This is a genomic window from Methylobacterium organophilum, from assembly GCF_022179465.1.
GTDB lineage: Bacteria > Pseudomonadota > Alphaproteobacteria > Rhizobiales > Beijerinckiaceae > Methylobacterium > Methylobacterium organophilum.
In genome coordinates this window covers 222,067-275,188 of record NZ_BPQV01000007.1, presented here as the reverse complement: position 1 = coordinate 275,188, position 53,122 = coordinate 222,067, and the positions used below count along the sequence as shown (strand labels likewise).

Below are 53,122 nucleotides of genomic sequence, written 5' to 3'. Positions count from 1 at the left end.
TCGAATACCTGTTCACCTGGAACGGGGCCGAGACGCACGTCCTCCAGCAAGGCGCACACACCGCCATCATCGTCTGACCATGCCTCCGCGCATCGCTTTTCGCTCCGGCCTCACTGGCTGGGCGATCGAACTCGCCTCCTCATCCTGTGAAGCGCCGCTCTTCCTCGCCGCCGAGGGCACCCGCATCCGCTGGGTGCCCGCCCGCGACGAGGCCGAGCTCTTCGCCACTGCGGCGAAGGCTTGGGACCACGTCTTTACCGAACAACTGCCTGTCGCTGTCCGGGTGAGCGCTTGATCAGCCCTGCCGATCGCCTCGCCGACACCTCTCCCGAGCCCGATCCGGTGCTCTCCGGCGAGGAGGCCGAAGCGCTCGCTGAGACTGCGCCGACCGAGGAGGCGCTCGCCGCGATCGCCGCGGCCGAGGCGCGCGAGGCGCGCTGGATCCCGGCGCGGAAATTTCGCCCATGACGATGACCGACGCGCAGTTCGAGCGGCTGCCCGAGCTCCTGCAGGCCATCGTGGTCGCCGATCGCGGCATGCCGGCGATCCGCAGGATGATCTCTGCCCGCGTGCCGGCGATCGTCCAGCTTCGCATTGCGCGGGAGCACCTCCGACGTCGGCGAGAGCTGACCGCTGCGGCGGCTCAGGTCTGGGGCCACCGTCTTTCTGGTGAGGGTCCCGCGCGATGCTGAGCCTCGCCGAACATCGCGTGGCTGACGCCCGCACCGCTTCTCGGAGCATCCCTTGACCTGCTCGACGTCGTTCGCTCTCGGCCGCTGGCGCGGCGCGATGGGAAAGCCGCTGGCCGTACCGCTCGCCGATTCCGTGTGCCGTTCGTCCTACGAGGATGGTCACGAGCGCGGTCGACAGGAGCGTGCCGCCCACGCAGCCGCTTGCCGGACCAAGGGCTGGCGCCGATGAGCCAGCAGCTGCCGCGACCGACGCATCAGATCATGGGCTGATGTTGCGCGGTTGGCTTTGGCGCCTCGTGCGCGCGCTCGAGCTTGGAAGTTTCTGACCATGCTGCGTCCCGTCTTCGCTGCCATGCTCGGCTCGGCCTTCGGCGCGATGAACGTCGCCGCGGTGCGCGAGCGGCTTGCTGACCAGCTCGTCCAGCCCGTCGAGGCTTGGAGCGTGCTCGCCGTGGCGCTGCTCGCCGGCGCCATCGCCGTGATCATCTTGCCGCTGCGCGAGCCGCGGCGCTGCGGGCATCAGCCGTCCTGCTGCGGTGCTCGCCGGCCGGCCCCGCCGACAGGCGGTTCCGGCGTCACGCCCCCGCGGGACGCCGCCGGCCGCTTCACGGCGCGCTGATGCCCCAGACTGTCCGCGTGCTCGACCCGGTGTCGGGCCAATACGTCACCATCACCGTAGGTCGCTGACATGGGCTGCCGTTGCTCGGAACGCCGCACCGCCATCGTCCAGGCGACGAAGGCCATCGCGCGCGGTGACGCCCGCGCCGCCGCAGCGCAGGCCGGCTTCGTCGGGCGCACGGCCGCGGAGGACGCGCGCGCCGCCCTCGCCACCCGCATCGCGACGGCGAGGTCCAGGCTCGGCCGATGAGCGGCGGCCTGTTCGTCAGCCTCGACGCCTCGGCGATCCAGCGGCTCGGCAACCAGATCGGTGCGGCCGGGAAGAAGGCGCCTCTGGCGCTGGCCCGGGCCATCAACCACACGGGCGCCAAGGCCAGGACGCGGATGATCCGCGCACTGGTCCCGCAGACGGGCCTGAAGCGCAAGGTCATCGTGAAGGCGCTCCGGGAGAGCAAGGCCTCGGAAGGGGCGCTCACCTACGCCATTCGCTCGCACGGCGGCGATATCCGCCTGAAGCACTTCGGAGCCCGCGAGACCGCGAAGGGCGTGAGCGCCGCGCCCTGGTCCAAGCGTGAGGTCTACGCGGGCACCTTCATGAAGGCCGGCTGGTGGCCGCATCGAGTCGTGAAGCCGAACTGGAACGGCCAGGTCTTCGAACGCCTGAACAGCAAGACCTCGACCGGCATGGACCGCTTCCACGTGGTCCGCTCGGGCCTGTTCATCCCGGAGGAGATGGTGAAGGGCGCCAGCGCCGAGGCCTTCTACTCGATGGCCGCCAGCGATCTGCCCGCCCGCCTCGAGCACGAGCTCGGGAGGGTGATCGGAGGGTCGTGAAGGGCTGGCATCTGGCATGCCAGTGGGCAGAACCCTCCCCAAATGTTGCATAAATGCAACGAATGGAACCCGGCGGGTCCTTCCCCGGGGGGCCTCGGTGCGGGCGGGAGACCCCGGGTTTCGAGCATTTTTCGGTTTTCGATTTTCGCGTTTCGCTTTCGCTTTGAGGGGCGGCGATGGAGGTCTCGACGGAGGACCTCGCCGAGATCCTCGGCGTCTCGGCGCGGCGCATCCAACAGCTTGCCAGCGCTGGGGTTTTGCGGCGTCTCACACACGGTGAGTGGCTGCTGCCGGAGTGCGTTCAGGCCTTCATCGAGCACAAGGTCAAAAGCGAAACGGCCCGCGCCGGGAAGGCGGCGGCGAACGGCGGGGATCGCCTGAAAGAGATCAAGGCGCGCCGGGAAGAGCTGAAGCTCGCCCGGGAGGAGCGGGAGCTCGTCCCGCTCGCCGACGCGCTGTTCGCCATGGACCAGGTCGCCGGCACCCTGGCCCTCGAGGTGAACAACATTCCGGCCCGACACACCCGCGATCTCGACGAGCGCGAACGCCTGCAGGTCGAAATCGATGCCGTCCTCTCCACCGTGGCCGACCGCATCGCGGAACGCGGCGCGGCTCTACGAGCGGACCGCGACCTTGGTCCGCCCGAAGACGAGGACGACGCCTGACGAATGGGGCGCGGAGAACCGGACCTATCCGGCGAGCTCCGGCTATCCGGGCAAGCGCAACCCGCGCCTGACGCCCTACGGCATCCCGTTCGGGCGGGCCGTCGCCTCGAGGCGGTACAAGCGCTGCGTCTTCGTGATCTCGGCCCAGTCGGGCAAGTCGGAGACGCTTCTCGACATCATCGGCCAGCGCCTGGATGAGCGGCCGGCGCCGATCCTCTACATCGGCCCGAACAAGCAGTTCATCCAGGAGCAGTGGGAGCCGCGCGTCATGGCGCTGCTCGACGAGGCTCCGACGCTCGCCAGCAAGGTCGCCCGCGGCAAGCGGATGACCAAGACCCGCAAGGTGATCGCGGGCGTGCCCCTCCGGCTCGCGCATGCCGGGTCCTCGACCGCGCTGAAGTCCGATCCGGCCTCGCTCGCCCTCACCGACGAGGCGGACGAGCTGATGGCGAACGTGAAGGGCCAGGGCGACCCGATCGGCCTGATCGATGCCCGCGGCGACACCTACGCCGATTTCGTGCACGCGATGGTCTCGACCACCTCGCACGGCGCGAAGGAGACGGAGCTCGATCCGGTCTCGGGCCTGTGGTTCTGGAAGGTCCAGCCGGCCGAGAGCATCGGCTCGACGGTCTGGAAGTTCTGGCAGTCGGGGACACGGTACCACTGGACCTGGAAGTGCCCGCATTGCGGCGAGCGCTTCGTGCCTCGGTTCGATTGCCTCGCCTTCGACGGCAAGGGCGACGAGCTCAACACGACCCAGGCCGCCGCGCGCGCCTCGGCGCACCTGGTCTGCCCGCGCAACGGCTGCATCATCACGAACGACGCCAAGGCGGAGATGAACGCCACCGGCGTCGAGGTGGCGCCCGGGCAGGGGCTCGACGAGGACGGGAACCCCTACGGCGATCCGCCGGTCTCGGACACCTGGTCGCTCTGGACCTCGGGGCTGTGCTCGCCCTTCCAGAGCTTCGGCGATCGCGCCGCGAAGTATGTCGAGGCTGTCCAGACGGGCGACCCGGCCAAGATCCAGACCGTCATCAACGCCGCGTTCGGAGAGCTGTGGACCGCCTCAGGAGGCGATGCTCCCGATGCCGAGGAGATCGCCGGCCGGAAGCTCCCCTATCGCCGCGGCGAGATCCCCGCTGGCGTCCTGTTCCTGACGGCCGGCGTCGACGTCCAGAAGGACCGGCTGATCTTCGTCATCCGCGGCTGGGGGGCACGCCAGGAAAGCTGGCTCATCCAGTACGGCGAGATCTTCGGGGACACCCGGCTCGACGACACCTGGCTCGATCTCGCTGAGCTCATCGAAAACGGACACGCTGGTCTGCCGATCCGGCGTGTCTTCATCGACTCCGGTTTCCGCCCGGGCAAGCGCAACGCCGGCGACGAGAACAAGGTCTACGAGTTCTGCCGGCGGCACGCCCGGCACGTCTTCCCGACGAAGGGGTACGAGACCCGTTCGGTACCGATCTCGGTCAACCGCATCGATGTCACGCCCGTCGGAGGGAAGCCGGCCTACGGCCTCGACCTTGTGCGCCTCGACTCGGACGTTCTGAAATCCTGGATCCATGCCCGCGTTCGCTGGCCGGTGGATCAGCCCGGCGGCTGGCACATCCCGGAGGACGCCGAGGAAGCCTACTGCCGGCAGATCGTCTCCGAGGCTCGAATGACGAAGCCCGGCGGTGGTTTCACCTGGGTTCGCCTGCACCCCGACAACCACTTCCTCGATTGCGAGGCACTCGCCTACGGCGCGGCGAAGATGATCGGCCTCGAGCGGGTGCGGGTCGAACCGGCACCTGCGGCTGCCGAGCGGGCAGCTGAGGCCGAAGCTCCGGCGTTCCCGGCGCCAGCTCCTACTCCGCGGCCGGCTGCTGCGCCGGCGTCTGCTTCGGTCCGGTCCAAGGCCCCGCCGGGTTTCATGCGTCGCCCGACCGGTGGCTGGCTCTCACGAGGATGAACGATGCCCTGGAGCCAGTCCGACATCGAAACCCTGAAGATGGCCATCGCTACCGGGACCAGCCGGGTACGCTTCGCCGACGGTCGCGAGGTCTTCTACCGGAGTCTCGCGGACATGCGCTCGACGCTCGAACAGATCACCCGGGAAGTGCTCGGGCCGTCGGCCAGCCGCCCGCTTCGCATCGTCGCCGGCTATCGCTCGAACCTGTCGTCCTGATCGCCGTGGCCAAGCCGAACCTCCTCGATCGCGCGATCGGCGCCGTGGCGCCCGCGCGTATGGCGGCGCGCCTTGCCGCGCGCAGCCGGGCGGAAGGGATCTCCCGAGCGACGGCGCTCTATGACGGCGCAGCCCGTACCCATCGCACCGCCGGCAAGCATATTTCCACCTCGGATGCGAACGCCGAGATCCTGTATGCGGCCGGGCGCCTGCGCGACGTCTCGCGGGATTTCGGGCGGAACAACCCGTATGCGAGCAAGGCGGTCAGCGGCATCGCCTCGAACGTTGTCGGCACCGGCATCATTCCCTCGGTCTCGGGCCTGAAACCGCGCGGCACCAAGGCCCTGCAGGCGCTCATCCGTGAGCATCTCGACACCACGGACATCGATCTCGATGGCCGTAACACCCTCTACGGCCTGCAGGCGCTGATCATGCGCACGGTCGTAGAGAGCGGAGAGGCCCTGATCGTCCGATACCAGCCGGAGGCCTCTCTCCGGCTCGCGGTTCCGCTGCAGGTCCGCGTGCTCGAGCCGGACTTCCTGGACCTCAATAAGACCGGTCCCCTGGGCGACGGGAACGTCGCCTTCCAAGGCATCGAGTTCGACCGGCACGGCCGGCGCGTCGCCTACTGGCTCTACCCGGAGCATCCCTACGGGGTCGGGTATCGTCGCTACGGCACCTCGAAGCGGGTGCCGGCGGAGGATGTGATCCACGTCTATCGGGTCGACCGTCCGGGCCAGGCCCGGGGCATTCCATGGGCGGCGCCGGCGATCATGACCTTGTGGGATCTCGGCGACTACGAGGATGCCGAGCTCCTCCGCCAGAAGATCGCGGCCTGCTTCGCTGTCTTTTGGATCGACAGGGACACCGGCGAGCCGACCTTCGGGCCCAATGGAGAAGTCCGGTCTGAACAGGGCTCGCCCGTCGACATGCTCGAGCCGGGCATGATCACGCGGCTGACTGGCGGCTCCGACGTCAAGGTCGCGACCCCGCCGGTGACCAGCGCCTATCCGGATGTGCAGCGCGCCAGCGTGCGCAAGATCGCCGTCGGATACGGCGTCCCATACGACCTCATCTCGGGCGATCTCAGCCAGGAGAACTTCTCGGGCGGCCGCCGCGGCTGGCTCGAATTCCAGCGCTCGATCGACACATGGCGCAGCCACATGCTGATCCCGCACGCCTGTGTCGGGATCGGGCGCTGGTTTCTGGACGCCTGCGCGGTCCCCCTGAACGGGCCGACAGCGGGCCGGCTCGACTGGACCCCACCGAGACGGGAGATGATCAAGCCCTCGGAGGAGATCCTCGCCGCGCGCGACGCGATCCGCGCCGGCCTGTCCTCGCGCTCGGAAGAGCAGCGCAAGCTCGGGTTCGATCCGGAAATCCTTGATGCGGAGATCGCCGAGGACAACCGTCGTGCCGACGCCGAGCACCTGAAGTTCGACAGCGACGGTCGCTTTCCGATGAACGCGCCGCGCCCGATCCCCGTCGAAGGCGACCAGAATGCCCCCGTCCAGCCTCCTCGTTAACGGCGAGATCCTGCTCTACGGCGATGTCGGCGACCCCTGGTGCTGGGGCGACGGCTTCACCGTGGCCGATGTCGCCGGCGCCCTGGCCGAGCACGGTAGCGGCGACGTGACCGTGCGCATCAACTCCGGCGGCGGCGTCGCCTTCGACGGCGTGGCGATCTACTCGCTGCTGCTTGCCCACCCCGGCAAGGTGACCTGCATCGTCGACGGCATCGCGGCCTCGGCTGCCTCGCTGATCCTGATGGCCGGCGAGGTGCGCCAGATCCGCGACGGCGCGATGGTGATGATCCACGACGCCTCGGGCGTCACCTTCGGCACCGCCGCCGACCATCTCCGCAACGCCACCGTCCTCGACAAGCTGTCCGACCAGTATGCGGGCATCTACGCCGCCCGCAGCGGGATGGAGCGGGACGCTGCCCGGGAGATGATGAAGACCGAGACTTGGCTCGACGCCGACGAGGCCGTCGCCAAGGGGCTCGCGACCGGCAAGATCGAGGATCTCGCCGAGACCACCGCCAGCTTCGACTACCGGATCTACGCGCACGCCCCGCAGGGCCTGCCGACCCGATCCCGCCCGAAGGCCGCGCCTGCGGCATCAACCGCCACGGCCAAACAGGAGAAGACCGTGCCCGCCGAGAACACCACCGAGACCACCGTCGTCGCCAAGGCCTGGGCGCAGGCGTTCTATGCCGCCGCCAGCGAGGCGGATCTGCCGCTGAAGACCCTGATCGGCATCGTCGCGAAGGCCGACACGGCCGAGGCCGCCGAGACCGCTCTCGCGGCGGCGATCGAGGCCGCCAAGGCCAAGCCCGAGCCGCAGCCCGAGCCGGCGCCGACCGCTCCGGTGGCACAGGCCGGCAAGACCTGGACCCAGCAGTTCTACGCCGCCGCCGAGAATTCCGGCCTCCGCCTCAAGACCCTGAATGAGATCGTGGCCAAGTCCGCCTCGATCGACGTCGCCAAGGACGCGCTCATCGACGCGATGTCCGCGGCCCAGAGCGGCAACAAGCCGCCCCCCGCCGCCGGCCATCTCAGTTCCGAGAGCGGCAAGGACGACAAGGCTGCGAGCATCCTCGCTTCCTTCCGCAAGGCCGGCGGCCGCACCCGCGAGACGGTAGCCCGCTGATCCACCCGAACTGACCTGTGACCAGGCGCCCGGTGGCGCCGGACCAAAGGGACTGAGCCGCCATGGCCCTGAACGAGACCAACACCTACCTCCCCGAGAACGCGATCCTCGGCACCATGCCGGTCTACTCCGAGCCGGAAATCCTCGCATCGGGGGCCCTCTATCCGGCGCTCACCGTCGTCGGCCGGGTCACCGCCAGCAAGAAGCTGGTGAAGGCCGTGAAAACCGCCAATGACGGTTCGCAGAAGCCCGTCGGCATCGTCGTGAGGGACATCGACGCATCGGCCGGCGACGCCGTCGGCCCGGTCTACAAGGCCGGCGAGTTCGATCCCACCAAGCTCTTGATCGATGGGAGCTTTTCGACGGAAGACGTGCGCCTGGCCTTCGAGGGTACCCCCCTCTACCTGCGCACGCCGCTCCCCCTGACCACCTTCTGATCCCGTCACGGAGCGGCACTCACCGCCTCCGCCGCCCTGCGCCCGCCTGACGGGCGACCTGAACCTCCCCCGACATCGATATCCCGGAGCCGGTCATGACCCTGGTCTATGACACGCACACGCTCGCCCGCGTCATGGACGAGCGTGTCGACACCCCCTCGACCTTCCTGCTCGACCTGTTCTTCCCCGAGACCCAGAACTTCGACACCGAGAGCATCGACTTCGACCTGATAAAGACCGGCCGGAAGCTCGCGCCGTTCGTGCATCCCGACGCCTCGGCCAAGCCGACGACCTCGGGCGGCTACATCACGAAATCCTTCCGCCCCGCCAACGTGAAGATGCTGGAGGTGATCAAGCCCAACCGCGCGATGAAGCGTCGGGCAGGCGAGCGCTACGCAGGAGAGATGAGTCCGTCCGAGCGCATGGACGCGATCATGGTGGACGTGCTCCACGCTCAAGATCGCGCTCGCCTCTTCCGTCTCGAGTGGATGGCCGCGCAGGCCCTGCGCTTCGGCAAGGTCACGGTCGAGGGCGAGGACTATCCGACCCAGGTGGTGGATTACGAGCGCGATCCGTCCCTGACCGTCACCCTCACCGGCAACAACCGCTGGGGCCAGGCCGGCGTGAAGACCATGGACTCGATCGAGGCCTGGGCCACCGCGGTCCAGGACAAGTGCGGCATCGCTCCGACCACCGTCGTGCTCGGTGGCGGCGCCTGGAAGCTCGCCCGGGCCGATGACGAATTCCGCAAGGTTCTCGACATTCGCCGCCAGGCGACCGGCAACGTCGAACTGGGACCGATCAAGCCCGACGACGTGTCGCGCGCGCGCTACCTCGGCGGCGTCGGCGACTTCGAGTTCTGGACCTACCAGCAGAGCTACGAGAACCCCGACGGCACCTCGGCCCGGTTCCTCGACGACCTGAACGTCATCATGGGATCGCCCGCGATCGAGGGCGTGCGCGCCTTCGGCGCCATCATGGACGTGACTTCCCTCGTGGCCCAGGAAGTCTTCCGCAAGGTCTACGACACCGAGAACCCCAGCCGGCGCCACGCATACTCGGAGTCCGCACCGCTGGTCGTGCCCTCGCGCGTCAACGCAAGCTTCTGCGCCAAGGTCAACTGACCCTGATGGGCTCGCCGTTCGATGCCGCGATGAGGGCGGCCGACCGCACCATCGACGGCGTCTTCGGAGAGCTCTTCCACGTCGACCCGATCGCGGATGCCTCCCAGTCCGACCTGGACGTGAACGGGCCGCGCCGGGCCGATTCCACGCGGAACCCGCTGCCGGTCACCATGACCTTCCAGGAGGTGGGCGACGACTATTTGCCCACCGCCCGGCGGGTTGCCGGCAACGCCGCGCAGCGGCTCGTCGGCGCCAAGATCCTGCTCTCGGTGATCGATCGGAATCTGCCCTGGCAGCCACGTGAGGGCGATGGGTTCCGCCGGGACAAGACTGGCGTCATCTATCGCGCCACGAAGGTCGAGCCCGATGATGCCGGCCGCATCTGGATCTCGGTGATCGTGGAGCGGGCCCGATGACGCTCGCACGGGCCGCGCTGCGCCTGGCGACGGTCGGCGCGCTCGCCGGCGTCAAAGGCGCCCGACCGACGCTTGCCGAGAACCGGGTCTTCGACAGCCGCATCGGCGCGATCGATCCGAAGAGCCTGTCCGACGCCAAGCCGATCCTCATCGTCCAGACGGATGGCGACGAAGGCACCCCCACCGACATGAAGGACGGGGTCTCGCCCGCCGGCGGCCCGCCCTTCTGGCGCAACGTCGACCTGGTCATCGAGCTCTCGATGGTCGCCCAGGCCGACGAGGGCCAGGGATTCGCGATCGGCTATCCGGTCACCGACGCGGCTCTCGAGGCACAGCTCGACTTCCTCGAAGGCCAGATCTGGCTCACGCTGGCCTACGGCGCGACGGCGATCGCCGCCGCCTTCCGGAAGATCGCGAAGATCCACGGCTACGAGAGCCACCGGGCGGCTTCGGACGAGCACGGTGACCGGGTCGCCGCGCGCATCCTCACCCTCAAGTGCCGGGTGCACGACGGCTGCCCCATGCCGCCTCGGGGTGCCACCGGCCTCGACGCCCTTCCCGCACCGCTCTCGACGGTCGCGAAGGCGGTCGCCCCGGGCTCCTATGCCGCGGAAGCCTGCGCGAAATTCGCCGAGGCCCTGGTCGCCGTCGACCGCGCCAAGCCGCCCCTGCCGGCTTTGCGAAGCCTCGGCATGGGCTTCGACTTCGCCCTCTCCGGTGAGGGCGACGGGACGCCCGACGTCTCCGCCGAGCTCGTCCTCAACCCCGGGTAAGCCCTTCCATGCACACCGTCTTCGTGACGCCGCGTCTTCTCGACGACGGCGAGGCCGCCCTCGTGCGCATGCCCGAGCGCGGCTACGCGCCCCTGCCGATCGAGGGCCGCGACGTGCCCCTCGACGAGTACTGGTCCCGCCGCCTGCGCGACGGCGACGTCATCGAGGGCGGCCCGCCCGCCGATGCCCCCGAAGCCCCGGCCCCCAAGGCCGCTCCCTCCGTGTCCCAGGAGCCGTAAGCCATGGCCGCCGGCGTCGCCTTCAACACCATCCCGGGCAATCTGCTCGTCCCCTTCACCTATTTCGAGGTGAATTCCGGTGGCTCGCCCTATCAGGGCCAGTCGCGTCTCCTGCTCATCGGCCAGAAGCTGGCCGGCGGCGCCGCGCCCGCTGGCGTGCCCTACGGCCCGGTCCAGTCCGAGCGCGAGCTGACCGCGCTGGGGGGCGTCGGCTCGATGCTGGTCGGCATGTTCCGCGCCGCGCGCAAGGTCGCCCCCTACCAGCCGATCTGGATCCTGCCGCTCGCCGAGCCGGCCGGCTCGGCCGCCGCGGGCTCGCTGACCGTGAACACGGCGCCGGGGATCACCACCGTCGGCGTCCTGCGCGTCTGCGGCGTCCGCCTGACCATCCAGGTCCTGGCGAGCGACACCGCGGCCACCATCGCGGCCAGCATCGCCTCGGCGGTCAACGCCGCGCTCGTGCCGGTCACGGCCGCCGTCGACGGGACCAATCCGGCCAAGGTGAATCTGACCGCACGCCATGTCGGCACGCTGTCGAACGGCCTCGACGTCTTCCTGCCCGCCAAGGAGGTGAACGGCCTGGTCGGCAGGACGACCATCGTGGCGCTGTCCGGCGGAACCGGCGTGCCCTCGCTGACCACGCCGCTCGCCAACCTCGGTGACGACGAGTTCGACTGGATCGCGCTGCCCTACGCCGACGCCACCTCGCTCGATTCGATGCGCGCCTTCCTGTCGGACGTCTCCGGCCGCTGGTCGCCCTCGAAGCTGCTGTTCGGCCATGCGCTCACGGCCGCCTACGGGAGCCTCTCGACGCTGGTCACGCTCGGTAACAGCCGCAACGACCGCCACGTCTCGATCCTCGGCTCCCAGGCCGCCCCGCCCCCGATCTGGGAGCGCACTGCGCGCCTCGCCGCCCTGGCCGCCGCGCACCTGTCGGATGCACCGGAGCTGTCCCGGCCGCTGCAGACCCTGGAGCTCGTCGGCGACCTGCCGCCCGACGATCGCTCCCTCTGGTGGTCCTCCGCCGATCGCCAGGCGCTCTACGTCGACGGCATCTCGGCCACCCGCGTCACCCCGGACGGCGTCGTCCTCGCGGACCGCATCCTCACCACCGAGCAGGTCAACGCCAACGGCGTGCCCGATGCCACTTTCCGGGACATCGAGACCCTGGCGCAGATGATGTTCGCGGTGCGCTTCTTCCGCGCCGCCGTCTCGGCCAACCACGCCCGCCAGGCCCTCGTCGACGACAACCCGGCCGGCCTGCCGGAGCTCACCACGGAGAACGCGGTGAAGATGACCCTCATCCACGCCTACCAGGCGCTGGTGAACCTCGGCGTCCTCGAGAAGGCCGACCTCTTCGCCCAGTTCGTGGTGGTCCGGCGCGACCCGAACGATGCGAGCCGGCTGAACGCCTACCTGCCGGTGGACGTGGTCAACCAGCTGCGCGTCTTCGCCGGCAACGTGACCACCTACCTCCAGTACCAGGCCGCCTGAGGCCTCTCCGTCCCTTCCCTTCACGACACCCCGCCCGGTCCTGAGAGGGCCGGCGGAGGCGGAGGCCTGCCATGAGCTCCGATTGCTGCGATTCCTTCGGCGGTCGCATCACCATCACCGCCGGGAGCGAGAAGCTCGTCGCCCGCGGCGAGATCACGCTCGACATCTCCGACCGGGAGGTCTCGGCGGAATCGAACCAGGACGGTTCGACCTACTACACCACGAAGATGATGCCGGTCGGGGGCGACTGCTCGTTCACCGAGACGTGCTCCGGCTCCTGGCCCGACCGGATGAAGAACTGCAAGGTCAACATCACGATCGTCGAGGAGGATCACGGCCGCCAGCACCTGTTCACGGGCACGCGTCTGATCGGCCGGCCGAAATACAACACCTCCACCGGCGAGATCTCCAACGTCACCTGGGCCGGCGGCACCTACAAGCGCATCATCTCCTGACCCGCGCTCAAGCCTGCGAAATTTTCGCGGGCCTCGTCGGCGCGCCGGATTCCCCGGTGCAGCCGTGAGAGCATCCGGACTGCCCATCCCCGCGCGCCGCCCAGCCCGTCCTCCAGCCTGAAGCAGGATCCATGGCCAAGACCGTCACCGTCGACCTGGAACGCCCGATCGAGGGCCACGAGGGCGCGATCCACAAGGTTGTCCTGCGCGAGCCGAAATGGCGGGACATCATGCCGATCGGCCAGCCCTTCACCATGCACTTCCCGAAGGGGGCCTCGCCGGTTCTGGTGGAGGATCACGAAGCTCTGGCGCGCTACGCAGAGCTCCTGGTGGTCGAGCCCAAGGAAAGCTCCCTCCTCGACCAGCTCGGTGTTGCGGACACCTTCAAGATCCGGAACCAGATCATCGGTTTTTTCCTCGAACCCGCCGCGGCGAGCGGGGCCTCGAAGACGTCGCAGCAGACTTCGTCTTCGAGCTCGGATGGTCCCCCCTCGACGTCCAGGGCCTGACCATCAACGAGATGCTCTGGTGGTACCGCCAGACCATCAAGCGATCCAAGAAACCGCGACGATGAGAGGCTGAGCCGTGGCCGGACGCATCATCGAAGCGAAGGCCGTCATCAGCGGCGAGGACCGCCTCTCCAAGGTCATCGAGGGGATCGACAAGCGGCTGAAAAGCCTGGGAAAGGGCGTCAAGGTCTCGGCGGACGTCGAGCGCCTGAACCAGTCCCTGGCCAACACCCGGCGGCAGCTCGAGGCGATCGACCGCATCAACGCCGCCCAGTCGAAGCTCTCCTCGGCGCGTCTCGGCCTCAACGGTGCCCAGCAGCGCGCCGATCGGCTCGCGCTCGAACTGGCGGCCGCCCGGAAAGTCCAGGACGCCAAGGCGGTCACGGAGCTGACGGCCCAGAGCAAGGTCGCGCAGCGCGCTGTGAATGCGGCCACGGCAGCGGTCGAACGCCAGGCGGCTGAACTCGGGAAGGCCCGGCGCGCCTTCGCCGAGTTCGGGGTGCCGGTCGAGAACCTGGTTGCGCACGAGCGCGCGCTGAAGGCCTCGGTCGAGCAGACGACGGCTGCCCTCCACCGACAGGCGGCCGAGCAGCGCAACCTGCGGGACATCGCGGTCCAGACGCTCGCCAAGCAGCAGGCCGCGGAGCGGCGCCAGCACGAGATCGGCAAGCTCGGGGTCGGCCACGCGCTCGCCTATGGCGCCGCCGGCTATGTCGGCGTGCACAGCGTGGCGCACGGTATCGGCGACACCATCCACGCGGGCGCTCGCTACCAGCACGAGGTCGTCGCCCTGCAGAATGCCGGACGCACGCCGGAAGAGATGCGCGAGATCGAGCACGCCTCGCTCGCTGCGACCGCCGCGGTGCCGACGGCGACCTACGAGGAGAACCTCAAGGTCATCAACGAGACGACGGGCGCCTTCGGCTCGCTCCACCACGCAATCGAGAACCTGCCGTTCATGCAGAAATCGGCCTTCGCGTTGAAGATGAGCGCGGGCGACAAGGTGATGGATGGGCCGGGCGAGCTCGGCAACAAGCTGGCCCGATTCTTCGAGATGCGCGGGACCGCCGGGAACACGCCAGTGTTCCAGCGCGAGGCCGGCGAGATGATGCGCGCGATGATCTTCACGCGCGGCAACTTCAACCCGGGCGAGATGGTCAACTTCGCCCAGCAGGCGAAGGCCTCGCTGCCGCTCTACTCCGAGCGGTTCATGTCGAAGATCGTGCCTTCCCTGGTGACGGAATTTGGCGGCGACCGGGCCGGTACCGGCGCGAACGCCTTCCGCAACGTCATCATGGGCAAGGCCAACGACAAGAAGCAGGCCGAGGAATGGGTCAATCTCGGCCTCCTCGACAAGAACATGGCCATCATGAAGGGCGGCCACGCCGTCTCGTGGAAGGCCGGTGCGGTCAAGGACACGAACACGGCCTTGACCGATCCGCTCGAATGGGCGGAGAAGACGCTGATCCCGGCCTTGAAGAAGAAGGGCGTGGACGTCGACGACAAGCTCGAGCTGTCCAAGGCCCTCGGGACGCTCTTCCGCAACTCGAACTCGAACATGTTTGCGGAGGCGCTGTCGCAGAAGCTGTCCCGGCAGCGGCTGCACAAGGACGAGGACAGCATCAACAAGGCGGGCACGCTGGACGAGGTGTACCAGCGGAACCTGGGCAAGGATCCGACCGCCACGGTGAAGGCGGTCACCGCCGCCCTGGAGAACCTGGCGAGCGCCGCCTCTTCCCCCGCCATGGAGACCGCGGCCGGCCTCCTGAACACGCTGGCCGAGCGGCTGAATGCGATCGCCAACGTGGCCAAGGAGCACCCGGCCGCTGCGCTCGCGGGCGGGACGGCCGTCGCAGGCGCCGGTCTCGCCGGTGCGGGCTGGATGTCCTACCAGTTGCTGAACGGGTTCGGCCTGGGCAAGTCGGCCGCTGCCCTCGACGTCTCGGCAGGGCTCCTGAACGAGGCTGCGGTCGCGCTCGGCGCACAGGGCGCGGGCCCGAAGGCGGCTGCCGCGGCGGCGGGCGCTGGTGCCGGAGCTGGACGAGCCGGGACCATGCTCCCCCTTCTCGCCGGTGCGGGCCTGCCGCTGGCGGGTGCCGCCGCCCTCACCGCGGTGCTGGTCTACGGCTCCGACGAGACGAAGGGCATCGTGCATGGCGGACGTCCCGACATCTCCGCGAATCCGTCCGACGAGTTGCCGGGCCTGCCCGCGGCCGATGCACAGGCGCCGGCGGCGGGCGGCTCCAAGATCGTCGCCTGGTGGCGATCGCGGATGCCGACCTGGATGGGCGGAGACCCTTCCACGCCGCTTCCGGTCGAGATCAAGGCGATGCCGGAAAACGGTGGGGCCTTGTCCGGCCCGAAGATGCCGGGCACCGGCTCCGACGAGGCGGGCGACAATCCCGCCGGCGGGAAGAGCCCGATCACGGCGGAGGTGAAGACGCTGCCGCCCCTCTCCGGAGAAGTGACGGGCCAGGCGAGCCTGACCGGCAACATCACGGTCGAGCCCTCGCAGTGGTTCACCACGAAGATCACCGGGCTGGAAAACCAGGTGATGCAGCTGTCCGGCAAGGTCTCCTCGCTCGCCTCGAACGGGCCGGGCTCGACCGGCAAATCCTCGCCCGACGCCGGCCGCGGCGGCCGGGACTGATCCCGACACCGTAGGACATCGCCATGTCGGGCTGCGATCCCAGCGCGGAGCTCTGGCCCGCCTCTTTCCGCGGCGTCCCCTTCTTCGTCCTCAACGACGAGGAAGCGGGCGGCCGCCGCCTGGTCGTGCACGAGTTCCCCGGCCGGGACGACCCCTACAACGAGGACCTCGGCTCGAAGGCCCGCAAATACGAGGTCACGGCCTACCTGGCCTCGGAGGGCGCGGCCGCGAGCGCCCGGGCGCTGACGGCGGCCATCGACCGCGAGGGCGCCGGTTCGCTGGTGCTGCCCACCCACGGCCCTATCCAGGTCCGAGGGCAGGACTTCAAGCGGTCCCGGGAGCGGGATCGCCTGGGCTACATCGCCTACAGCCTCTCCTTCGTCCGGGAAGGCTACGCCTCGGCCCTGTTCACGGCGGCGAGCCTCGCCAACCTCATCTTCGTGGCGGCCGATGCCGTCGAAGGCGTCATCGGCAGCGCCTTCCAGGGCGCACTCTCGCTGATCGGGATCGCCGCCGATGCGACGGCGCTGCTGCCCGACTACGTCCTGGGCGCCGCGGTCGACGCCTTCGACACGGCCGCGCTCACCCTCAATGTCCTGCGCCTCGACAATCCCGTCGACCCCGCCGTGTCCCTCGCCCAGGGCCAGATCCTCGGCGTGCTCGCCACCGTCGACGCGGCTGCGATCGAGACCGACCCGGCGACGCCAGCGGCCGGCCTCGTCGCCGCGGCGCGCGACCTCGGCGACGGTCTCGCCCCCGCGCTGGCCGCTCCGGCCTTCCTGTCGGTGGTGGATTTGGCAGCGCCCGTGGCGGCGCCCCCGACCGCGACGGAGAACCGGAAGCGGGCCGTGGCCGCACAGAACGCTGCGCTCCGCGTCCTGCGCGTCGCGGCGCTCACGGCCTATGCCGAGGCGCTGGCCCGCCAAGCCTACGCCTCCCGGGCGGAGGGCGTCACGGCCCGGGCCGACGTGGCGGAGTATTTCGGGGCGGAGCTCGAGGCCTGTGCCGGCGCCGGTGATACGGCGCTGTTCGAGGCCCTCGAGGGCCTGCGCAACGCCGTCGTGGCCTACCTGTCGAACGTCATCACCACCCTCGCCCCGGTGGTGAGCGTGGAAACCAGGATCCGGTTGCCGGCGATCGTGCTGGCCTACCGGCTCTACGAGGATCCCGCCCGGGCCGACGAGCTCGTCGCCCGCAATGCCGTGCGCGTGCCCTCGCGCATGCCGACGACGATCGAGGCGCTGGCCTACTGATGCCCCAGGAAATCGTGACGATCTCGGTCGGGGGCACGCCCTACACGGCCTTCGAGAGCGTGTCGGTGACCGCGGAGTTCGACGCGGCCGCGCGCAGCTTCGAGGCGACGATCGCCGCGGAGTTCGGGCCCGGCGCGACGCACGGCATCTTCGCCGCCGGTTCGGAGGTGAGGATCGCCTCGAACGGCGACCTGCTGCTGACAGGCTACGTCGATGCCTACAGGCCGTCGCTGACGTCGAGCTCGGCGTCGATCGGGATCTCGGGGCGCTCGAAGAGCCAGGATGCCATCGACTGCTCGGCCGACCACAAGACCGGCCGGATCGAGAAGAAGGACCCGGTCGCGATCGCCAAGGAGCTCGCGGACGGGATCGACGTCGAGATCGAGACCGACCAGCAGCTCGAGAAGGTCGAAGCCTACCAGCACACGCCGGGCGAGACCCTGTTCCGCTGCCTTGAGCGCCTGGCGCGCAAGCAGGGCTGCACCGTCACCGGCACCGCCGAGGGCGGGATGAAGGTCACGAAGGCCGGATCCAAGCGGCACGCCGGCGGCCTCATCGAGGGCGTGAACCTCCTGGTCGGGGACGCCAACCACGACTGGTCGAACCGGCACAGCTCCTACACCGTCAGGGGGCAGCGCGCGGCCGGGCACGGCAAGGGCGCCCTCGAGCTGGAGGCCAAGGTCAGGGACGCTGCCGTGGGCCGGCACCGCCCGGTCATCGTCATTCAGGAGGACGACACCGACGAAAAGACGGTGAAGAAGCGGGCGGAGACCCGGCGCGATCGCGCGGCCGGCAACGCGCTCTCCGCCACCATCACCATGCAGGGCTTCCGCGACCAGGCCGGCAAGCTCTGGGAGCCCGGCTACCTGGTCTGGGTCGAGAGCCCGTTCCTGTCGATCATGCAGGACATGCTGATCAAGTCGGTCAACTTCTCGAAGGATGGCGAGGGTTCGAAGACCCGCCTCGAACTCTGCGACCCGCGCGCTTTCGGCGGCAAGGCCGGCAAGGGCAACAAGTCCGGCTCCAGCTGGGGCCTCGGAGGCACCTGATGGCCTATTTCGACACGGACGACGCCGTGCGCACCATGCTGCGCCGGGCCGCGATCAAGAAGGTCGAGGACGACGGCACCCAGCAGATCGTCACGGCCACCGGGCTGAAGGGCGAGGAGTTCAAGGTCTACCGCCAGCAGGGGCACGGCGTCTCCTCGGTGCCGCCGATCGGGTCCGAGGGGTTCGTCCTGGCGCTCGGGGGCCGCTCGGACCGGATGCTGTTCCTGCAGGGCGAGCACAAGGACCACCGGCCGTCCAAGCAGAAGGCCGGCGACACCGTGATCTACGATGCCCATGGCAACGCGATCTCGCTGGTCGAGAAGAACATCCGCCTCGTCAGCGGCGGCACCATCACCCTCAAGGGCCAGAAGATCGTGCTCGACGGCGAGGTCCACCTCGGCGGCGAGGGCGGCCAGCTCGTCCATCGCAAGGGCGACGTCGACAGCCACGGCGATACCGCCCAAGGATCCGCCTCGAAGGTCTATGCGGTCTGAGCCATGGTCGACGTGCGCATCCGTCAGGCCGAGGGCTGCGACGGCGATCCGTACCTGGTCTGGGACACGGTCTGGTCGGGTGACCTCGTCGTGCTCGAGAACGGAGCGGATTGGGCTCTCGCCGGCAGCGACGAGCCGAGCAACCGCGGCGGCCTGCAGGCGAAGGCCGGGCTCGCCTCCGCCGTGATCCTCTGCCTGTTCACGGACCGGCGTTGCCCGACCGACCATCCGCTCGCCTACCTCGCCGACGGCGATCCGCGCGGCTGGTGGGGCGACGCCATCGACGTCGACGCCGCCGCCGGCGAGGGCCCGCTCGGCTCCCTGCTCTGGCTGTTCCGGCGCGCGCCCCTGTCGGGCCCGGCCGGCGAGGACATGCGGCGCTGGGCCGAGCAGCTCGCCTACGAGGCCCTCGAGCCTCTGCAGAGCCCGCAAGGGATCGTCGCGCGCATCACGTGCACCGCGACGCTGAACGAGCCGCGCCAGCGCATCGAGCTCGAGGTCGGCCTCTACGCGCGGGAGGGCACCACGCTGTTCGCCCGGCGCTTCGAACAGATCTGGGAGCAGGTCGCGTGAGCTTCACGATCCCGAGCCTCGCCGACACGGTCCGCCGGGCCCGCCTGAGCTTCCGTTCCGAGTTGAAGGGCTCGGACGCCGCGATCTGGCCGAACAACCTCTCCGTCACCGCCAAGGTGATCGGCGGGGCGATGGCGGCCCTGTTCCAGCGCCTCGACATCGTGCGCCAGGACATCTTCGCCCACACGGCCAGCCCTGACGGCGTGCTGCGGCACGCCACCGAGTTCGGGCTGTCCCGGCAGCCGGCCGCGCCGGCGGTCGGCACCGTCGTGATCGCGACAAGCGGTCCCTCGACCGTGCTGAAGGGCGCCACGCTCCTGCGCTCGGATGGAGCCGCCTTCGTCACCGCCGCGGCCCGGACCACCACGGGCGCCGAGACCTACGCGATGGGCGTCACCGCCCTCGTCGCCGGCACAGCCGGAAACACGGAAGCGGATGCGCTCCTCGATCCAGGCGACGGCACCTCCGGCGCGATCGACAGCATCACCGTCGATGCCGCCGGCCTGAAGGGCGGCGCCGAGCCGGAGGATATCGGCACGAGCCTCCGGGCACGGGTGCTGTTCCGAAAGCGCAATCCGATCCACGGCGGGGCGCCGGCCGATTACGTGTCCTGGGCCGGCGAGGTCGCCGGGGTGACCCGGGTCTTCGTGGCCCGCCGCCCCCTCGGCCGCGGCACGGTCGCGGTCTACCCGCTGATGGACGACAGCCGGCCCAACGGCATCCCGACCCAGGCGGATCTGGTCCGTATCTCCGAGCACCTCCAGCTCTACGCGCCCTCGGATGCGGACGTCTTCGTGCTGGCCGCCCAGCCCTACCCGATCGACGTCACGCTCTCCAAGCTCGCGCCGAACATCAAGAGCGTCCAGAGCGCGATCCGGACCGAGCTCGCCGATATGATCGCCCGGCGCGGCCGCGTCTCCGGAACCGATGCGGGACACCCCGCCCTGCCGTTCCTGACCACGCCGCATACGATGTCGGCCAGCTGGTTCGACGAGGCGGTCTCGCAGGCCTCCGGGGAGGACAGTCACGGCCTCGCCGCGCCCGGCGCGGACGTGGTGATCCCGGCCGGCTTCATCCCGGTGCTCGGCACCCTCTCCTTCCCGCAGGTCTCCTCGTGAGCGACTGCCTGATCGGCATCGATCCGGAGTACTGCCCGGATCTCGACGACTGCCACGCCGAGTTCCGCGCGCTCCTGCCCTCGGGGCTTGCCTGGGCGGCCGCGCACCGTCCCGGGAGCGTGCAGTGGGGCTTCTGGCGCGGCGTGGCGCATGTCTTCGCCTTCGCCCACCAGCGCATCTGCGATCTGCGCCGGCAGTTCTGGTGTGGCACGACCGACGAGCTCGAGGACGCTTGGCTCGTCGAGTACGGCCTTCCCGACGCCTGCGACCCCTTTCCGGACCTCTGCAGCAAGGTGGCCGCGCTCGGGGGCACCCGGTGCGATTACTACCGGGAGATCGCACGGCGCGCCGGGTGGGAGATCGAATGCTCGAGCGACAACGGGGACTGCGCGAGCTATGCCGACATGATGGTGATGGACTGCGCCGTCGCCGGCGGCGATTACGTGCGCTCGCACCTTCTCTTCACGGTCTACCTGAACCAGAGCCCGGCCTACACGCAGACGTCGGCCGGCGCCGTCTCGATGGACTGCAGCATTCTCGACGCGGTCTTCGGCTGTGATCCCGACATCTCGGCGCTGGCCTGTCTCCTCGAGCGGGTCGTGCCCGCTCACGTCGAGGTCGCCTACCAGCTCGATTACGGCACTCAGGTTCTCGGCACCGAAACGGCATCGCCCGTCGTGACCGAGCAGAACGCGGCCATCCTCATCCACGCGTGACCGCCGGCCCTGACAGGGCACCCTTAACCTGCCGCGCCGGTCGTTCCGGACGCGCCGGAGCCTCATCCTCATGGTTGCCAACCTCGATTTGCTCGGCCCCGCTTCGGCGGTCGGAGCCGTGACCTCGCGGCCGTCCGACACCCGCATTTTCGGTGGCACCGACACGTGGTTCGCGCCCTGTTCGAGCCAGGCGAACCGCGACGGCACGCAGCTGCAGGCCGTCTGGGCGAATGCCCTGCTCGCCCAGCTGCGCTACGCGATCCGCGCATCCGGGATCGATCTCGACAATGCCGACGACGCGATGCTGTGGAAGGCGATCGCCAGCCGTACGCCGGGCCCGGCGCTCTGGCATCACGGCACGGATACATCGAACGCAGCTGCCGTCGTCAGCGCAGCCGTGTCGCCGGTGATCGCGAGCTACGAGCCCTTCGTCGCCTACATCGTCAAGGTCGCCCACGACTCCGTGGACGGTGGGACGCAGGCGAACCTCGGAGCGGGCCTCCGCAACGTGGTCCGGCCCGATGGCACGGCGATCCGGAGGGGCGACTGGGTCGCGGGCCAGACCATCGTTCTTCTCGACGATGGGACCGCACTCCAGTTGCACGGCATAGGAAGCGCGCCGGCGCCGCTGTATCGCGGCACCAACTCGGGTAGCGTCAACACGATCGTCGCCAGCCTCTCGCCGAGCCCGGCCCGCTACGAGGTCGATGCCCTCTACATCATCGGCCTGTCGGGCTCGAACACCGGGCCGGTCACAGCCGACCTCAATGGCTTCGGCCCCAGGAACGTGGTGCGCTCGAACGGCAACGCGCTGCGCCCGGGCGATATCAGCCGGGTCGCGGCGCTGACCTATGACGGCACGAACCTGGTGCTCCTGAACCTCGCCCAGGAGATCGCGCCGCCCGGATCAGGCTTCACGGGGACCCAGCAGCGCTTCGCCTATCTGCCGCAGACCGGCGTCAACTCGCGGCTGAGCGCCAGCTTCACGGCAACCTTCGCCGGCGTGGTGCTGGTGTTCTCGACGCTCAACTCCAGCCCGTCGAACGGCAACATCTCCAACTCCGCGACGGTGTCGGTGAACGGCAACGCCACCACCGGGGCAGGCGACAGCATCTCCGGCGCGAGCACCTCGATCGCGAGCGCCAAGGTCTCGGCGGGGGACGCGGTGACGGTGAGCAGCGACTGCCAGCCATCCCAATCCATCCAGTTCCCGGCGTCGCAGTACCTGACCTACCTCTTCATCCCGGGCTGACCCATGCAGACCTATCTTCTTCTGGATCCCGCGACCGGCCGCGGGATCGGTTCGTCGCAGACCTCCGTGCCCGGCTACGAGCCGCACGAGCACGAGGTCCCCTGTACCCTCGAGCAGTTCGCCGCCCCGAAGGCCTGGATGCTGCAGGACGGGGCCCTCGTCCCGGCCCCCGCGGAGCCCCCACCGGTTCCGGGCGCGGTATCCAGCGTGCAGGCCCAGATCCAGCTGCTGCGGATCGGCCTGCTCGCCCAGGTGAAGGCGCTCGTGGCCGAGGGGACCGACGAGGTGAAGCTGTGGTTCGACAAGGCCTCGAGCTGGCAGCGGACCAACCCCTATGTCGTGCAGATCGGTACCACTCTCGGCCTGACCTCCACCGAGATCGACGACCTGTTCCGCGCGGCCGCTCTCATCGAGGCGTAGAGCCCGGGCGACGGCCGCACCGGCGCCTCGTCCCCGCCCGCCGCCCTCCGAGTCCCCCATCCCGTCTCCCGAGAGCCCGATGACCGATCTGGTGACCGTTACGGTTCCGGCGCTGCCTGCGGCTGCCCAGATCACCGGCAACGAACTCGTGCCCGTGCATCAGAACGGCCGTCTCGTCCGCGTTCGGCAGACCGAGCTGACCCGAGGCGGTGCGGCCTTCGTCGAGCGCGTGGCGGCCGTGGCGATGACCAGGGGCACCGTGGTAGTCGGTGCCGGGCTGCAGATGATCCAGGCCGACCCCTACGATCCGAGCCATTGCGGCCGTGTCCTCGGCATCCTGACGCAGGACGTGGCCGTTGGCGTGAGCGGCCTGGCGCAGTCCATCGGCCCCATGACAGGGATCCTCGGTGCCTTCGCCGGCGGCGATCGCCTCTTCATAGGGGCAGGAGGCTCGCTGGCCAACGCCGTGCCGAGCGGTGCGAAATGGCGCCAGCCGATGGGGCGCGCCGATGCGGCGAACGCGATCACCGTCGCCCTCGGCGAGGCTTCGATCATCCGGGACGACGTGGGCGCAGTGGGCGGCCTCGCCTCCTTTAGGTTGCGCACCTTCCTCGGCGACGTGCCCTCCGACTCCTCTGCCCGAGCGGTTATCGAGGCCATCATCCCGCTGGCGTCCGTCACGATCGGCGACCAGACCACGACCATTCCGGATGCGATCGAGGGCTGCGCAGCCATCCACCATACCAGTGTTTCCGATCTGGATTATCACTGTCTCTCCACGGATGTGCAGGTCGGGCTGGTGTCTCTCACCGCGCCGCGCACCGTGTTCCTGCCCGCTCGCTACCCGCTCGGGCAGGTGCTCTTCATCGCGGACGAGAGCGGGGCCTGCTCCGAAACCCTCCCGATCACCATCCAGGCCGGCACGGGTGACAGCATCGCCGGCCAGGCCTCCGTCCAGATCACCAATCCCTACCAGGGCCTCGGCTTCCGCCGTGGCGCCGCCAATCTGTGGATCCGCGCCGTATGAGCAGGCTTCGCATCTCCGTCCTTCTCGGCGTCCTGCTCGCTGCCGGGCCGGCGCTTTCTCAGGACCGCCCGCTTTCGCCGGGCACGCTGAAGAGCGACGGCACGATCAGCTTCGGCTCCGGCCTGCCGAGCCTCGGCAAGCGGCAGGCCGGCAAGACGATCCTGACCCCGGACGTCCTGCAGATCACCGGGCCCGGCTCGACGGGCGACGCATCCCTGATGAGCGTGGCGCCGAACACCACTGCGCCGGTCGGGACCCTCGCCAAAACCATCTCCGGACTCGCTCCTCTAGCCGGTCCCGTGTTCACTGGGACGCTCGGGGCGCAGGTCCTGTCGCTTACGGGCTCCGGCTCGACCGGTGACGTGTCGCTGATGTCTGCTCGGGCGCCGGGCGCCAGCGGTTCTCGCACTCAATCGGATTGGTTGGGCGCAACCCACTTCAACGTGCCATCGGTCTCGGCGCTGAAGGCTTGGCCGACCGCTCCTTTGGTGAACGGCGCCGCCGTTAGGACATCGGGCTACTACGAGGCAGGCGATGGGGGCGGGGCGACCTATACTTGGGCGTCGACCTCGACCTCGGCCGATGATGGATGCACCGCGATCGCGCCCTCCGGCGCTTCCGGCCCGGGGCGTTGGATACGCGGCCCGATCGGCGGGTTCCTGGATGCGCGCACCTGCGGCATCAAGGCGGACGGCATCACGGACGACACGGCTGCGCTCAACACTTCGATCGCGACCTGCCAGGGACGCGGCACCGAGGGCAAGCCGGTCTGCAGAGTGGCGCTCCCGAGCGGTCAGATCCTCCACCGGCCGATCACCTTGAGCCGAGGCATCGATCTCGATGCAGACCCGCGCGGGACCACGCTGCTGGCTGCTGCCGGGACGACCGCGCCGGGCGTGACGATTGCCTGCGCCCACGATGGTTTCGACTACTATGCCTCGGGCGGTGCGCCGCCCTGCCAGATCCGGCTCGGCAACCTGATCCTGAAGCATCCCGACAAGAATGACGCGGCCGGCCGCAACGTCGCCCACGGGCTCGCAATTCAGAGCCCGGCCAGCAACCCGGTCTACACGGTGGTGAAGCTCGACAACCTCGAAATCTTCTCGCCGCCCGGAGATGGCCTCAACGCCTCCGGCTGGTGGAACGGGTTCGCGGTCATCAACAAGCTCTACGTCAACGGTGCCTACCGCGACAACGTCTCGGTGACCGGGGCCTACGACTGGCGCATGTACGCCGTGGACCTGATCTATGCCGGGCGCGACAATATCCTGTTCAACTCCAGCGGGGGCTTCAACGTGTACGGCCTCAAGGCCTACGCGGGGGTCCGTCGCGGCGTCGTCATCTACGATCAGGCTGGGGCGCCGGGGGTCAACTACATCTACGGCCTGTCCGCCGACAACAACGGCGAGCACAACATCTGGTACGACAGCCAAGACCCCTATTCCGCTTGGGGCATCTACGGCGGCAACACGGACCGCGCCGGCTCCTTCCTCAACAAGCCCAATCAGTTCTCCGACATCTATATGGCGGGCGCGGCCAACTCCCGTCTGACGATCGGCGGCAATTTCCGGTTCAATGCGGGCTACAAGACCGCATCGGGTTCGGGCCAAACCTCGAAATTCGCCATCGAGTTCGACCCGAACTCCTCCGCCACGGTGCGGGTCGACGACACGCTTTTCGGCGGCGGCAACCCGACGACGGCGAACGGCTGGTCCAACGTGCCCGCCCGGACGCTGGGCAAGGGCGGTCCCCTGCTGTTCGACGGCGGCGTGCGGACGACAGGAGCCGACCCGGGCGTTCGCCTGGACGATGTCCAGGACAACACGCAGTTCGGGAAATTCTCGCTCACCGGGGGGCAGTTCGCCCTGTACGACAGCCGCCAGGGCCGCAACAGCCTCGTCCTCGACACCGATGGACGGCTGGTCACCTACGGCATGAGTGTCCAGAATTTCCCGACCTCGCCGAGCGGGCTGCCCAGTGGAGCGGTCTACCGGGACACGTCGTCGAACGCGCTCAAGTTCGTCCCGTGATCCTCGTTCGCTTTACCGGGGTGGCCTCCCCGTAGCTCGTCAGAAGTCGCCGTGATGAGCTTCATCCCGCAGCGCTGACGCGCGGCCCGAGCGGAACGGCCGTCTCGCTTCATCATTCCGACGGGTTGCCATGTCCGGTTCTGCCTATGTCGAGCAGCGCCTCGTGCGCGGCGACGACACGCCTCCGCTCGTCTGGCGCTTCGGCACCGCTGGCGCCTCCGAGATCCCGGCCAGCGCGGAGTTCGAGCTGACGATCTGGTGGCCGGCGCTCCTGCGTGCCGACCTCTCTCAGGTCGAGGCGGGCCAGATCGTTGCCGCCTCGCCCGCCGCGCTCGCCGTCGATGTGGCGGGCGGGACGGTGACGTGGAGCTACAGCACCGGCCAGAGCCTAAGCCTGCCGGCAGGCGGCCTGGGGCGCTATGCCCTGCGCTGCCTTCACGGCGGACACCGGCAGACCTGGGCACAGGGCCGCATCTGGGTCGAGGATGCCCCAGCAGCGGTGCAACCACCCCAGAATGGCGGGTCCGGTGGGGGCGCCCCTTCGCCAGGCGGGTCCGGGGCGACCGAGCGGGCCCAGGTCACGCCGGCCGGCACCTGGATCATCCCCCATGGGCTCGGCCGGCGCCCGATCGTCACCGTCTACGACACGTCCGGCGCCGAGATGCTCGCCGACGTCGTCGCGACCGCCACCACCGTCACCATCGTCTTCGCCGTGCCCACCGCCGGCTCCGTCGTGCTCGCCTGAGGATCCGCCATGCCGAAAAAGGTCTCGAACGGCCTCGACCTCCAGAACCAGCGCATCCAGAACCTCGGCGACCCAGCCGCGAACACGGATGCGGCCAACAAGCAGTATGTCGACAACGTCGCGCGCGGCCTGTCCTGGAAGCAGCCGGTGCGCGCGGCCTCGACGGGCAACGTCACCCTCTCGTCGCCCGGCGCGACGCTCGATGGTGTCACGCTGGCCGCCAACGACCGCGTGCTCCTGAAAAACCAGTCGAGCGGCGCCGAGAACGGCCTCTACGTCTGGACGGGCGCGGCCGCGGCACTGACCCGCGCGCTCGACGCCGACACCGGCACCGAGCTCAACCCGGGCACCGCGGTCACCGTCACCGAAGGCAGCGTCAACGCCGACAAGGTCTATCTCGTCATCTCGGACGCCGCGGTGACCATCGGGACCACGGCGACCACCTGGGGGACCCTTGGTGGGGGCGCCAGCTACACGGCGAGCAACGGCGTCCAGCTGTCCGGCTCGAATTTCACCGGGGTGGCGGCCCCAGGCGGCGGTCTCGCCGTCGGCTCGGCGGGCTTCTCGATCGACACCGCCGTCGTCTCGCGCAAGGTCGCCGGCAACCTCGGAAACGGGTCGGCCACCAACATTGCCGTGGCGCATAACCTCGGCAGCAAGGACGTGCTGGTGTCACTGCGCCTCAACGCGACCGACGAAGAGGTCATGGCCGACTGGGTCGCCACCGACACGAACACCGTCACCTTCAGCTTCGCCTCCGCGCCGGCGTCGGGCGCCTATCGCTACGCGATCCAGGGCTGAGTGAGTCGTGAGCAAGTTCGCCTCCGCAGCCGAGCTCCTGGCCGGCCTCGATCCGCGCAAGATCGTCACCGCCTACGCGCTCAAGCAGGCCGGCTTCGGGCCGATCGCCTACACCCAGATCGGGAATTCCGGCGATCTCGGCACGACGCCTGCGGCCTCGGTCACCTTCACGGGGCTCGGCGCATACACCGACCTGTCTTTCTCGTGGATCAACATCTCCCACGACTACTCCACGTCGGGCCAGACCTTCAGCGCGGCGATCTCGACGGACGGCACGAATTTCAGCGCGGCGGTCGCCTTCACCCCCTCGATCTCGGCGGCGGGCCAGCTCAACGGCCAGGCCCTGCTCTCCGGAAACGGTCAGCGTCGCCCGGTCCTGCGCTGCGGCATGGTCACCGGGAACATCTCCGAACCCGGGCTCGTCTCGGCCCTGGAAAATCCGCGTCTGCTCACGGTGGCGGCGCCGATCGTGGCGATCCGGTTCACCCCGACCACCTCGGGCAACTTCGACGCCGGCCAGATCCTCGCATACGGCCGCTGATCACGGCCGAAACGCAGCGACGAGGCGAATTTCGGGCTCGTCACCACCGTCGGGATCGCCTGCTCGGGACCTATCGCCCGCAGCGCTGACGCGGCCCCGGAGCCTCCATCCTTCCGGGCAGGAGCCGCCTCGCACGCGAGGGCGGACCAACTTCCGGGCCGCGCCAGCGCCCCACTATACCACGCATCGGAGATCGCGATGGACCTCTCTCCCATCGGCCGCGCAGCCCTCAAGGCGCGCGAAGGCGAGCGGCTGACCGCCTACAAGGACGCGGTCGGCATCTGGACCATCGGGGTCGGGATCACCACCGCCTCGGGCCTGATCGTCGTGAAGCCCGGGCTCACCATCACCCAGGCGCAAAGCGACGCGCTCTTCGCTCAGGGCGTCGAGAAATACGTCGACCCGGTCCGGAAGGCCCTGCGCAGCGATCGGGCCTGGCCGCAGGAGTTTTTCGACGCCTGCGTCTCGCTCTGCTTCAACATCGGGCCGGTCGCCTTCGCGCAGTCCAGTGTGGTCCGGCGCGCCAATGCCGGGGACATGGCGGGCGCGATCGAGGCGTTCCTGATGTGGAACAAGCCGGCCTCGATCATCCCGCGCCGGCAGGGCGAGCGCGACCAAGCCGCGACGCCCTACAGCGAGGCCCTCCCGAGGGCCCGGCGCGGGGACAAGAGCCCCGTGAAGGTGCCGGCCGGTGCGGCGGTTCTGGTGCCGAAGCTCCCCTCCCAGCCCGCCCCCACAGGCGGGCTTTCTTCTGCACCCTCGACCCCGGCGAAGCCGAGCCTGCTCGACGCCCTCGCAGCCCTCTTCAGGAAGAAGGAAACCGCCTGATGTCGTCCGATTGGGAGAAGGTCGCCGGCCAGATGGCCGTAGCCGGGTTGCCGTCGCTCGGCACGCTCCTCGGCGGTCTCGCCGGCACAGCGCTCATGCCGGGTGTCGGCTCTGCCCTTGGCGGATCGCTCGGGGGCGCGGTGGGCAAGGCCGCAGCCGCTGCCGTGGGCGCCGCTCTCGGCGTACCACCGACGCCGGAGGCAATCGCCGAGAAGGTCGCCGCCGATCCGGACGGTGCCAGGATCGCGCTCGCCCGGATCGACGCGGATGCCCGCATGCGTCTCGCTGAGCTGCAGGACGTGGCCAGCGCGCGTTCCATGCTCGTAAGCCTGGAGCAGGAGCATGCCGCGTCCGGCAAAGCGCCGGCCATCCTGTCGATCGTCGGCGTGGTAGGCTTCTTCGCGATCGTGGCGGTGCTGATGCTGATGCGCACCGATCCTCCGACCGCCCTCGCTCACCTCATGGATACCGTGCTCGGTGCGGTGATCGTGATCTTCAAGCAGATCTACGATTTCTGGCTCGGCTCCTCGCGCTCCTCGCAGCGGAAAGACGCCCAGATCGGCGCCATGCTCTCGGCCGCCCGCCAGTAGCTCGACCCTTCCCCTCCACCGGGAGGGGTTTTTCGCGCGACCGGAGCACCGTCGCGCCTCCGGCCTTGGGGGCCACTATGTTCTCGACCCTTCTCGAGTACGGCAAGACCGGCGCGGCCATCCTCGGCGTCGGCGGCACCTTCCTGGCCGCCTACACGTCGCTCGGGCTGCCGTTGCCGGCGAGTCAGGCCTTCGTCGAGGCCAAGATTGCGACCGTGGTGACGTCGATCGACGCGTCGAACAGCGCGACGTCGAAGAAGATCGACGGGCTCGCCGTGACCACCCTCGAGCTGCAGCGCCAGGCGATCGTGCAGCAGAGGGCGCGCCTGCGCTTCGAGACGGCGGCGAATGCGGCGGTCTATCCGAAGGCCGACAGCGTGCGGCGCGTGACGTTGGAGCGGCGCTCGGCCGAGATCCAGGACGAGATGGCGGAGCTGGAGCGGAGCGACGAGGATCTTCGGGCCAGGATCACTAAGCTCCGCCAGCCGTGATGAGCACCCGGAAGATCGGCCTAGAACCTTGGCCGCCCGGCCTCGCGCTTGGCGGCTTTTACCCCACCTCATTTCGTACACACGAAATACACATTTGCCTTGCGCTCCCCGTACGGCGTGTGTATTTTATACTTACCGAAGCGGAACGGAGACATGGATTCGAGAGATCTCATTCGGATGCTGAAAGCGGCAGGCTGGACCCAGCACTCAGTCACGGGAAGCCACCACCACTTCAAGCATCCAGCAAAGCCGGGGAAGATCACAGTCCCTCATCCCAAAAAGGACATGCACCCGAAAACGGTCGCGTCCATCAAGAAAGCGGCGGGGCTCTAGGCCCCGCCTGTCCGTGTCTCTCGTTCCGCTTCACTTTTTCGGTATTCTATTGGTGTCGCTCATGAACTCTTATTTCGCATTCCTTCATCCCCCGGAGGATAACAGTTCCTGGGGCGTGACCTTCCCCGATCTGCCCGGTTGCGTCTCCGAGGGCGAAACCTTCGAGGAAGCGGTACATGCCGCCCGCGAAGCTCTGTCCGGTCACTTGGCTGCCCTGCGCGCTGATGGCGACCCGATTCCTGCGCCTCGCACATGGTCGGAGATCTCGGAGGATCCGGAGGTAATGTCGACCGGTGCACTCGCTCAGCTGATCGCCCCACGGCGCGTTCCGGGCGAGCGGCTCCGCATCAACATCACCATCGACAAGGGGCTGTTGCGCGTGGCCGACGAGGCGGCAGAAGCGGCCGGCCTGACCCGGTCCGGCTTCATCGAGAAAGCGCTGGAGGCGGCGACCGAGCCCGCATAGGGCATCATTAACTGAGGCTGGCTTGCCCCTTGCGACGCCCTGTCACTTTCCTCCCAGACGTTTCCTCGCCCGCCCGGCTCAGCCGCGGCGGGCTTTTTCATCTCACGGGCCAACCCGGCGCACCGGCAACGGCCTGCCATCGAAAACGTGCTGGGCGAGAGATCCGCTCCAGTATCCGTGCGTCGTCTCCATCACGGCGCGGACGCGGGCGAGCCACTCAGCCTCAAGCCGCCAAGTCCCCTTCAGGGCCGCGCAGGCCCCCGCTTGGTTGGAGCGAAGCCGTGCTTCGGCGCTCGGGGCGCGTCGAAGTCGCCGGCCATCCTACCGTCTGACCTCAAAGTGCCCACCAGGGAGTGCTAAACCGGCATCGCCGGGGGGCCCTCTGCCGAAGCTCCGCAAAGGTCTCAAGGAGGAAGTTCCGCTGGACGCCGAGGGGGGCGGGCTCGATGATCCGCAGGCGAATCGCGTCGTGATCGGGCTCCGCCCGGTCGGACCGGCGCCACCCTCCCACTGGATCGACCGTGCACAGCCCCATTTCCCTCCGCCTCGCCGTGGCGTCGACGACCTCGCTGGCGGCTTTGCTTTTGTCGGCCGGCACCGCCATGGCGCAGACCGCGGCGAGTTTCGAGACGCCGGAATATTTCGCCTCCCATGCACTGGCGCAGGTCAATGCCGCCGAAGCCTACGCGCTGGGCTTCACCGGCAAGGGCGTATTGATCGGCATCGCCGACACCGGCCTCGATTCACGCCACAGCGAATTCCTCGGGCGGGTGCTGCCGGGCTATAATTTCCTCACCAACCGAACGCTGGAGCCGGGGACCAACTCCGACGTCACGCCGCATGGCACCCACGTCACCGGCATCGCGGCTGCCGCGCGCGACGGCAAGGGCATGCACGGCGTCGCCTTCGAGGCGCAGATCGTGCCTGCGAAGCTCGGGGCATTCGGCGGGCTCGATCTCTATGCCTCGACGCCGTGGCCTTTTCTCGCTTCGCAGGGCGTCTCCGTCATCAATGCGAGTTACAGAATCGGCGGCGAGCCATCGCCGCTCGCTCCAGACGTCACGAACGTGACGCGCAACGAGGTGGTGACGCAGTTTCCCAAGGTCCTAGAGGGCGCGCGTGGCCTCGCCGAGGCCGGCATCCTGATGGTAGTGGCGAACGGCAACGCCGCTCTGCCGAATCCCGACCCTTTACCGGCCCTGCCGCATCTCTTTCCGGAATTGAAGGACAACTGGCTCGCGGTCGGAGCGGTCGACGCCAACAACGTCATCGCCGACTTCAGCAATCGCTGCGGCGTCGCCCGGGACTGGTGCCTGGTGGCGCCGGGCGTCGGCATCTACTCGACACTGCCGAGCCTGCGTAGCTCTCCCACCCAGATGCGCTACGGCCTCGATGAAGGCACCTCCATGGCGGCGCCGGTGGTGACGGGAGCCGCGGCGGTGCTGAAGCAGGCCTTTCCCTGGTTCTCGGCGTACGAACTGCAGCAGACGCTGTTGACCACCGCGACCGACCTCGGAGCGCCCGGCGTCGATGACATCTATGGATGGGGCCTGCTCAATCTCGGCAAGGCGGTGCGCGGCCCAGCGCAGTTCGTCGCCGACTTCGAAACCGATACCAAAGGCTGGTCGGGCACCTTTTCCAACGACATCTCGGGCGTCGGCGGCCTGATCAAGACCGGCCTCGGCACCCTCGAACTCACCGGTCACAACACCTATGCCGGCGGCACCGCTGTCTACGGCGGCACCCTGGCCATCTCAAGCGATGTCAATCTCGGCGCCGCCGGCACCGGCTTGGCCATCGGCGGCGGCACCCTCGAGGTCCTGGCCGACGGCTTCACCACCGCTCGCCCGCTCACGCTGAGCGGCCCCGGCACCCTCCAGATCGATCTCGGCACCGCCACCTTCGCAGGTCCGATCGCCGACGGCAGCCGGCCGGGCGTCCTCGTCAAGACCGGGCCTGGCTCCGTTGTCCTATCGGCGGCCAACACCGTCACGGGCGGCGCCTCCATCGAGGCCGGGACGCTGGAACTGACGGCGGAGGGGAGCCTCGTATCACCGGTGACGGTCCATCAAGGGGCGAGCTTCGTCAACGCGGGCGCCATCGCAGGCGGTGCAACCAATGCCGGCACGCTTTCCACCAGCGGCACGATCAACGGTGGCCTGACCAATGCCGGCACCGTGCTTGCCAGCGCCGGCCGCATCGACGGGGCGATCGCCAACAATGCCGGCCTGCTCGCCGTTTCCGGCCCAGTCGCCAGCAACGGCACCCTGGCCAACGCCGCCGGCGCGACACTCGCCGTCACCGGCAGCTACAGCCTCGCCGGCCCACTCACCAATGCCGGCCTCGTCACGGTCGCCCGGACCGCCAGCCTCACCGCAGCCGCCGGCCTCAGCAATGCCGGGCTCGTCGCCAGCGAGGGCACCCTCACCACCGACCTGACCAATACCGGCATCGCCCGCCTCTCCGGCCAATTCAACGGTACGCTGACCAATGCCGGCCTGCTCCAGATCACCGGCCCGCTCGCCGGTCTCACCACGCTGACCAATACCGGCGCCCTGGACCTCGGCGGCGGCGCCCTCACCGTGGCAAGCCTCGAAGGCTCCGCCTCCGCCGTCCTGGGCAACGGCGCCCTCACGGTCACGGGCGCGGCCTCCTCGGCTTACGCCGGCGCCATCCTGGAGAGCACCAGCCCCACCAGCCTGATCAAGGCCGGCACCGGAACGCTCTCGCTCAACGGCACCGGTCGCTTCTCCGGCCCGACCACGATCCAGGCCGGCACGCTCTCGCTCAACGGCGTCTGGACCTCGCCGGTCACCGTCGCGGCCCCCGGCACGCTGCGCGGCATCGGCACCATCGCGGCGCCCGTCACGGTCGCCGGCGCCCTGCGGCCGGGCAACTCCCCCGGCACCCTCACCGTGCTCGGCCCGGTCGCCTTCGCCCCCGGCAGCAGCTTCGGCCTCGACATCGACGGCCCGGGCACCGGCACCGGCGCGGGTAGCTACGCCCGCCTCCTGGCGCTCGGCACCACCGGCACGGTCGCGGCCAACGGCACCCTGGTGCCGGTCCTGCGCGGCATCACCGGCAACGCCACCAACAGCTTCACCCCGGCGCTCGGCCAGCGCTTCGGCGTGCTCGCCGCCCAGGCGGGACTGTCGGGCTCGTTCACCGGGCTGGCCCAGCCGACGGCGGGCTTGCCCGCCGGCACGCGCTTCGACGCGCTCTACGCGGCCACCAGCCTCGACCTCGTGGTGACACCGGCCGCCTACGGCAACCTCGCCGGCCTAGGCCTCTCCCAGTCGGGCAATGCCCAGGCGGTGGGCGCCGCCCTCGATAACGCCCGCCCGGCCGCCGGGACGCGGCCGGACGCGATGCGGGCGCGGGTGTTCGACCCGCTCTACGCGGCGGACCCGGCGACCCTGGCGGGCGGCCTGGCGAGCCTGTCGGGCCAGAGCTACGGCGATGCGGTGATGACCGACCTCGCCGCGCGCCGGCTGATCGCCGACACGATCGACCGGCACCAGCGCGGGCTGGGCGGGGGTGCGACGGCGTTCAGCGCGGGCGATCTGGGCCTGGGCCCGAACCGCGCGACGCTGCAGGTGCGCGGCGGCGCCGGGGCTGCCGATCAGCCGCTGGCAGTGGGCGAGGGCCGGGTCTGGGCGGACGCGCTGTACGGGTTCGGCACGCGGGCCGGCGACCGGGCCGCCTCGGGCGCCGGGTTCGATGCGGGCGGCCTGCTGCTCGGCCTCGACCGGCAGGTCGGGGCGGATACGCAGGTGGGCGGGGCGTTCAGCTACCTGCGCGAGGACGGCACCTCGCGGGGCGCGGGGCTGGGCCGGTTCGCCAGCGACAGCTACGGCGGCACCCTCTACGCGAGCACCCGCCTGGGCGCAGTGGTGCTGCGCGGCACGGCGGGGGTGTCGTACGCGGACGGGCGGATCGACCGGACGGTGGCGCTGGGCTCGGCGGTATCGCCGACGAGCGGCTTGGCCTCGGGCTGGAGCGGCGGGGTCGCGGGCTTTGCCGGATACGTGCTGGCGGCGGGTCTGCCGGTCGAGGTCGTGCCGGAGGTGGGCTTCAGCTACGATCGCCTGACGCGAGGCCGGGTGGCCGAGCGGGGTGGCCTGGCCAGCCAGGGCTTCGCGCTGGCGGATCTCGATGCGGCGCGCAGCCTCGTGGGCGGACGCGTGACGAGCGTGGCTTTCGCGGGCGTTGCGGACCTGCGCCTGGAGGGCCGGGCGTACTGGGCGCACGAGCTCGCCGACACCTACGCGGTCGTGCGCTCGGGACTGTTCGGGGCGGCCTTCGCGAGCCGGACGAGCGCGCTTGGCCGGGACGGCGCGGTCCTGGGGGTGAGCCTGACGGGTGCAGTCGCGGAGGGCGTGCAGCTGAGGCTGGGTTATACGGGCGATCTGCGCTCCGGCGCCACCGCGCAGGTCTTCTCCGCAGGCCTCCAGGCCGCCTGGTGAGGTCTCCGTGAACCACCGCCCGCGAACGCTCGCGGGTCACGCCGGTCGCGGCGTTGCCGACCGCCTGGGCGTGAGGTGCGGATTCAATGCTCCAAAGGCGGTCGTAGCGCGTGCGACACGGCGCCAGTTCTTGAGGTGGCCGAACAGGCGCTCGATCCGATTGCGCTACCGGTAGGTGATCCGGCGCTTGGCCGGAACGACGGCCTGCCGCAGAGGTCGCGCCATGCTAATATCGGCCACGTTGCCCGGGGTCAGGGCGAACGCAAGCAGCCAGGAGAGGAAGAGGCTTGGAAAGTGGAACGTCCGACGCCTGATGATGCCGGTGAACCGCGGCCGAGCCCTGGCAAATTCCCGTTCGGGAAACACTTTTCTGCGGCGGCCGACACATTGCGGGACACGCGCAAGGCGTGGCCAGGCCTGAGCCTCTACGAGCGCTTCGAGGAGGTCGTCGTCGTGATCCTGACCGGCCTCATCGGGTTGGTCATCGTTGCGGCCGTGATCAACCTCTGCTTCCGCGTCGTGCGGCTGATCATCTTCGGCCTGCTCGATCCAGCCGAGCACAGCGTGTTCCAGGCCGTGTTCGGTATGATCTTCACGGTGCTGATCGCCTTGGAGTTCAACCACTCCATCCTGAGCGTGTTGCACCGTCAGGAGAGCATCATCCAGCTGCGCACCGTCATCCTGATCGCCCTGCTGGCACTTGCCCGCAAGTTCATCATCCTGGATGCGAGCAAGACCGAGCCCCTCACCATTATCGGTCTAGCGGCCGCCATCCTTGCCCTCGGGGCCGTGCACTGGCTCGTGCGTGACCAAGATCGCAAGGACACGCAAGCTGGCCCTGGCGCGGCGCCACCGCGAGGTTGAGGCGCCGGCCTCGGATTGGAGGCCGGCGCATAGGATCCTAATCGTAAGGGTCGAAGGCCGGCCCGTAGCCATAGCCGACCGGCCGAAGTCCGAAGCGGCGCGGACCGTAGAAGCCGTCGCGCTCCACGACGACCTCGCGGACCACGGGACGAGGCTGGTATACGACCGGCCGCTCCTCGACGATCTCTCGTACGATCCGGCGGGGACGAACCACCGGGCGCTCCACCACGACCTCGCGCACCACCTCGCGTGGCGGTGCCACGACCCGGCGCTCCACGATGGTGCGGCGGGTCACCACGGTCTCGGGCGCATCGTAGGCATCGTAGCCGTACCCGCCTGCCTGGGCGGCGCTGCTGCCGAGCAGCCCGCCGGTTCCGAATGCGGCCACCAGGGCCGCCACTGCAATCATCCTCATGCTCTTGTTCACCCTCTTACACGAACATGGCCGCACGGAGCGGCTGCCCTGGAAACGTCGATGGGCAGCGTTTGGATGAGTCCGCGATGGTCGCGGGGCGCGGATTGAGGTCGGGCGGCAGCAGGCCAAGGCGGTGGTCGCCGAACGTCGCGGAGCTTATCGCGCCGCCGGCATGATCGTGGGTGCTCTGTCCTCAATATTCCAGCACCCACCGCTTCCGACCATTCGTCCGAAGCAGACGAAAAAATTATCGCAGCCTTTGGAACCAGCATGCACCTGGCCCGTTACGCGCGTGCGAGGCCCGATATGGCTCGCACCATGGGCGCCGGCCACGCGGTGTCCGGTGTCCCTTGTAGTCACGTTGCTCATCGGAGGATGTGGTTATGAGGACCTACGACGTTGCGCCCCTATTCCGTTCCTCGGTCGGATTCGACCGGCTCTTCGATCTTCTCACGCAGGCCGAACGCGCTGAAGCCTCGGCGGCCTGGCCGCCTTACAACATCGAGAAGGTGGCCGAGGACGCCTATCGCATCACGATGGCGGTGGCCGGCTTCACGCCTGACGAGATCGAACTCACCCAGCATGACACCGCACTCCTCGTCTCCGGCCAGAGAAAGGGCCAGGAGGGCGAGCGCCAGTACCTGCATCGCGGCATCGCCGCCCGCACGTTCCGCCAGACCTTCAATCTGGCCGAGCACGTGAAGGTCACGGGTGCTTCGCTAGAGAACGGTCTGCTGACTATCGATCTCAAGCGTGAGGTGCCGGAGGCCCTGAAGCCCCGCCGCATCGCCATCGGCGGCACGCAGGCCGCCGTCGGGCAGGACAACGCGCCGGCTCAGATCGAGGGCGAGGCCAAGGCCGCCTGAACCCCGGCTTATGAACGACACCCCTCTCGCGCGGGTCCACCGACCCGCAGGGGAGGCCTCATGCATTCAACCATGCTGATGGAGACGAGAGCCATGAGTGTGAGAGATCTGATCCCCTGGGGCCGCAGCACGAACGCCCCCGTGCCGAACCGGATGCGGGACGAGCCCGTGAGCCCCTTCTTGACGCTTCACCGCGAGATGAACCGCCTGTTCGACGACGTGTTCAGCGGCTTTGGTGGCGGAGCCCTCTCGCCGGCGATGCGCGGCCTTGGCTGGCCGAGTGTCGAGATGGTCGAGACCGATCAGGGCTTGCGCGTCTCGGCCGAGCTGCCGGGCTTGGAGGAGAAGGATGTCGAGCTCACGATTGACGATGGCGTCCTGACGCTGCGGGGCGAGAAGCGGGCGGAGACGACTGACAAGGAGCGCGGCTACACGGAGCGCTCCTACGGCCGCTTCGAGCGCAGCCTTGTCCTCCCGTTCGCGGTCGAGGAGGACAAGGCCGAGGCCTCGTTCAAGAACGGCGTGCTCAACGTGACCCTGCCCCGCTCGACCAAGGCGCCGGAGCGCGGACGCCGCATCCCGATCAATGGCGACACGCCGCAGACGACGACGCACTGATCGGGAGCCTCCCTCGAACAGGGAGTGAGAGGAACGACTGAACGCATGACATGGCGGCCGGCGCGGACCTGCAGGTCGCGCCGGCGGCTCAACCTTTGCTCAACCGAGGAGGGTCCCATGCAGCCGCTTGAAACAACCATCGAGCGCCTCGGCCCCGTGGCCTCCGCCACGCTCAGAGCGTCGGCCGTAGATCCGTTCGAGGCCTTCGTTGCGCCCGGAGACGTGTTCCGGCACCCGCGCGAGGTTCTGGCCTATCCCAGGCTCTCGACTGCCGAGAAGCGGGCGATCCTGGCCTCATGGGCGTCTGACGCCCGAGCGGTCGAGTCTTGCCCGACTTTGCGCTGCCTGCCGGGTTGCCGGGCGGAGCCGGTGCCGCTCCACGAAGTCCTAGCTGCGCTGCAGGCGCTCGACGGGGAGGTATTGACACGATCGACGGACGAGACGACCCGGCGGCGTCTCCCGCTCGCGCGCCGCTCGCCCCCCGCGGGGGCAGCCTCGCAACCCCGTCCGAACTGACGGCAGGAGGTGCGGGATGGCGACTCTCCACCTGAAGGGCGGATCTTGGCGCTTGCCCAGGTTGCGGTGGCCGCCACAAGCCGAGCCGCGGCTCGGTGCAAACCGGATGGTGATCACGGACTGCCTCATGTCCACCGCCCTGTGCGTTGGCGCGGCAGCATTCCTGCCGGCCGCAATCGCCCCTTGGGCCCTGGCCACGCTGCTCAACCTCGCCGGCTTCGTCTGGCTCGGCGTCGCACTCACGACGGCTGGACCGCCCTTCGGACGCGGGCATTTGACCGCCTGGGACGGCGCGCTGCTCTCGTTTGCCGCGAGCTTCTGCGTGCAGGCCGCCGCGCGCCTCGGGGTCTTGGGCACCTGACTTCATCGACGCATCGAAGCTGGAGGCAACCATGCAGGAGCATGTGATTGGCATCGGACATAACAACCCGCCCGTATCGGCGGTCGCGCCGCCCTGGCTTGCCGGTCGGCGAGCTGTCATCCGGCGTCACGGGCGGCCCGTCGGGATGGCGGGCCGGGCGCACGCGGACAAGTGGGTTCTCACCTTCGAGCGCAACACGCCACCCGAGATCGACGAATTGATGGGTTGGACGGGCGGCGGCGATACGCTGGCGACCGAGGTTCGACTCACCTTCGGGACCAGGGCGGAGGCTGTCGCATATGCGGAGCGCCAGGGGCTCGACTACAGCATCGAGCCGGAACCCGCACGGCCGGCCTCGGTGACTCTGGTTACGCCTTGGCTGTGGAACAGACGTCCTGCCCCGCCCCTGGGCAAGCCGCTCGGCGTTGCACGGCGCCAGAAGGCTGCGGCGTGTCATACGCCTCGGGAGTATGGCCGGCCGCAGCTGCCTGACATGGAGCGGGCTCTCGTGAACCCGGCCGCCGTCTTCGCCGAGCCGTGGGATGTGCTGAATCACCCGCGACTGATGACCGGCTGCAAGCGAGAGATCCTGCACCGCTGGGCCTGGGACGAGTACCTCAAGGAGGTGGCGGCAGACGAGGGGATGTCGGAGGGCGAGCCATCCCGCCTCGACGCGGTCAAGGCGGCGCTCTTGGGCCTCGGAGAAACGTGGCGGCCCAAACCTTTCGCGCCGGCCGCATCCGCACCGCGTCTGCCCGAGGAGGCGGAACTCGCCGCCGCCTGAATCGAGGCGCAGGGAACTCCGTGAGTAAGTAGAGCGGCAGGCGCTGTCCGGGCCTGCGCCGCGGGTTGGATCGTTCGTTGACGACCTTTGCTTCTATGAAGGAGGGTCAGGATGGGAGGAGACCGGAAGGAACCGGGAACTCCGTTTCACCTCGTCACCGGCGCCATGGGCTTGCGCTTGCCGCGATGCCATGGCTGTTCGATGACGCCGGTGGTCCACTGGCAACTTGGAGCGCCGTGTTTGCAGGCGCCCTGGTGATACGTCTCGGGCTCTTGGCCGCCCTCATTTTCTGCGAGCGGAAGGTGTGAGCTCAGACTGTGGTCGGAGCCTGACTTTTAGCCGCGCCTTGGCTTCAGCACTGGGACCATCAGCTGCGGTTGACCTGCGTCCATGTCATCGTCGGCGCCGCCGTCGTCGTTGCCGTCGCGGCTGCTGGGATCCGAAATGGTAAAATCGGCCGGACAACCCTTCTTGGCAGCCGGGCTCAGGGTAGCGCGCCGCTCGCATCCTAAAGCATAGACCTCCGCATGATTATGAGCCACGACATGGTGGTGCCATGGCGGCCGCCTACAGGTCCGCCTCTTCCTACAGAACGGACATCTGGGCCGGCAGGATCGAAGGTCCGGAAGGGGTCGGAGGCGGCTGAAAGCTGGGATCCCCCAAGGGTTTGACCTTGGTCGGCAAGATCAAGGATTGCGAGACAACGGACTAGCTCCACATCTTCCGGACGACGGAGTCAAAGAGAGAGGTGGGCAAGTCCCTAAGAAGGCAATACCTGTACTCCTGACCACCGATGACGAGCGCGACGCCCCGGGTGAGCACCTTGAGCATAGGCAGCCGCTCTGCAATGTCTGCTCCCGGATGGATCTCCACAAACCGTCGGGCGCGTCCGGAAGGCAGACCGCCCTCGGGCGATCTAGAGGCTGTTACGGACCGCTGCGAAGTCAGCGGCTCTAGCGTAGGAGTAGGACGCTGAAGGCGACGAGATGCAGTCCGGCCAGTGTGGCGGGCAAGCGTTCGTAGTCGCGGGCCAAGCGGCGGAAGCGGGCCATCCAGGCGAAGGTGCGCTCGACCACCCATCGGCGTGGTAAAAGGACGAAGCCGCGCTTGGCCTCGGGCAGCTTCACCACCTCCAAGGCAATCCCGTGACCGGCCGCCGCCTTCGCGGCACGCTCGCCCGTATAGCCCTGATCGACATAGGCGAGATCCACGCTGTCGCCGGTTGCCTCCTGCACGGCGTCGGCCAGCGCGGCCACGGCGGCGCGGTCATCGGCATCGGCGGGCGTGACATGGAGTGCCAGGACTTGGCCGAGCGTATCGACCGCCGCGTGCGGCTTCGAGCCACGGGTGCGCTTGTGCCCGTCCCAGGCGGCACGAGCGCCGCTCTCGGGCGTCGAGCGGAGCGTCCGGCTGTCGAGCACCACGGCGGAGGGTTCCTCGGCACGCCCCGAAGCCAAGCGCAACACGGCGCGCAGGTCGTGGACCAGAGTCTCGAAGCAGCCGGCCCGCAGCCAGCGTTGCGCCTGGTCATACACGGCGTGTCAGGGCGGCAGATCGTGGGGCATCGCACGCCAAGCCACACCATAGCGCACGACGTAGCGCAGCCCGTTGAACACCTCCCGCAGGCTATGCTCGCGCTGGGCAGCGGTCTCAGGCAGCAGCGTCAGGTAAGGGGCGACCAGAGCCCATTCTTCATCGCTGACATCGGAGGGGTAGGCGCGGCGGGACTGCATCCCTGCAAAACTGGCGCCTCCCCAGGTCCGTAACAGCCTCTAGAGCAAACCCTGCGCGACCGCTTGGTAGATCGTTCGGACCACCGGCTGGAAGCCCAGACTGCGGGCCAAGGTCCCATCGGCCTGCATGTTCCAAGGGTTCTCGAGCAGCGCCGCCGACGGCTCCATATTCCCGCCGGCCAATGTCACCAGTTCGTAGATCGACAGCGGGGCATCGTCGACGATGTTGACGGTGCGCCGATCCATCCCGCCTCGTAATGCGATCAGTACGGCGGTGGCGACATCGCGGTGATGGACTGTGCTCATCCTCTGAGCGGGATGCCATCCGAACCTCGGGACGTGCTTGGGCAGGTCCTCCAGATGACCGTCGCCATCCCCGTAGACGAAGCCCAGTCGCAATATCGACCAATTCAGCCCGCTATCGCGCAAGGTCTGCTCGGCCGCGAGCTTGCTGGCCGGGTACGCAGCCTCGGGAGCGACGGTGTCCTCCTCTCGCCCGGGATGCACGCTATTTGCGCCGTAGACGTTGGTCGTGCTGGCCATGATGAACCGTGCCTCAGGCGCGTTGATCCGCACGGCGGCGACGAGGTTGCGTGTCCCGTCGAGGTTGCTGCGCCAGACCAGATCCGTATCGAGCGTGCGGAAGCTCGCCGCGAGATGGACGACGGCCGTGATGCCCTGCACTGCGTCTACAAGAGAGGCATCAGCGAAGAGATCGCCCAGAACCGTTGTCGCCCCGGCTTGCGTGTAACCGCTGCCCCGTATCAGTGCGCGACAATCCAGCCCGGCGTCCAGCAAGCGCGGCAAGAGCCGCGCGCCAACCAAGCCGGTCGCTCCGGTCAACAAAATCGTCATGGGTCCACCCCCGTGCCCGCGCGTTTGGTGAGTCGCCCTGTGGCGGTGCGCAGAACCTCCACGGCGACGGCGATTTCGGGCCTGTCGAGGCCGTCGAACCCGACCTCGTGGAGGAAGGTCAGGTCGCGCAGCGCACGCCACAGCTCGGAACGCTCACGATCCTTTCTGGGGTTGAGCAGGGTCGTGTCGCATCCGGTTCTAGGTTCCGCGAGACGACACTGATGGTCGCGACCTCGACGCAGTTTCAAAGCCTACGGGTGCGACGGCGAGGATCGGCCTCCACGTTGCCGACCATGCGCGCAGCGGTTCCGGCTCATCCCGAAGCGCGAGGTCCAAGAAGGCCAGTGCAGCGGACGCAGTCGCCTCCTTGACCTGCGGGTTCAGGATCACGCCGCCGGTCATGGGCCGGTCGGTGAAGATGCTGTGCGATCCGCCTTGAAAGACTGCCAGCACCTTCCGAGTGGTCGCGATGGCCTCGTACACATCGAGGCGGTCGCTGACCGGCGAGATGCGGCCTGGCAATTGGATGATATCCTCCGTTGCCGTCACGTGCAGGGTCGGGATCTCCACCGCGCCCAAGACGGACCGCAGGTCGCGCTCGCCATAGAATGGTGGTGCCGAGATCACGATGCCGGCTTTGATGCGCGGGTCCCGACATTGAAGGACCCGTCCTTCACGAAACACTCGGGCGCCCGCCGCGATCAGCGTCGTGTTGGCACCGTAGGAGTGTCCCGCCGCAACGATCCGACGCGAGTCGATGCGATCTCCGAAGGCGCCGCCATCCTGGATCAGCAAGCGGTCGAGAGCGAAGCGTAGGTCGCGTGCCCGTGCAAGGGCCTCTTGCTCCTGCGCCGCCGTATCGATCCGGTCGAATAAGGCCAACGGATTGCCGGTCCAGATAGAGGTGTCGCTGCCGACATGCTGCAGGTGCAGGCTGGCGACGCCGCGGGAAGACCAGTGCCGGCCAAGGTAGCTATAGCCCGTGCGGGATTGCCCAAGGCCGTGAGAAAACACGACCAGCGGAACTGGGCCCCGTCGTGACGACGTGTTGGGCCAGTAGAGGCGCACCGGCACCGGACGCGCGCGGTCGCCGTCAATCCAATCGAAGTCAACGACGCGTACGTCCTCCACGCGAGGCCGTGCGAGCGCCGTGTGCGTCACTCCTGCCGCCGCGGCACCCAGCAGCAGGGAACCGACCTGGCGGCGGTTCAGCGGCTGCCGAGGTGCTTTCATACCGGGGAAATCGATCATCGCGTGAGGCTTTCGCGTGAGTGGGAGAGGCAGGGAACGGCAGAGCTTCGCAGTTCCCTCGCCAGCCCCAAATCCATCGTATCGAGTATCCGGCAACGGCTCGCTTCAGTGTCCGAGTGATCAAAGCAGCGAGCTTGAGAGGCGAAACCTATTGAAACGTCACGCCGGATAGCTGCTCGGACACGGCCCACAGCCGTGTCGCGACGGCTTCATCTTGAGCCTGGACAGGAACTTCGGCGGGTCCTGGCGCACCGCGAGTCTCACCCAGCCGCGTCGGACCATAATATCCACCTGCCGTAGCGAGCGGCGCGGTCGCGGCATACAGGGTTGGCAACGCACCTCGCGCGGCCGGCTGGAACAGGAACCACAGGTAGGTCCGCATCATACCCGCTGCGCTCCAGCGACCCGACCCGTTCGGCAACAGGTCGGTCCGCGAGATACCGGGATGTGCCGCCAGACTCGTCAGCCCCCAGCCATTCGCGTTGCTGCGGCGCTGCAGTTCGCGTGCGAAGATCAGGCAGGCAAGCTTGGACTGACTGTAGACCGCCATCGGTCGATAGGCACGCTCTGCCTGCAAATCGTCGAAGGCGATCCTGCCACCACGAGCAGCAACGCTGGACAGCGTAACGACGCGCGGCATCCGAGCCTCACGCAGAAGCGGCAACAGGTGAGCGGTGAGAGCGAAGTGTCCGAGATAGTTCGTGGCGAACTGCAACTCGTAGCCGTCGCTTGAAAGCTGGCGCGTCGGTAGGCTCATCACGGCGGCGTTGTTGATCAGGAGATCGATCCGGCTGTGACGTGCCTTCATCCGCTTCGCGAAGGCGGCCACGGAAGTAAGGCTGGCAAGGTTCAGGATCTCGAAGCCGACCCGTGCGCCCGGCACCTGCTGCCGAATGATCATGACGGCGTGCGCGCCCTTGTCAGAGTTGCGACCGGCAAGGATCACCTCACTGCCGGCGCGCGTCAGCGCGAGTGCAACCTCGAAGCCCAGGCCGCCAGTCCCCGTCACGATGGCGACCGACCCTGCCTGTGATGGCAGATCGGCAAGGGTCCAGCCAGACATTCGAGGATACTCCATTGACCGCGCAAAGTTGCACTCGGTGCGAAGATATATTCGCACCGAGTGCAACTTTGCAAGTGCGGAATCACATGCGAGAACGAGCGCATGACAAGCCCCACATCGAAGTCTGATGGCCTTCGGGCACGAAAGCGTCAGGAGACGCTGGAGCGGATCGCCGAGGCCGGTCTGAGACTCTTCAGTCAGAACGGCTACGAGGCGACGACCTTGGACGCCATCGCTGAGGCAGCCGGCATCTCGCGACGAATGTTCTTCTACTACTTCAAATCGAAGGAAGAGATCCTGCTGGATTGGCAGATGCGGGGTTTCAATGCGTCACTGCACAAGGCGGTGCTGGCCCAGCCGGCAGGCAAGGTGCCATTCGAGGTGGTTCGCGATGCCCTGTTGAAGCTCTCAGCAGGCTTCCGCACTCAGGAGTTCATCAGCATCGACCGTGTCTTGCGGTCGAACGAGGCTCTCAGGGCCCGAAAGCAGGCGACTTACAACCTGCATGAACAAGCCTTGCATGCCGTGCTCGTTGAACGATGGCCGGATCCTGCCCGCAGCGCCTCCCTGCGCCTCGTTGCGATGGCGTCACTCGGTGCGATGCGTCTGGCGATAGAGGCGTGGATTCAGGCAGGAGGCGACCACCCCTTGGACGCCTTCCTCCAGTCGGCCTTCGCCGGTCTCACATCCGAATTCTGCATGCCTTCCAGATAGCCTCGAGCACAGACGGCAGAGCGGCCCTTCGATGATGAGGCCGCGGATCGGTCAACGACGATACTGTCGCGAGGATCTCAGGTCGTGATGTGTCGATGACTTTTCCTTCTAGATTGACATCATTCTGAGAACCGTCACGGTTGATCGCCCTGATTGCGTCCGCGTCTCTGTGCTTAGCAGACACCTAACAGGCTATTGAAAAAGTCCGCGGCGTGGCCGAACTTGGCATGATTCACTCCTTCCCGGAAGCGCACGGGGCAATTGGATGGAGCACCCGTTCGGCACGCTGAATGACTAGAGGCTGTTATGAACTGTCTGCGAGTTGAGCGGGCGATCTCGACGCTCTCGCCAGTGGCTGCCTGCATGGCCTCGGCCAAGCGTCTGAAAAAATACTTATCGAAATTGGATATATCTTCGGAGAAATTTTAAAATCCCGACCGACTGAGCATTGATGAGCTTCATCATCCGCAGAACGGCCCGGAAGAGAAACGGTGCGGGTTGAGGTCGTGGGCGCCTCGGATTGCGATAGCGCTCCGGCAGCCCGGGCTCCGCCGCCTCAAGGTAGCGCTTGAAGAACTCGTTGGGCGACTCGTCCGCCACCGTGGTCCTCGCCGGTGTGAGGGCGCGAAAATCAAGCGCTTTCGTTAGACATTTTCTCGAATTTCTCAATGAATTGCCGCGTGTTTAGACGGGCGCTTCATGGCTAAGTTATTGATAAAATTGAATTAAAATGTGACTCTGACTCCGTTAGTCGTGGTTCGAATCCACGTCCCCCAGCCAATCATCTCTCAGTCTTTCTCCCCTTTCAGGATCTGAACCGCACCGCAGTTGCGCATGGTCAGGCGTGAAAGCGTCCCGCCGGGTCGATAACGCGCCTCGGCGATGCGGCGCCTGCGGACTTTCTTGTTGCCGGACAGGAGAACGGCGCGGCCGACCGCGCGTCGTCCCTATTCGGCGGCGAGGCCGAGCATCGTCCCGATGGGAACGACGAGGGAAGCGCCGAGATAGACGCCGTCCCGTGCCCGGCGGGCCGTGTAGGGCTCGTAGAACGAGTTCGCGTTGACGACGTATTGAAGCACGGGTTCGACGGCGACGCCCTGGCCCAGCTCGAAATGGGCGTTGGCCTCGATCACGAACTTGTTGCGGGGGTAGGGTTGCCCCGTGCCGTCCGCGAAGAAGTTGGTGTCCCCCAGGAAGATCGCGTAGCTGTCGTTCAGGCGCTGCCAGTTGAACTTGATGCCGTAGGTGTCCTCGGGCCGGCTGCGGTCGGGGCCCGCGAGCAGCAGGCCGACGAAGCCGTTGAAGCGCACCGGGATCGTCGCGTCGAAGGCGTAGCCGGCGCTCGCGTAGAGGGTGAGAGCCGTGGGATGGAGGTCTCCCGCCTCCCGGCCCCCGTCGGCACGCCAGATCGTCCGGCTCGCCGTCAGGACGAGGCCGGAGGTGCCGGATTTCTGCGGCGTCGGCGTGCCGGGCCAGAAATTCTTCATGAAGCCCGCGACCGTCCGGACACTGTCGTCGTGGTCGGCGGTGTTCACGAAGCCGGTCAGGGAGAACCGCCGGGGATAGGGATCGACGGCGTAATCCGTCTTCAGCCCCATCTCGGTCATGACGACGGCGCCCGCGATCCACTCGGAGCCCCATTCGTATCCGTTGAGCCAGTTGGTGTTGGGGTTCACGCTGAAGGCGCCGGCCTGGACATAGGTGCTCGGCGAGAGCTGATAGGCGGCGTTGCCGCCCCAGACCCCGTAGAGGCTCGAGGTCCAGCCCGCATTGAGCACGAGCAGATCCTGGTAGCAGGAATTGACCGTCCCGCAGGGGGGCAGCACATAGTAGCGGTCGGGATGTGTCCGTCCGATCTCCAGGACCAGCCGGTCGTCGAGGAGGCGCTGCTGGTAGGTCAGCAGGGAGAGGCGGCTCGCATTCGGATTGTAGGGCGCCAGGAAGCCCGACGTGCTGTCGCCGATGGCGTTGGCTATGTTGAGGTTGCGCACGAACCCGAAGAAGCTTTGTGTGAAGTTGAGCGTGCCCCCCTCGATTCCGGCGAGCCGCTGCAGGTCCGCGCTCATGCTCAGCACGAGATAGGCGGCATTCGCCTGCTGGCCTGGGCGCAGGCCGAGGGTGGGGTTGGCGGAATAGAAGTCGTAGGCGTTGACGTCGAAGCTCAGGCCGTGGGCGGCGAGGTCCGTGGCCCAAGCCGCGAGCGGGCCGGTGCGGACAGGATCCTCCCCGCGCTGGGCGATCCGGGGATTCGTCTCCGGCTGGGTGGTGTCGAGGAGGTCGGCGATCGGGGCGGCGATCTGCGCCTGGACCGGCGTGCCGCCGAGGAGGCAGGCGAGCAGGGCGAGGGGAGACCAGGCTGGAGCGAGGCGGGGTATGTGCGGGATCATCGGGGCCGCCGGCGTCAGAGACGGATGGCGCCGTTGCACAGGCCTATGACGGCCGTGAGAAGCGCCGCGCCGAGGAGGAGAGCCAGACACCGTTCCGCGGCCGTGAAGGGCGTCGCGCTCTGCTCGCGCCGGGCTTGCAGGAAGAGGAGCGTCCCCGGCGCGTAGATGAGGGTCGAGAGGAGCCAGTATTTCGGGCCGGCGGCGCAGAGCATACCGGCGGCGTAGCCGGTGGCGAGCGCCGCCGCAATCAGATCGGCCCGTCGGGCTGCCGCGCCTGTGCCCGCATAGCCCTCACCCGTGCGGGCGAGCTTCACGGCGTAGGCCCCGACCAGCAGGTAGGGCAGCAGGCTCATGGCGCTGGTGAGCTCGATCGCCAGGCGCAGGGCGGATTCCGCCGCGAGCGTCGCCAGGAGGACCGCGAAGACCGCGCCGTTGGTGAGCCAGAGGGCGGCGGCGGGCGCGCCGGCGGCGTTCTGGCGGCCGAGGAAGGCCGGCATGATCCCGCCCGCGGCCGAGGCCGAGAGAACCTCCGCGGCCAGCAGCGACCAGGACAGGTAGGCGCCGAGCACCGAGATCAGCACGCCCAGGCTGACGAAGATGGCGCCCTGCCGCCCGATCACGGCCTCCAGCACACCGGCCATGGACGGATTGCGCAGGGCGGCGAGCTCCGCCCGCGGCAGGATCCCGTAGGACAGGATGGTGACGAGCATGAACAGGGCGAGCACGCTCCCGAAGCCGAGGAGCGTGGCCTGTCCCACGTCCTCCCGGCGCCGCGCGTAGCGCGAATACACGCTCGCCCCCTCGATGCCGAGGAAGACGAAGACCACGATCAGCAGTGTGCCGCGAACCTGCCCGAACAGGTCGCCGCCGGAGAGTGCAGGTGCGCCGATCAGATTCGCGGCGAAGACCTCGGGCCGGAACGCGACCGCCACCACGGCGAGGAACACCACGATCGGGACGATCTTGGCCACCGTGACGATCGTGTTGAGGGCGGTCGCCTCCTTCACGCCCCGCAGCAGCAGGGCATGCACGCCCCAGAGGATCAGGCCGGCCACGGCGACCGCGGCGGGGGTGTCGCCCTCGCCCAAAGCCGGGACGAAGGCGCCGAGGGTCGATTGCGACAGCACCAGGAAGGTGACGAGGCCGAGGAAGGCGCTCGCCCAGTAGCCGAGCGCCGAGAGGAAGCCGAGATAGGGGCCGAACCCGGCCCGCGCATAGGCGACGATGCCCGCATCCAGGTCCGGCTTGCGCTCGGCCAGGGTCTGGAACGCCCGGGCCAGCATCAGCATGCCGAGGCCGGCGATGCCCCAGGCGATGAGCGCGCCGATTACGCCCGTGGAACGGCCGAAGGCCTGGGGCAGGGAGAAGATCCCGCCGCCGACCATCGAGCCGACGACGAGGGTGGTGAGGGAGAGGCGCGACAGCGTCCGCGGCCCCGCGGCGGGGTTGCCCTTGGAGGTGGCGGCCTGCGCCTCGTCTCCGCCGGGCAGGATCGCCGCCGGGGCGAGGGCGGTCACGCCGCCGCCTGCATCGGCCGCGCCGGGGCGCCGGCCCATTGGGTGTTGGCCGGAATCGCCTCGCCCTTCATTATGATGGTGAGCGGTCCGAGCCGGGCGTGGCCGCCGACGCGGGTGTCGTAGAGCACCGTGGTTAGGGCGCCGACGCTGACGCCTCGCCCGATCTCGATCGGGCCGATCTTCATCACCCGGTCTTCGAACAGGTGGGTCTGCAGGTTGGCCGTGGCGTTGATGGCGGCATGGTCGCCGATCCGCACGCAGTCGAACTCGGTGATGTCGGTGCTGTCGAGGAACACGCCGTGGCCGATCTTTACGCCGAACAGGCGCAGGGCCGGGGGCAGCAGGACCGTGCCGCGGAGGCTGTCGAGCAGGATGGCGCCGGCCGTGCCCCAGTAGAGCGTGGTCATGGCCTCGGTACGCAGGGCCCACCACGACCACAGGCCGTGATTGCCGGGCCGGTACACGCCCATCATGATCCATTTCAGCACGAGCACCACGCCGGCCAGGATCAGCGCGCAGGCCGTGCAGGTTGCCACGAAGATTGCCAGGAACATGCCCCAGCTCTGGTGCTCCAGGGCCGGGAACAGCACGTATTCCGCGGCGTAGGTGCCGAGGGTGATGAACATCATCGTCGGCATCGAGGCGCTGAACAGCTCGAACACGGCCCGCAGCAGCCGGCGCCCGGCGGAGGGCCGGAAGGTCATCGCGGTCTGCGCATCGTCGAAGCGCTGGCGCACAGGCAGGCGGAGGGGCGGGCTGCCGAACCAGGTGTCGCCCGGTTCGATGGCGCTTCCGGCCGGAGGCTTCGACTTGATGCCGATCAGGCAGCCGTCGGGAATGTCCGTGCCCGGCGGCAGCACCGCGTCGTTGCCGATGAAGACCCGGGAGCCGGTGCGCACCTTGCGGATCGTCATCCAGCCGCGTCGGATGTCCTCGTCGCCCACCACGACCTCGTCGGCCACGAAGCAATGGTCGCCGATCTCGATCGTGTCGTAGCGGCCGGCGAAGTTGGTGGCGACCTCGGTGTCCCGCCCGATCCGGGCGCCCATCAGCCGGTACCAATGGCGCATGTAGACCGTGGAGAAGAGCGAGCTCAGCGTGTCGAGCATCACGTCGCTGGCCAGGCCCACCGTCCACTTGCGCAGGTAGAAGCCTGAATGGATCGAGTGGGTACCCTCTCCCGCGCGGGGCAGGACGATCCAGCGGATGGCGGTGACGAGCATCGCCGTTCCGAAGACGAGGAGCATCGCGGTCGGCCAGGTTAGGACCGGCAGGTACCAGTGGTAGTCGAGACCCACGAGCGCCTGGAGCACGGTGTCGTAGCGGTCGAACAGGTAGAAGGCCGGGAAGACCGGGAGCAGCGCCATGGCCGGCATGAACAGGACCATCAGCGCGAAGAACGCGGTCCGGGCGGCCTGCATCGCCCGTGTGGGCTCAGGCGCCGGCGCGGGCCATGTGGCGGGGTCCACCGCGCCGACCCGGCGGCCGGGGGAGCCATCCCAATGCTCGAAGGCGCCGACGCGGGTGCCCGGCAGGATGGCGGTGAGGTCGCCGAGCTCCGCGCCTTCCTCGATGATCACCCCGTGGCCGATGGCGCAGGAGGTGCCGATATAGGCGGCGGACTGGATCTCCACCGGGCCGATGACCAGCTCGTTGCCGACGACCTCGGCATTGGCGACGCTGAGCTTGGCGCCGAGGGTCACGTCGTCGCCGATGGTGAGGAGGTCGATCGCCCCGGCATTGAGGCCGCTGACGATGCTGCGGCGACCGACGCGGGCGCCGAGCGCCCGCATGGTCGCGGCGGCGAGCGGCGTGCCCTGCATCAGCGAGAGATGGGTCAGGCCGACGAACTGCTTGGCGAGCCACCAGCGAAAGAAATAGACGCCCCAGAGCGGGTAGCGGCCGGGCTTGGCCCGCCAGAGCACGGCGCGCTTGCCGAGGATGCCGGCTACGGTGACGGCGAAGGTCACGAGGGCATAGGTGCCCAGAAGCATCAGCACTTCGTGGAAGCGGATGACCTCGTCGGTCGTGATCAGCTCGTAGACCACGAAGATCGTCAGCCACGGCCCTGTGCGTCCGAGCAGCAGCAGCGGCAGGCAGGCGGCTTGGGCGAGGCCGCACAGGAGGCGCCGCATGCGCGGCGGCGGCTCGAAAGAGAGGTCGACCGGGCCGGCGTCCGGCGCGTCGGAGATCCGCGTGTCGAGGGCGGCGGCCATGGCCCGCAGGCTGCGCTGGCCGTAGACATCCTCCAGGGTCAGGCTCGCGAGGCGCGAGGTCTCGCGCACGGCGGCGAGGAAGCGCGCGGCCAGCAGCGAATGGCCGCCGAGATCGTTGAAGAAATCCGCCTCGAAGGCCAGGACCTGCCCCGGGAAGAGTGGCTGGGCCGCCGCGAGCAGGGCGGCCTCGGTGGCGGTCTGCGGCGCCTCCTGAACCTCGGCCTCGTCCGCGGCCTGGAGGACCATCGCCTTCAGGGCCTTGCGGTCGGCCTTGCCCGAGGTCAGCCGCGGCAGGACGGCCATCTCCTCGAAATGGGCCGGCACCATATAGGGCGGCAGCTGCGCCTTGAGCGCCGCCCGCAGGGCAGCGCGGTCGAGGGACCGGCCCGCCTCCGGCACCACGAAGGCGACGAGCCGGTCGATGCCGTTGTCCGGGCGCACCACCACCGCCGCCTGGGCGATGCCCGGGGTGGTGGAGAGCCGGGCCTCGATCTCGCCGAGCTCGATGCGGAAGCCGCGCAGCTTGACTTGATCGTCGATGCGGCCGTGGAACAGGATCTTTCCGCCCGGATCGACGCTCACGGCGTCGCCGGAGCGATACAGCACCGGGTCAGCCCCCTCCGGGTCGAAGGGGTTGGCGATGAATTTCTCGGCCGTCAGATCCGGCCGCCCGAGATAGCCGCCGGCCAGGCCCGGGCCGCCGATCAGGAGCTCGCCTTCCTCGCCCGGGCCGGCCAGAATTCCTTGCTCGGTGACGATGTAGCAGGTGTAGTTCGGGATCGGCCCGCCGATCGTCACCGGGGCGTCCGGGGTGACGATATCGACGGTGGCGACCACGGTCGCCTCGGTCGGGCCGTAGCTGTTGAACACGGTGCGGCCGGGCCGGCACCAGCGCTGCCGCACGGCGGGCGGGCAGGCCTCGCCGCCCAGGATGATGATGCGCAGCGAGGGCACGTCCTCCGGCATCATCGCCAGCAGCGTCGGGACCGTGTCGAGGACGGTGATCCCGGCCGCCCGCATCACGCCGGGCAGCGCGTCGACCTCGCCGAGGATCGCGGGCGAGGCCACCCACAGGGTGGCGCCGACGAGATAGGGGACGAAGATCTCTTCGAGGGAGAGATCGAAGGCGACCGACGCGCCTTGGAAGCATACGTCGTCCCCGGTCATGCCGTAGACTTGGTTCGCCGCGCGCAGGTAGTGACAGATATTGGCGTGGCTGATGACGATGCCTTTGGGCTTGCCCGTCGAGCCCGAGGTGTAGATCGCATAGGCCGGGTGAGCGTTGGTGAGGCCGAGCGCCCGCAGGTCGATCGGTGCGCCCGCGCCGCCCTCGTCTATCAGGGCCGCGAAGGGGAGGGGCGTCGCCGCCGGCGCCCGTTCGAGCTTCGCCGCGGTCACGGAGTCGACGATCAGGAGATCGGCCGCGCAATCCGTGAGGCACTCGCCGATCCTATCCGGCGGCGCGTCGGCGTCGAAGGGGATGTAGGCGGCGCCGCTCTTGAGGATGCCGAGCAGGGCGACATGCAGGTCGAGGGAGCGGGTCATCCACAGGCCCACGAACCGGCCCGGCCCGGCGCCCCTTGCCCGCAGGGCCCGCGCGACCCGGTCCGCCCGGGCCTCCAGCTCCGCGTAGGTGATCCGGGTCCCGCCGAACACGATGGCGATGTGCTCCGGGCGTGCCCGCGCCGAATCCGAGACGATCTCCGGCAGCAACTCGTCACGCAGGAGCGACGGATCCTTCCGGCCCCGGAGAATGCTCCGGCAGGCGAGATCGGGACGCATGTTCATGGAAGGCGGTTCTCGACGCGTGCAGTTCGTTGGAATTTCGCCGGAGATCCTTTAGGAAATGCGAGCGAATACGCTCAAGGCTCCGGCGGAGCAGCGTCGATCCGAGACCTTCTTTGGATTGGTAAACGAGTCGCCAAGACGGGCGGCATGCTTATCTGTTTCTGATCTTTGCCAACCCGAGCCCTACCGCGGGGCACGTCAGGCCACGAGCCGCGCCACCTCGACCGCCCGGCAGGTATCGGCCCGCAGGCGC

53 protein-coding genes and 2 pseudogenes (1 of these 55 cut by a window edge) are annotated in these 53,122 nt (G+C 68.5%); 45 read left to right on the top strand and 10 right to left on the bottom strand.

Translation table 11 applies throughout. From position 1 onward, the window contains the following. The 38 genes from MFF21_RS14100 to MFF21_RS13915 all read left to right on the top strand — a co-directional run. Positions 1 to 295, top strand: a 295-nt coding sequence (locus MFF21_RS14100; protein WP_238311753.1) for a hypothetical protein, incomplete at its 5' end; no start/stop codon positions are given. After that, the gene (locus MFF21_RS14095) at positions 292 to 468 is read left to right on the top strand and encodes a hypothetical protein (RefSeq protein WP_238311752.1); all 177 of its coding nucleotides are present in this window, start codon (positions 292 to 294) and stop codon (positions 466 to 468) included. The genes MFF21_RS14100 and MFF21_RS14095, both read left to right, overlap by 4 nt. Continuing rightward, a complete protein-coding gene (locus tag MFF21_RS14090; RefSeq protein WP_238311751.1) occupies positions 465 to 692 on the top strand; it encodes a hypothetical protein in 228 nt (75 codons plus the stop codon). The genes MFF21_RS14095 and MFF21_RS14090 overlap by 4 nt, the downstream gene beginning before the upstream one ends. Positions 693 to 1,020: 328 nt before the next feature. Further along, the gene (locus MFF21_RS14085; protein ID WP_238311750.1) at positions 1,021 to 1,311 is read left to right on the top strand and encodes a hypothetical protein; all 291 of its coding nucleotides are present in this window, start codon (positions 1,021 to 1,023) and stop codon (positions 1,309 to 1,311) included. Between the two features lie 69 nt (positions 1,312 to 1,380). Further along, a complete protein-coding gene (locus tag MFF21_RS14080; protein WP_238311749.1) occupies positions 1,381 to 1,560 on the top strand; it encodes a hypothetical protein in 180 nt (59 codons plus the stop codon). Then, the gene (locus MFF21_RS14075; protein WP_238311748.1) at positions 1,557 to 2,144 is read left to right on the top strand and encodes a phage tail protein; all 588 of its coding nucleotides are present in this window, start codon (positions 1,557 to 1,559) and stop codon (positions 2,142 to 2,144) included. The genes MFF21_RS14080 and MFF21_RS14075 overlap by 4 nt, the downstream gene beginning before the upstream one ends. A 176-nt stretch (positions 2,145 to 2,320) precedes the next feature. After that, positions 2,321 to 2,809: a terminase small subunit gene (locus MFF21_RS14070; RefSeq protein ID WP_238311747.1), complete on the top strand. Its 489-nt coding sequence runs from the start codon at positions 2,321 to 2,323 to the stop codon at positions 2,807 to 2,809. Beyond that, positions 2,778 to 4,763 (top strand): terminase gpA endonuclease subunit, encoded by a 1,986-nt coding sequence (locus tag MFF21_RS14065; RefSeq protein ID WP_238311746.1) that lies wholly within the window; start codon positions 2,778 to 2,780, stop codon positions 4,761 to 4,763. Before MFF21_RS14070 ends, MFF21_RS14065 begins: the two co-directional genes overlap by 32 nt. Continuing rightward, positions 4,760 to 6,505, top strand: a complete 1,746-nt coding sequence (locus MFF21_RS14060) for a phage portal protein (RefSeq protein WP_238311745.1) — start codon at positions 4,760 to 4,762, stop codon at positions 6,503 to 6,505. The genes MFF21_RS14065 and MFF21_RS14060 overlap by 4 nt, the downstream gene beginning before the upstream one ends. Continuing rightward, positions 6,480 to 7,631: a head maturation protease, ClpP-related gene (locus tag MFF21_RS14055; protein ID WP_238311744.1), complete on the top strand. Its 1,152-nt coding sequence runs from the start codon at positions 6,480 to 6,482 to the stop codon at positions 7,629 to 7,631. Before MFF21_RS14060 ends, MFF21_RS14055 begins: the two co-directional genes overlap by 26 nt. 62 nt (positions 7,632 to 7,693) lie before the next feature. After that, a complete protein-coding gene (locus MFF21_RS14050) occupies positions 7,694 to 8,068 on the top strand; it encodes a head decoration protein (protein WP_238311743.1) in 375 nt (124 codons plus the stop codon). Between the two features lie 95 nt (positions 8,069 to 8,163). Beyond that, positions 8,164 to 9,192: a major capsid protein gene (locus tag MFF21_RS14045; protein ID WP_238311742.1), complete on the top strand. Its 1,029-nt coding sequence runs from the start codon at positions 8,164 to 8,166 to the stop codon at positions 9,190 to 9,192. A gap of 5 nt (positions 9,193 to 9,197) precedes the next feature. After that, positions 9,198 to 9,608: a hypothetical protein gene (locus MFF21_RS14040; RefSeq protein ID WP_238311741.1), complete on the top strand. Its 411-nt coding sequence runs from the start codon at positions 9,198 to 9,200 to the stop codon at positions 9,606 to 9,608. Then, positions 9,605 to 10,381: a hypothetical protein gene (locus MFF21_RS14035; protein WP_238311740.1), complete on the top strand. Its 777-nt coding sequence runs from the start codon at positions 9,605 to 9,607 to the stop codon at positions 10,379 to 10,381. The genes MFF21_RS14040 and MFF21_RS14035 overlap by 4 nt, the downstream gene beginning before the upstream one ends. A gap of 8 nt (positions 10,382 to 10,389) precedes the next feature. After that, the gene (locus MFF21_RS14030; RefSeq protein ID WP_238311739.1) at positions 10,390 to 10,620 is read left to right on the top strand and encodes a DUF2635 domain-containing protein; all 231 of its coding nucleotides are present in this window, start codon (positions 10,390 to 10,392) and stop codon (positions 10,618 to 10,620) included. 3 nt (positions 10,621 to 10,623) lie between these two features. After that, the gene (locus tag MFF21_RS14025) at positions 10,624 to 12,114 is read left to right on the top strand and encodes a phage tail sheath subtilisin-like domain-containing protein (protein WP_238311738.1); all 1,491 of its coding nucleotides are present in this window, start codon (positions 10,624 to 10,626) and stop codon (positions 12,112 to 12,114) included. 71 nt (positions 12,115 to 12,185) lie between these two features. Further along, positions 12,186 to 12,569: a phage tail tube protein gene (locus tag MFF21_RS14020; protein WP_238311737.1), complete on the top strand. Its 384-nt coding sequence runs from the start codon at positions 12,186 to 12,188 to the stop codon at positions 12,567 to 12,569. 131 nt (positions 12,570 to 12,700) lie between these two features. Then, positions 12,701 to 13,078: a hypothetical protein gene (locus MFF21_RS14015; protein ID WP_238311736.1), complete on the top strand. Its 378-nt coding sequence runs from the start codon at positions 12,701 to 12,703 to the stop codon at positions 13,076 to 13,078. 76 nt (positions 13,079 to 13,154) lie between these two features. Next, positions 13,155 to 15,728: a phage tail tape measure protein gene (locus MFF21_RS14010; protein WP_238311735.1), complete on the top strand. Its 2,574-nt coding sequence runs from the start codon at positions 13,155 to 13,157 to the stop codon at positions 15,726 to 15,728. A 23-nt stretch (positions 15,729 to 15,751) separates the two neighbouring features. After that, positions 15,752 to 16,981 carry a DNA circularization N-terminal domain-containing protein gene (locus MFF21_RS14005; protein WP_238311734.1) on the top strand — a complete coding sequence of 410 codons (1,230 nt, stop codon included), beginning with the start codon at positions 15,752 to 15,754 and terminating at the stop codon, positions 16,979 to 16,981. Continuing rightward, a complete protein-coding gene (locus MFF21_RS14000) occupies positions 16,981 to 18,030 on the top strand; it encodes a phage baseplate assembly protein (RefSeq protein WP_238311733.1) in 1,050 nt (349 codons plus the stop codon). Before MFF21_RS14005 ends, MFF21_RS14000 begins: the two co-directional genes overlap by 1 nt. After that, positions 18,030 to 18,524, top strand: coding sequence for a phage baseplate assembly protein domain-containing protein (locus tag MFF21_RS13995; protein ID WP_238311732.1), 495 nt, complete (start codon positions 18,030 to 18,032; stop codon positions 18,522 to 18,524). Before MFF21_RS14000 ends, MFF21_RS13995 begins: the two co-directional genes overlap by 1 nt. A 3-nt stretch (positions 18,525 to 18,527) precedes the next feature. Continuing rightward, on the top strand, positions 18,528 to 19,097 hold the full coding sequence (locus MFF21_RS13990; RefSeq protein ID WP_238311731.1) for a phage GP46 family protein: 570 nt from the start codon (positions 18,528 to 18,530) through the stop codon (positions 19,095 to 19,097). Continuing rightward, the gene (locus tag MFF21_RS13985; RefSeq protein WP_238311730.1) at positions 19,094 to 20,215 is read left to right on the top strand and encodes a baseplate J/gp47 family protein; all 1,122 of its coding nucleotides are present in this window, start codon (positions 19,094 to 19,096) and stop codon (positions 20,213 to 20,215) included. The genes MFF21_RS13990 and MFF21_RS13985 overlap by 4 nt, the downstream gene beginning before the upstream one ends. Then, complete coding sequence (locus MFF21_RS13980) at positions 20,212 to 20,931, top strand: hypothetical protein (RefSeq protein ID WP_238311729.1); 720 nt, start codon at positions 20,212 to 20,214, stop codon at positions 20,929 to 20,931. The genes MFF21_RS13985 and MFF21_RS13980 overlap by 4 nt, the downstream gene beginning before the upstream one ends. Before the next feature lie 70 nt (positions 20,932 to 21,001). After that, entirely contained in the window at positions 21,002 to 22,183 is a 1,182-nt protein-coding gene (locus tag MFF21_RS13975) for a hypothetical protein (RefSeq protein ID WP_238311728.1), read from the top strand. 3 nt (positions 22,184 to 22,186) lie between these two features. After that, complete coding sequence (locus MFF21_RS13970; RefSeq protein ID WP_238311727.1) at positions 22,187 to 22,603, top strand: hypothetical protein; 417 nt, start codon at positions 22,187 to 22,189, stop codon at positions 22,601 to 22,603. Positions 22,604 to 22,682: 79 nt separating this feature from the next. Continuing rightward, complete coding sequence (locus MFF21_RS13965) at positions 22,683 to 23,630, top strand: hypothetical protein (protein WP_238311726.1); 948 nt, start codon at positions 22,683 to 22,685, stop codon at positions 23,628 to 23,630. After that, positions 23,612 to 25,660: a putative phage tail protein gene (locus tag MFF21_RS13960; RefSeq protein ID WP_238311725.1), complete on the top strand. Its 2,049-nt coding sequence runs from the start codon at positions 23,612 to 23,614 to the stop codon at positions 25,658 to 25,660. The genes MFF21_RS13965 and MFF21_RS13960 overlap by 19 nt, the downstream gene beginning before the upstream one ends. A gap of 130 nt (positions 25,661 to 25,790) precedes the next feature. Continuing rightward, positions 25,791 to 26,405: a hypothetical protein gene (locus MFF21_RS13955; RefSeq protein ID WP_238311724.1), complete on the top strand. Its 615-nt coding sequence runs from the start codon at positions 25,791 to 25,793 to the stop codon at positions 26,403 to 26,405. Between the two features lie 9 nt (positions 26,406 to 26,414). Further along, positions 26,415 to 27,206: a hypothetical protein gene (locus tag MFF21_RS13950; protein WP_238311723.1), complete on the top strand. Its 792-nt coding sequence runs from the start codon at positions 26,415 to 26,417 to the stop codon at positions 27,204 to 27,206. A gap of 7 nt (positions 27,207 to 27,213) precedes the next feature. Next, a complete protein-coding gene (locus tag MFF21_RS13945) occupies positions 27,214 to 27,747 on the top strand; it encodes a hypothetical protein (protein WP_238311722.1) in 534 nt (177 codons plus the stop codon). A 198-nt stretch (positions 27,748 to 27,945) separates the two neighbouring features. Continuing rightward, complete coding sequence (locus MFF21_RS13940) at positions 27,946 to 28,575, top strand: lysozyme (protein ID WP_238311721.1); 630 nt, start codon at positions 27,946 to 27,948, stop codon at positions 28,573 to 28,575. Then, positions 28,575 to 29,165, top strand: coding sequence for a hypothetical protein (locus MFF21_RS13935; RefSeq protein ID WP_238311720.1), 591 nt, complete (start codon positions 28,575 to 28,577; stop codon positions 29,163 to 29,165). The genes MFF21_RS13940 and MFF21_RS13935 overlap by 1 nt, the downstream gene beginning before the upstream one ends. A gap of 77 nt (positions 29,166 to 29,242) precedes the next feature. Continuing rightward, positions 29,243 to 29,656 carry a hypothetical protein gene (locus tag MFF21_RS13930; RefSeq protein ID WP_238311719.1) on the top strand — a complete coding sequence of 138 codons (414 nt, stop codon included), beginning with the start codon at positions 29,243 to 29,245 and terminating at the stop codon, positions 29,654 to 29,656. 153 nt (positions 29,657 to 29,809) lie between these two features. Further along, positions 29,810 to 29,989: a type II toxin-antitoxin system HicA family toxin gene (locus MFF21_RS13925; protein ID WP_238311718.1), complete on the top strand. Its 180-nt coding sequence runs from the start codon at positions 29,810 to 29,812 to the stop codon at positions 29,987 to 29,989. 61 nt (positions 29,990 to 30,050) lie between these two features. After that, positions 30,051 to 30,455 carry a type II toxin-antitoxin system HicB family antitoxin gene (locus MFF21_RS13920; protein ID WP_238311717.1) on the top strand — a complete coding sequence of 135 codons (405 nt, stop codon included), beginning with the start codon at positions 30,051 to 30,053 and terminating at the stop codon, positions 30,453 to 30,455. Between the two features lie 521 nt (positions 30,456 to 30,976). Then, positions 30,977 to 34,921 (top strand): S8 family serine peptidase, encoded by a 3,945-nt coding sequence (locus MFF21_RS13915; RefSeq protein ID WP_238311716.1) that lies wholly within the window; start codon positions 30,977 to 30,979, stop codon positions 34,919 to 34,921. Between the two features lie 94 nt (positions 34,922 to 35,015). On the opposite strand, the pseudogene MFF21_RS13910 reads toward MFF21_RS13915, so the two are convergent. Further along, positions 35,016 to 35,188: pseudogene (locus MFF21_RS13910) on the bottom strand (IS5/IS1182 family transposase); the annotation flags it as partial. Between the two features lie 120 nt (positions 35,189 to 35,308). On the opposite strand from MFF21_RS13910, the gene MFF21_RS13905 reads away from it, so the two are divergent. Next, positions 35,309 to 35,785: a phosphate-starvation-inducible PsiE family protein gene (locus MFF21_RS13905; RefSeq protein ID WP_238311764.1), complete on the top strand. Its 477-nt coding sequence runs from the start codon at positions 35,309 to 35,311 to the stop codon at positions 35,783 to 35,785. A 37-nt stretch (positions 35,786 to 35,822) separates the two neighbouring features. On the opposite strand, the gene MFF21_RS13900 is transcribed toward MFF21_RS13905, so the two are convergent. After that, positions 35,823 to 36,194 (bottom strand): hypothetical protein, encoded by a 372-nt coding sequence (locus MFF21_RS13900; RefSeq protein ID WP_373325009.1) that lies wholly within the window; start codon positions 36,192 to 36,194, stop codon positions 35,823 to 35,825. Positions 36,195 to 36,583: 389 nt separating this feature from the next. Between MFF21_RS13900 and MFF21_RS13895 the strand changes: the two genes are divergently transcribed. From MFF21_RS13895 to MFF21_RS13875, 5 genes are all read left to right on the top strand, one after another. After that, positions 36,584 to 37,066 carry an Hsp20 family protein gene (locus tag MFF21_RS13895; RefSeq protein ID WP_238311714.1) on the top strand — a complete coding sequence of 161 codons (483 nt, stop codon included), beginning with the start codon at positions 36,584 to 36,586 and terminating at the stop codon, positions 37,064 to 37,066. A 93-nt stretch (positions 37,067 to 37,159) separates the two neighbouring features. Beyond that, complete coding sequence (locus tag MFF21_RS13890; protein ID WP_238311713.1) at positions 37,160 to 37,684, top strand: Hsp20/alpha crystallin family protein; 525 nt, start codon at positions 37,160 to 37,162, stop codon at positions 37,682 to 37,684. A 117-nt stretch (positions 37,685 to 37,801) separates the two neighbouring features. Next, entirely contained in the window at positions 37,802 to 38,200 is a 399-nt protein-coding gene (locus tag MFF21_RS13885) for a hypothetical protein (protein ID WP_238311712.1), read from the top strand. 127 nt (positions 38,201 to 38,327) lie between these two features. Beyond that, entirely contained in the window at positions 38,328 to 38,561 is a 234-nt protein-coding gene (locus tag MFF21_RS13880; RefSeq protein ID WP_238311711.1) for a hypothetical protein, read from the top strand. Between the two features lie 31 nt (positions 38,562 to 38,592). Continuing rightward, positions 38,593 to 39,345: an NADH dehydrogenase ubiquinone Fe-S protein 4 gene (locus MFF21_RS13875; protein ID WP_238311710.1), complete on the top strand. Its 753-nt coding sequence runs from the start codon at positions 38,593 to 38,595 to the stop codon at positions 39,343 to 39,345. A gap of 953 nt (positions 39,346 to 40,298) precedes the next feature. On the opposite strand, the pseudogene MFF21_RS13870 reads toward MFF21_RS13875, so the two are convergent. The 4 genes and pseudogenes from MFF21_RS13870 to MFF21_RS13855 all read right to left on the bottom strand — a co-directional run bounded on the left by MFF21_RS13870 (position 40,299) and on the right by MFF21_RS13855 (position 44,247). Continuing rightward, positions 40,299 to 41,078: pseudogene (locus MFF21_RS13870) on the bottom strand (IS5 family transposase). 39 nt (positions 41,079 to 41,117) lie between these two features. Next, positions 41,118 to 41,933: an NAD-dependent epimerase/dehydratase family protein gene (locus tag MFF21_RS13865; protein WP_238311709.1), complete on the bottom strand. Its 816-nt coding sequence runs from the start codon at positions 41,931 to 41,933 to the stop codon at positions 41,118 to 41,120. Between the two features lie 198 nt (positions 41,934 to 42,131). After that, positions 42,132 to 43,184, bottom strand: coding sequence for an alpha/beta hydrolase family protein (locus MFF21_RS13860; RefSeq protein WP_238311708.1), 1,053 nt, complete (start codon positions 43,182 to 43,184; stop codon positions 42,132 to 42,134). Between the two features lie 148 nt (positions 43,185 to 43,332). After that, positions 43,333 to 44,247, bottom strand: coding sequence for an SDR family oxidoreductase (locus MFF21_RS13855; RefSeq protein ID WP_238311707.1), 915 nt, complete (start codon positions 44,245 to 44,247; stop codon positions 43,333 to 43,335). A gap of 102 nt (positions 44,248 to 44,349) precedes the next feature. On the opposite strand from MFF21_RS13855, the gene MFF21_RS13850 reads away from it, so the two are divergent. Further along, positions 44,350 to 44,961 carry a TetR/AcrR family transcriptional regulator gene (locus MFF21_RS13850; RefSeq protein WP_238311706.1) on the top strand — a complete coding sequence of 204 codons (612 nt, stop codon included), beginning with the start codon at positions 44,350 to 44,352 and terminating at the stop codon, positions 44,959 to 44,961. Between the two features lie 947 nt (positions 44,962 to 45,908). On the opposite strand, the gene MFF21_RS13845 is transcribed toward MFF21_RS13850, so the two are convergent. The 4 genes from MFF21_RS13845 to MFF21_RS13830 all read right to left on the bottom strand — a co-directional run. Beyond that, the gene (locus tag MFF21_RS13845; RefSeq protein WP_238311705.1) at positions 45,909 to 47,348 is read right to left on the bottom strand and encodes a carbohydrate porin; all 1,440 of its coding nucleotides are present in this window, start codon (positions 47,346 to 47,348) and stop codon (positions 45,909 to 45,911) included. Positions 47,349 to 47,362: 14 nt separating this feature from the next. Then, positions 47,363 to 48,772 (bottom strand): basic amino acid/polyamine antiporter, encoded by a 1,410-nt coding sequence (locus tag MFF21_RS13840; protein WP_373325016.1) that lies wholly within the window; start codon positions 48,770 to 48,772, stop codon positions 47,363 to 47,365. An 89-nt stretch (positions 48,773 to 48,861) separates the two neighbouring features. After that, the gene (locus MFF21_RS13835; protein WP_238311703.1) at positions 48,862 to 52,869 is read right to left on the bottom strand and encodes a Pls/PosA family non-ribosomal peptide synthetase; all 4,008 of its coding nucleotides are present in this window, start codon (positions 52,867 to 52,869) and stop codon (positions 48,862 to 48,864) included. Between the two features lie 198 nt (positions 52,870 to 53,067). Next, positions 53,068 to 53,122, bottom strand: partial view of a hypothetical protein gene (locus MFF21_RS13830; RefSeq protein ID WP_238311702.1) — the 3' portion only. Its footprint extends 161 nt past the window's final position; 55 of the gene's 216 nt are visible here — the last part of the coding sequence; its start codon lies off the right edge, out of view — the gene reads right to left on this strand; the stop codon is at positions 53,068 to 53,070.

What these genes read in the sequence shown, in the direction of transcription:
- MFF21_RS14090 (WP_238311751.1), top strand. Translation starts at nt 465, where the DNA reads ATGACGATGACCGACGCGCAGTTCGAGCGGCTGCCCGAGCTCCTGCAG.
- MFF21_RS14085 (WP_238311750.1), top strand. Translation starts at nt 1,021, where the DNA reads ATGCTGCGTCCCGTCTTCGCTGCCATGCTCGGCTCGGCCTTCGGCGCG.
- MFF21_RS14080 (WP_238311749.1), top strand. Translation starts at nt 1,381, where the DNA reads ATGGGCTGCCGTTGCTCGGAACGCCGCACCGCCATCGTCCAGGCGACG.
- MFF21_RS14075 (WP_238311748.1), top strand. Translation starts at nt 1,557, where the DNA reads ATGAGCGGCGGCCTGTTCGTCAGCCTCGACGCCTCGGCGATCCAGCGG.
- MFF21_RS14070 (WP_238311747.1), top strand. Translation starts at nt 2,321, where the DNA reads ATGGAGGTCTCGACGGAGGACCTCGCCGAGATCCTCGGCGTCTCGGCG.
- MFF21_RS14060 (WP_238311745.1), top strand. Translation starts at nt 4,760, where the DNA reads ATGAACGATGCCCTGGAGCCAGTCCGACATCGAAACCCTGAAGATGGC.
- MFF21_RS14055 (WP_238311744.1), top strand. Translation starts at nt 6,480, where the DNA reads ATGCCCCCGTCCAGCCTCCTCGTTAACGGCGAGATCCTGCTCTACGGC.
- MFF21_RS14050 (WP_238311743.1), top strand. Translation starts at nt 7,694, where the DNA reads ATGGCCCTGAACGAGACCAACACCTACCTCCCCGAGAACGCGATCCTC.
- MFF21_RS14045 (WP_238311742.1), top strand. Translation starts at nt 8,164, where the DNA reads ATGACCCTGGTCTATGACACGCACACGCTCGCCCGCGTCATGGACGAG.
- MFF21_RS14040 (WP_238311741.1), top strand. Translation starts at nt 9,198, where the DNA reads ATGGGCTCGCCGTTCGATGCCGCGATGAGGGCGGCCGACCGCACCATC.
- MFF21_RS14035 (WP_238311740.1), top strand. Translation starts at nt 9,605, where the DNA reads ATGACGCTCGCACGGGCCGCGCTGCGCCTGGCGACGGTCGGCGCGCTC.
- MFF21_RS14030 (WP_238311739.1), top strand. Translation starts at nt 10,390, where the DNA reads ATGCACACCGTCTTCGTGACGCCGCGTCTTCTCGACGACGGCGAGGCC.
- MFF21_RS14025 (WP_238311738.1), top strand. Translation starts at nt 10,624, where the DNA reads ATGGCCGCCGGCGTCGCCTTCAACACCATCCCGGGCAATCTGCTCGTC.
- MFF21_RS14020 (WP_238311737.1), top strand. Translation starts at nt 12,186, where the DNA reads ATGAGCTCCGATTGCTGCGATTCCTTCGGCGGTCGCATCACCATCACC.
- MFF21_RS14015 (WP_238311736.1), top strand. Translation starts at nt 12,701, where the DNA reads ATGGCCAAGACCGTCACCGTCGACCTGGAACGCCCGATCGAGGGCCAC.
- MFF21_RS14005 (WP_238311734.1), top strand. Translation starts at nt 15,752, where the DNA reads ATGTCGGGCTGCGATCCCAGCGCGGAGCTCTGGCCCGCCTCTTTCCGC.
- MFF21_RS14000 (WP_238311733.1), top strand. Translation starts at nt 16,981, where the DNA reads ATGCCCCAGGAAATCGTGACGATCTCGGTCGGGGGCACGCCCTACACG.
- MFF21_RS13995 (WP_238311732.1), top strand. Translation starts at nt 18,030, where the DNA reads ATGGCCTATTTCGACACGGACGACGCCGTGCGCACCATGCTGCGCCGG.
- MFF21_RS13990 (WP_238311731.1), top strand. Translation starts at nt 18,528, where the DNA reads ATGGTCGACGTGCGCATCCGTCAGGCCGAGGGCTGCGACGGCGATCCG.
- MFF21_RS13975 (WP_238311728.1), top strand. Translation starts at nt 21,002, where the DNA reads ATGGTTGCCAACCTCGATTTGCTCGGCCCCGCTTCGGCGGTCGGAGCC.
- MFF21_RS13970 (WP_238311727.1), top strand. Translation starts at nt 22,187, where the DNA reads ATGCAGACCTATCTTCTTCTGGATCCCGCGACCGGCCGCGGGATCGGT.
- MFF21_RS13965 (WP_238311726.1), top strand. Translation starts at nt 22,683, where the DNA reads ATGACCGATCTGGTGACCGTTACGGTTCCGGCGCTGCCTGCGGCTGCC.
- MFF21_RS13955 (WP_238311724.1), top strand. Translation starts at nt 25,791, where the DNA reads ATGTCCGGTTCTGCCTATGTCGAGCAGCGCCTCGTGCGCGGCGACGAC.
- MFF21_RS13950 (WP_238311723.1), top strand. Translation starts at nt 26,415, where the DNA reads ATGCCGAAAAAGGTCTCGAACGGCCTCGACCTCCAGAACCAGCGCATC.
- MFF21_RS13940 (WP_238311721.1), top strand. Translation starts at nt 27,946, where the DNA reads ATGGACCTCTCTCCCATCGGCCGCGCAGCCCTCAAGGCGCGCGAAGGC.
- MFF21_RS13935 (WP_238311720.1), top strand. Translation starts at nt 28,575, where the DNA reads ATGTCGTCCGATTGGGAGAAGGTCGCCGGCCAGATGGCCGTAGCCGGG.
- MFF21_RS13930 (WP_238311719.1), top strand. Translation starts at nt 29,243, where the DNA reads ATGTTCTCGACCCTTCTCGAGTACGGCAAGACCGGCGCGGCCATCCTC.
- MFF21_RS13925 (WP_238311718.1), top strand. Translation starts at nt 29,810, where the DNA reads ATGGATTCGAGAGATCTCATTCGGATGCTGAAAGCGGCAGGCTGGACC.
- MFF21_RS13920 (WP_238311717.1), top strand. Translation starts at nt 30,051, where the DNA reads ATGAACTCTTATTTCGCATTCCTTCATCCCCCGGAGGATAACAGTTCC.
- MFF21_RS13900 (WP_373325009.1), bottom strand. Translation starts at nt 36,194, where the DNA reads ATGATTGCAGTGGCGGCCCTGGTGGCCGCATTCGGAACCGGCGGGCTG.
- MFF21_RS13895 (WP_238311714.1), top strand. Translation starts at nt 36,584, where the DNA reads ATGAGGACCTACGACGTTGCGCCCCTATTCCGTTCCTCGGTCGGATTC.
- MFF21_RS13890 (WP_238311713.1), top strand. Translation starts at nt 37,160, where the DNA reads ATGAGTGTGAGAGATCTGATCCCCTGGGGCCGCAGCACGAACGCCCCC.
- MFF21_RS13885 (WP_238311712.1), top strand. Translation starts at nt 37,802, where the DNA reads ATGCAGCCGCTTGAAACAACCATCGAGCGCCTCGGCCCCGTGGCCTCC.
- MFF21_RS13880 (WP_238311711.1), top strand. Translation starts at nt 38,328, where the DNA reads ATGTCCACCGCCCTGTGCGTTGGCGCGGCAGCATTCCTGCCGGCCGCA.
- MFF21_RS13875 (WP_238311710.1), top strand. Translation starts at nt 38,593, where the DNA reads ATGCAGGAGCATGTGATTGGCATCGGACATAACAACCCGCCCGTATCG.
- MFF21_RS13865 (WP_238311709.1), bottom strand. Translation starts at nt 41,933, where the DNA reads ATGACGATTTTGTTGACCGGAGCGACCGGCTTGGTTGGCGCGCGGCTC.
- MFF21_RS13860 (WP_238311708.1), bottom strand. Translation starts at nt 43,184, where the DNA reads ATGATCGATTTCCCCGGTATGAAAGCACCTCGGCAGCCGCTGAACCGC.
- MFF21_RS13855 (WP_238311707.1), bottom strand. Translation starts at nt 44,247, where the DNA reads ATGTCTGGCTGGACCCTTGCCGATCTGCCATCACAGGCAGGGTCGGTC.
- MFF21_RS13850 (WP_238311706.1), top strand. Translation starts at nt 44,350, where the DNA reads ATGACAAGCCCCACATCGAAGTCTGATGGCCTTCGGGCACGAAAGCGT.
- MFF21_RS13845 (WP_238311705.1), bottom strand. Translation starts at nt 47,348, where the DNA reads ATGATCCCGCACATACCCCGCCTCGCTCCAGCCTGGTCTCCCCTCGCC.
- MFF21_RS13835 (WP_238311703.1), bottom strand. Translation starts at nt 52,869, where the DNA reads ATGAACATGCGTCCCGATCTCGCCTGCCGGAGCATTCTCCGGGGCCGG.